Origin of the sequence: Nocardia ignorata NBRC 108230 (genome assembly GCF_001612905.1) — a bacterium.
Taxonomy (GTDB): Bacteria; Actinomycetota; Actinomycetes; order Mycobacteriales; family Mycobacteriaceae; genus Nocardia; species Nocardia ignorata.
Window position 1 is genome coordinate 1 of sequence record NZ_BDBI01000024.1, and the last position, 57,671, is coordinate 57,671.

Sequence of the window (57,671 nt, forward strand, 5' to 3'; positions counted from 1 at the left end):
ACCCCCGCACCGGGTGCTCAGGCCCCGCGTCCGGCCGGTCCCGGCCCGAAGCCCGGCCCGAAGACCCCCCGGGTCGGCAACAACCCGTTCAGCTCCGCTCCCGATCGTGAGCGTCCGGCGCCGCGTCCCGCCCCGCAGGGCGGTCCTCGCCCGACGCCGGGTCAGGGCGGTCCCCGTCCGGCTCCCGGTCAGGGTGGCCCGCGTCCGGCTCCCGGTCAGGGCGGTCCCCGCCCCGGTCAGGGTCAGGGTCAGGGTGGCCCGCGTCCGGCCGCCGCGCAGGGCGGTGCCCCGCGACCCGGTGGTCCGCGCCCCAACCCGGGCTCGATGCCGCCGCGTCCGAACCCCGGCGCCATGCCCGCTCGTTCCGCACGTCCCGGCCCCGCGGCCGGTGGCCGTCCGGGTCGTCCCGGCGGCGCCCCCGGTGGCGGCGCAGGCCGTCCCGGTGGTGGCGGCGGTGGCGGCTACCGCGGTGGCGGTGGCGGTGCCCCCGGCGCTCCTGGTGCCGGTGCGCCCGCGGCCGGTGGTTTCCGTGGTCGCCCCGGTGGCGGCGGCGGTCGTCCCGGTGGTCCCGGTGGCCGTGGTGGTGCCGCAGGCGCCTTCGGTCGTCCCGGTGGCGCGGTGCGCCGTGGCCGCAAGTCGAAGCGGGCGAAGCGCGCCGAGTACGAGAACATGCAGGCTCCCGCCGTCGGCGGCGTGCGTCTGCCCCGTGGCAACGGCGAGATCATCCGTCTCGCCCGTGGCGCCTCGCTGTCGGACTTCGCCGAGAAGATCGACGCGAACCCGGCCGCACTCGTGCAGGCCTTGTTCAACCTCGGCGAGATGGTCACCGCGACCCAGTCGGTGAACGACGAGACCCTCGAGCTGCTCGGCAGCGAGATGAACTACGTCGTCCACGTGGTCAGCCCCGAGGACGAGGACCGCGAGCTCCTCTCCTCGTTCGACCTCACCTACGGCGAGGACGCGGGCACCGAGGAAGACCTCGAGCAGCGTCCGCCGGTGGTGACCGTGATGGGTCACGTCGACCACGGTAAGACCCGACTGCTGGACACGATCCGTAAGGCCAACGTCCGTGAGGGCGAGGCCGGTGGCATCACCCAGCACATCGGTGCCTACCAGGTGCTGACGAACCTGAACGAGGAAGAGCGCCTCATCACCTTCATCGACACCCCGGGTCACGAGGCGTTCACCGCCATGCGTGCCCGTGGTGCGAAGGCCACCGACATCGCGATCCTCGTGGTCGCGGCCGACGACGGCGTCATGCCGCAGACGGTGGAAGCGATCAACCACGCCCAGGCGGCCGACGTGCCGATCGTCGTGGCGGTCAACAAGATCGACAAGGAAGGCGCGAACCCGGACAAGATCCGGCAGCAGCTGACCGAATACGGCCTGGTGACCGAGGAATACGGTGGCGACACCATGTTCGTCGACATCTCGGCCAAGCAGGGCACCAACATCGACGCGCTGCTCGAAGCGGTGCTGCTGACCGCGGATGCCTCGCTCGACCTGCGGGCCAACCCGGACATGGACGCCCAGGGTGTCGCCATCGAGGCGCACCTCGACCGCGGCCGTGGCCCGGTGGCCACCGTGCTCATCCAGCGCGGCACGCTCCGTGTCGGCGACTCGATCGTGGCGGGCGACGCCTACGGTCGCGTGCGCCGCATGGTCGACGAGCACGGCGAGGACGTCCACGCGGCGCTCCCGTCGCGCCCGGTGCAGGTCATCGGTTTCACCTCGGTGCCCGGCGCCGGTGACAACCTGATCGTGGTCGAGGAAGACCGCATCGCCCGCCAGATCGCCGACCGCCGCAACGCACGCAAGCGCAACGCGCTGGCCGCACGCAGCCGCAAGCGGATCAGCCTGGAAGATCTGGATGCCGCCCTGAAGGAGACTTCGGAGCTCAACCTGATCCTCAAGGGCGACAACTCCGGTACCGTCGAGGCCCTCGAAGAGGCCCTGCTCGGTATCGAGATCGACGACGAGGTGCGCCTGCGCGTCATCGACCGCGGTGTCGGTGGCGTCACCGAGACCAACGTCAACCTGGCGTCGGCCTCGAACGCGATCATCATCGGCTTCAACGTCCGTGCGGAGGGCAAGGCCACCGAGCTGGCCAACCGCGAGGGCGTCGACATCCGGTACTACTCGGTGATCTACCAGGCCATCGACGAGATCGAGAAGGCCCTCAAGGGCATGCTCAAGCCGATCTACGAAGAGGTCGAGCTGGGCCGGGCGGAGATCCGCGCGATCTTCCGTTCGTCGAAGATCGGCAACATCGCCGGCTGCATGGTCACCAGCGGTTCGGTCAAGCGCAACGCCAAGGCGCGCCTGATCCGTGACGGCCGGGTGATCGCCGAGACGATGACCATCTCCTCGCTCAAGCGGGAGAAGGACGACGCCACCGAGGTGCGCGAGGGTTTCGAGTGCGGTATGACCGTGACCTACAGCGACATCAAGGACGGCGACATCATCGAGGCGTACGAGCTGCGCGAGAAGCCGCGCGACTGATATCGCACACCGTTCCACACGCCGCATCCGAATCCTCGGGTGCGGCGTGTGGTCATGCGTGCAAACCATCTACCAGGAGGTGAGCACCGCTGTACATCGGTGCGCTCGAATTCGATCTACTGCTCGGTGACGTGCATTCGCTCAAGGAGAAGCGGTCGGTGATCCGGCCGATCCTCGCCGAGCTGCAGAAACGCTTCGCCGTGAATGCCGCCGAGGCCGGTGATCAGGACCTGCACCGCCGTGCGCTGCTCGGGGTGGCCATGGTCAGTGCGGAAACGGGACATCTCAACGAGGTGCTCGACAAATGTGAGCGGCACGTTGCCGCGCGTCCGGAGATAGAGTTGCTGGCAGTACGCCGCCGGATCTTCGGACCCGAAGACTGACAGGCGCGGCCCGGGTGTCACAGCCCGGTGCCTGCCTATGAGAGGAGTGTCCCCATGGTGGATCAAGCCAGGGCTCGCCGACTCGCCAAGCGGATTTCCGCGATCGTGGCCACCGCGATCGAGTACGAGATCAAGGATCCGCGGCTGCGGTTCGTCACAGTCACCGACGCCAAGGTGACCGGCGATCTGCGCGAGGCGACGATTTACTACACGGTGATGGGCGAGACGCTCGACGCCGAGCCCGATTACGCGGCGGCCGCCGCAGGTCTCGACGCGGCCAAGGGGGTACTGCGGTCCAAGGTCGGCGCGGGGACGGGCGTGAAGTTCACCCCGATCCTGTCGTTCAGCCTGGACAAGGTGCCCGACGCGGCGCGCGAGATGGAAGAGCTGCTGGCCAGGGCTCGCGCCATCGACGACGAGGTGGCCAAGGTGGCCGCCAACGCCAAGCACGCCGGTGACGCCGACCCGTACAAGTCCGAACGCGACGACGAGGACGAGTAGGGCACCCGCGTGACCAGTGTCCGGGACGGGACCGAACTGGGTGCCGCCGTCGCGTTGCTGGCGGCCGCCCGTTCGGTGACCGTCCTGTGCCATGTGCAGCCCGATGCCGACACGGTCGGCAGCGGGCTGGCCTTGGCGCTGGCTCTCGACCGCCGCGGCGTGCCGGTGTGCGTGTCGTTCGCCGAACCGGCCGAGCTGCCCGCCTCGCTGCGTACCCTGCCCGGCGGGCAGCATCTCGTCGCGCCCGGGCAGGTTCCGCACGAGGTGGACCTGCTGGTGGTCGTCGACTGCGGTGCCCGCAGCCGCCTCGGTGCGCTCGCCGACCGATTATCCGGTGCGGCAACGACTCTGGTGATCGACCATCACCGCGCCAACGACGGTTTCGGCACGGTGGATCTGATCGATGAGACGGCGGCCTCGACCACCGAGCTGGTCACCCGGCTGCTCGACGCGTGGGGCGTGCCTATCGACGCCGCCATCGCGCACTGCCTGTTCGCGGGTCTGGTCACCGACACCGGTTCGTTCCGCTGGGCCAGGCCGGGCAGCCACGCGTTGGCCGAGCGGCTGCTCGCCACCGGCATCGACGGTTCCGAAATCACCCGGTCCCTGCTCGATACCCACCCCTTCACGTGGTTACCGATGCTGTCGAAGGTGTTGTCCTCGGCGGTGGTCGTGCCCGGTGCGGCGGGCGTCGGGCTGGTGTACGCACTGGTCCGGGCGGCCGACACGCACGAGGTGGGGCCCGAGGAAGTGGAGAGCGTCATCGACGTCATCCGCACGACCGCCGAGGCGGGGATCGCCGTCGTCTTCAAGGAGGCGCGCGGGCAGAACGACCGCTGGACGGTCTCGCTGCGTTCGCGCGACTCGGCCCCCGGTGTTTCCGACGGTGTCGACGTGGCGGCGATCGCGAGCCGGTTCGGCGGTGGGGGACATCGGTTCGCGGCCGGGTACACGACTTATGGGAGCGCCGAGTCCGTGGTGCGCGCGTTGGTGGACGAGCTCTCCTGACGCACTGGTGTTGTGGTCGACGGCGTCGAGGCTGTCGATTTCATGACGGGATCAGGCGGTCAGTCGCCGCGAGGGGCGGCCGGGGTGGCCACAGGCTCTCGGTGTCTCGCCGACTTGTCGGTGGTCTGTGCCAGTATCGGCGGATCGGATGCGGGTGGTGGGAGGTCGGTGTGGGGTCGACGGTGTCCAACGATGACGACGCGATGATCGAGAACGCCGGGCCCCGGCGGATTCTCGGCATCGCGGTGCCGACGCTCGGTGTGCTGGTCGCGGAACCCCTGTATCTGCTGTTCGATATCGCGGTGGTCGGGCGGCTCGGGGCGCTGGCGTTGGCCGGGCTCGCCGTCGGCGGGGTGATTCTGGGGACGGTGAGTACGCAGCTGACGTTCCTGTCCTACGGGACGACGGCGCGGGCGGCTCGGCGCAACGGTGCGGGCGACCGCGCGGGGGCGGTCGAAGAGGGTGTGCAGGCCAGTTGGGTCGGCCTCGGGATCGGCATCGTGATCCTCGCGGTGATCCAGCTGTTCGCGGGCCCACTGTGTTCGGTGCTCGCCGGCGGTGGGGAGATCGCCGACGAAGCCCTCACCTGGGTGCGGATCGCACTCTTCGGAGTGCCGTTGATCCTGCTGTCCATGGCGGGCAACGGGTGGATGCGTGGGGTGCAGGACGTTCGGCGTCCACTGTTGTATGTCGTTGCCGGGCTGGCTCTTTCGGCTGTGCTGTGTCCGGTTCTGGTGTACGGATTACTCGGCGCGCCACGGATGGAGCTGGCCGGATCGGCGGTGGCCAACCTCGTCGGCCAAACGGTGTCGGGTGCACTGTTCGGTTACGCCCTGCTGCGGGAACGGGTTTCGTTGCGACCACGCCCGTCGGTGATGCGCGCCCAACTGGTCCTCGGCCGCGACCTCATCGTGCGCAGTCTGTCGTTCCAGGTGTGTTTCGTCTCGGCCGCCGCCGTCGCGGCCCGCTTCGGCGCCGCATCGGTCGCCGCCCACCAACTGGTGCTGCAACTGTGGAATTTCCTCGCACTGACGCTGGATTCGCTGGCCATCGCCGCCCAGACCCTGGTCGGTGCGGCGCTCGGCGCGGGCAACGCCCGGGGTGCGAAGGGCATCGCCCGGCGCGTCACGACCTGGTCGGGGATATTCGGACTGTTCCTCGCCGGAATCTTCGCCGCCGCTGCCGGCGTACTGCCACTGCTGTTCACCGACGACGCGGCAGTACTCGACCGCACCCACGTGATCTGGTGGTTCTTCGTCGCCATGATCCCGGTCGCGGGCGTCGTCTTCGGTCTCGACGGTGTCCTCCTCGGTGCGGGCGACGCGGCCTTCCTGCGCACCGCCACCCTGGCGGCGGCCCTCGGCGGATTCCTGCCCCTGATCTGGTTGTCCCTGGTCTTCGACTGGGGCGTCGCGGGAATTTGGACCGGCTTGGTCGTCTTCATGCTCGCCCGGCTTCTCGCAGTCGTCGCCCGTGCCCGATCCGGACGCTGGGCCAAGGTCGGCGCCGAACTCCCACGCGAAGCCGCCTAGCTGTCCGATCAGTCGAGCCGGGTCGGGCGTTTCGAGCCGAATTCGGTTCGTCGGCGAAAATGTGGGTAGTGCCGGTTCGTCGCCGATGACCTACCGTCGGGTGGACGACTCGGATCGGACATGGAAGGCGAAACCGGAGTGCACGAGTGGATTTCGAAGGCCGGGCGGGTGATCCTCGCGATGGTCTTCGTGCTGGTCGCGGTGATAGTCGGACTGCCCGCGTCGGCACAGGCGGCGCCCGAGACACCGGGTCGGTTGGTGTCGCGCACCGCTCAGCCCGCCGGGTGGGGCGAATGGTCGCGGGCCTCGATCGTCGAATACAGCACCGAGGCGGTCACCGGCGGAAGCACGAATTCGGCAGGGCTGCTGCTGCTTCCGGACACCCCCGCCCCGGAAGGCGGATACCCGGTCGTCGCCTGGGACCACGGCACCAGTGGCCTCGCGCCGCACTGCGGGCTCACCACTTCCAAAGCGGCGCATGAGCATTCGCTGCTGCAGTCGTTCCTCGACCGTGGCTGGGCCGTGGTCGCTCCCGACTATCTCGGGCTGTCGGCCGGCGCGGACACCGTGCATCCCTACCTGCACACTCGCACCGAAGCGACCGCCACCATCGACCTGGTGCGCGCCGCCCAGGCGGCCGAGCCCGGCCTGTCGCGCGCATGGGCCGTGGTCGGTGGTTCCCAGGGCGGACATGCCGCGCTGGCCACCGGCAACCTCGCCGCCGATTACGCCCCCGAACTCGACTTCCGGGGAACCGTGGCCTTGGCACCGGAATCCCATTTCGAGGAGATCCTGTCCCGGCTGGGCCCCGGCGTCCCGAACCTCCCGGTCGTCGACCGGCTGGTCGGCCCGTTCGCGGGCATGCTCGCCGGGCTGCGCGCCGCCCGCCCGGACCTCGACGTGAACGGCGCGCTCACCGAGCGAGGCCGCCAGGTGGTCGACGCGATCTCGACCACCTGTGTGCGCGAGTTCGATCGTGCGGCGGGCACCGCCTCGCTCGGGTCGCTGCTGGCCCGGCCGATCACCGAGGGCGGCATCGGCGCGGCCCTGCGCGACTACATGGTGGTGCCGACCGTCGGTTACCGGCAGCCGATCCTCATCGCACACGGTGCCACCGACATGGTCGTCCCGCTGCCGATGACCCTCGCACTGCTGTCGCGCATGCGGGTGGCGGGTACCGACGTGGAGTTCGCCCAGTACCCGGGCGGCCACGAGGAGATCGTCGTGGAATCGCGTGACCGCGTGCTCGACTTCGTCGACGAATTACTGGCCTGACCTGGTCCCGCCGGGTGAACCGGCGGGCCGCGAGAGCTAGTCGGGGTCCTTCATCAGTGAGCCCACGGCGATGGCGCCTCCGACCAGCGCGAGCGGCACCAAGCAGAGGAAGCCGAATATGTCGCCTCGCTCGTTGATGTCTTCCTGTTCGTCACGGTTGTGGCGGGCCGAGTTGTTGGTGACGCAGATGTCGTCGGCGTCCATGACCTCGGTGCCGCAGCGGACGCCGGAATCGTCCTCGCTCAGGCCCATGAAGGCGATACCGCCGAAGAACACCATGATCGCGATACCGATGACGAAACCCATCACCCGCATCGCCGGAGTCGACCTCTCGGCGGCGGCCGATGCACGAGCGACCGGAACGGGCGGCATCGGTGGCGTCGGCTCGGCCTGCGGTGCGGGCGTCAACGGCTCCGCCTGGGGCGCCGGCGGCAGCTCTAGTCCTATGTCGCGCGCGAGACCGGTGATCCCGTCTGCGTAGCCGTCGCCGAGGTGGCGAAGTTTCCACCGGCCCTGATGACGATAGAGCTCCACCGTCCTGATCAGCGTCTCGGCCGTGAAGCCGCTGCTCACCGCGACGAACTCCTCGCCGTCGCCGCACACAACGCTGCGCACCTCGGTGCCCGCGAACCCTTGCCTGCCCGTGGCCGCGGCCACGACGACCCGCGCGATACCGGCGCCGACCAGGGCTGGATCGATTCGCACCGAACCCTCCGTGACCTCGACGGCGCCGTCAGCCGACGGGTCCGCGCCGGGAACCACCAGGTCGCGGCCGTCGCGCAGGCGACCGTTGGCGTCGAGACCTACCGCGAGCACGCGCGGTGGCGGGCCGTCGACCACACCGACCCGGACCTCGACACGCCCGCCGGACAGCACACAGTTGCCCCCTTTTGCCAACAACACCAGATCCCCCGAAGCTCTTGTGGCACAACGCCATGTGCGAAAAGCCTAACCGTTGCACGCGGCGTCGGCAGGCTGTGTTCCGAAGAACCCGGACGCCCGTGACCGACGGGGATGGGCCGGTCGAGGGCCGATGTGTCACTGTGGACAGGTGAATCCGAAGTTGTGGGCGGTCAGCGATGTGCACGTGGGGCACCAGGGCAACAAGCCGATCGTCGAGCAGATCCGGCCCGACTCGCCGGAGGACTGGCTGATCGTAGCCGGTGACGTGGGGGAGAAGGCCGAGGAGGTGCGGTGGGCGCTCGAGTTGCTGCGCGCCCGCTTCGCCAAGGTGATCTGGGTGCCGGGCAACCACGAACTGTGGACCACGCCCAAGGACCCGGTGCAGATGCACGGCGCCGCCCGCTACGACTACCTGGTGGCGATGTGCCGTGACCTCGATGTCCTCACCCCGGAGGATCCGTTCCCGGTGTGGAACGGGCCGGGTGCGGAGAAGTTCGGCGGCAGCGTCACGCTCGCCCCGATGTTCCTGCTCTACGACTACTCGTGGCGGCCCGCCGGAACCGGCACCAAGGCCGAGGCGCTCGCGGTGGCACGGGAACGCAACGTGGTCGCCACCGACGAATTCCTGCTCCACCCGGACCCGTACCTCACCCGCGACGCCTGGTGCCACGCCCGCGTGCAGTACACCCAGCGCCGCCTCGACGCCCTGGCGCCGGACACCCCGCTGGTGATGATCAACCACTTCCCGCTGGTCCGCCAGCCCACCGACATCCTCTTCTACCCCGAGTTCTCCCTGTGGTGCGGCACCGACCTCACCGCCGACTGGCACACCAGCTACAACGTGGTCTGCTCGGTGTACGGACACCTCCACATCCCGCGCACCACTCATTACGACGGTGTCCGCTTCGAAGAGGTGTCGCTCGGCTACCCGCGCGAATGGAAGCGCCGCGGGATGCCCGACCCCCTGCTGCGCCAGATCCTGCCCGAACCGGTCTACGCCGAAGGCGACCTCAACGCCTGGGGCGGCCACTTCGCCGTCACCCCGGAGATGGAAGCGGCAGCCGAGGAGATGCGCGCGAAGGCGGATCGGCGTCGAGGCATCTGAACCGGGCCGGGCGGTCCTCCATCACGCACCGATTAGGCTGTTCTCCGATGATCGAGAACATACTGCCGTCCGGCGTGGCTACTTCTGAACTGCTGACGTATCCGGAGGACCTGAATGCGCATCCTGCCGAAGAGCACCTCATCGCGAAGTCGGTGGAGAAGCGCCGTCGCGATTTCATCGGTGCCCGGCACTGCGCACGAGTGGCGCTCGAGGAACTCGGTGAGCCGCCGGTGGCGATCGGCAAGGGTGAGCGCGGTATGCCGCTGTTCCCGCGCGGCGTCGTCGGCAGCCTCACCCATTGCGACGGGTACCGTGCCGCCGCGCTCGCGCATGCGCTGCGGTTCCGTTCGGTCGGTATCGACGCCGAGCCGCACGGTCCGCTTCCCGAGGGCGTGCTCGATTCGGTGAGCCTGCCCGCCGAACGCGAGTGGCTCGCGGGCACACCCGATGACGGGCTGCACCTGGACCGGTTGCTGTTCTGCGCCAAGGAGGCGACCTACAAGGCTTGGTTCCCGCTGACCCTGCGCTGGCTCGGTTTCGAGGACGCCCACATCACCTTCGAGATCGATTCCCGCACAGCCGATTCCGCCACCGGGACGTTCCACACCAGGCTGCTCGTCCCTGGTCTCACCACCGACGGCGGAATCCCGCTGACCACGTTCGACGGACGTTGGATGATCGCCGACGGGCTGATCCTGACCGCGATCGCGCACGGCTGATGGCGGCGCGTACTCCGGCCGTCGACCCGCTCGGCGGGTTGGTGATCGTGGACAAGGACGGCGGCTGGACCAGTCACGACGTGGTGGCGCGCAGCCGGAAACTGTTGCGCACCAAGAAGGTCGGCCATGCGGGCACCCTGGACCCGATGGCGACCGGGGTGCTGGTGCTCGGCGTCGAGCGGGCGACGAAACTGCTCGGTCAGCTGATCCTCACCTCCAAGGCGTACACCGCGACGATCCGCCTCGGTCGGTCGACGATCACCGACGACGCCGAAGGCGAGGTGGTCGCGACGACGTCCGCACTGCACGTCACCGACGCCGACATCGCCGCGGGGGTCGCCGCGCTCACCGGCGACATCCAGCAGGTGCCGGCGACCGTCAGCGCCATCAAGATCGACGGCGAACGCGCCTACGCACGGGCCCGGGCAGGCGAAGACGTGCAATTGGCCGCCCGCCCGGTGACCGTCTCCCGCTTCGACGTCCTCGCCCGTCGCGAATCCGGTGACTTCGTCGACCTCGACGTGGAGGTCGACTGCTCCTCGGGCACCTACATCCGCGCCCTCGCCCGCGACCTCGGCGCCGCCCTCGGCGTCGGCGGCCACCTCACCGCGCTGCGCCGCACCAGGGTCGGCCCCTTCACCCTCGAACACGCCCGCACCCTGGACGAACTGGCCGCCGCGGCCGAAGCCGAGCAACCGCTGCTCAGCCTCGATATCGACACCGCCGTCCGCACCGCCTTCCCGCACCGCGACATCGACGAAGCCCAGGCGAACGACCTGCGCAACGGCCGCTGGCTCGACCCCGTCGGCATCAAGGGCGTCTACGCGGCCATCGACCCCACCGGCCGGGCCATCGCCCTCCTCGAGGAGAGCGGCAAACGCGCCGCCTCGGTCATGGTCGTCCGTCCCCAGGGCATAGGTGGCTGACTCACGGCTGTCATGGCCTCTGGACGAGGGCTAACGGGTCGACGACCTCGCTCGATAGCCTCGGTATATAGCCGACGGCGTCGTAGAGGTGGACCATGGGTGCGGTACGGAAAGCCTTGATCGGCGTTGTCGCAGGGGCGGTGGTCCTGCTTGCCGGATGTGCGTCCGACGAGCCTCGGGTGGTGAACCCTTCGCGCGTGCCGTCCACTCTGGCTCAGCCTCCGGTGGCGACGCCGCCCGATGCGGCGATCACTGTGGGTCCGGTCGAGGCGACCACGGGAGGGCCTGCCACGCGTACGACGGCGGCTCGGCCGAGTCCGCCGCCGACACCGGCGACGGGAACCATCGTGCTGCGCACCGAAACAGTGTCGGGTGTCGCGGTTGCTGATGTGCCGGTGCACCTTTCGCGCCAGGAACCGTGTGACCCGGCAGCCCACGACATCCCGGTAGGCGAGACCACCGAGACCCAGCGGCTCGACGCCGTGACCGACAGTGACGGCCGCGCCGTCTTCACCGTGCCCGTCGGCTGCTACTACTTCGGCATGACCGCCCCCGCCGGGACGAATCCCGTTCCGGAAGGCATGCATTCGGCCTTCCTCACCACCGCCGGATCAACTGTCGGCGGCCTGCTGCGCTTCCAGGACACCGCGGGCCCCTGCCACCCCGACGGCATCTCCGCCGACCTCGGCATGCTCGACAACGCCGCCGTCGTCGACTGCGACGGAACCTGGGCCGTCATCCGCTTCGCCACCCCCGGCGACAACCAGCGCATCATCCGCCGCGTCGACGGCAGCTGGACCACCTATGTCCTGTTCCCCCACGAAACCTGCTGGGCCACCGCCGAATCCGACGGCGTACCGGCCCGGCTACGCCCCTACTTCACCTGCTGATCAGGCGGTCAGCCAGATGGCTTCGGCCGCGAGGGTGCCCAGTTCGGTGGGGGAGGCGGCGGTGGCGATGCGGACGGCGATGGTGCCGGCGAAATCGCGGCGTTCGGCTACCTCGATGGGGGTGTCGAGGGCGATGCCGACGGAGTCGAAGTAGCGCAGCATCTCGGGGTCGGAGTCGGAGATGCGGGCGACGCGGCCGGATTCGCCCGCGGCGAAGTCGCTGAGACGGCGGGCCGGGGGTGTGGGGACGGCGCCGTCGACCGAGGGGATGGGGTCGCCGTGCGGATCACGGTCGGGGTGGCCGAGTTTCGCGTCGATGCGCGACACCAGCAGTTCCGACACCGCGTGCTCGAGGACCTCGGCCTCGTCGTGCACCTCGTCCCAGCCGTAGCCGAGTTCGTTCACCAGGAAGGTCTCGATGAGGCGGTGGCGGCGCACCATGGCCACGGCGGCGCGACGGCCGTGGTCGGTCAACGTGATCGCGCCGTAGCGGGCGTGCTCGACCAGGCCCTGGTCGGCGAGCTTGCGCACGGCCTCCGACACGGTCGAGGCCGACACGCCGATGCGCTCGGCGAGCAGCTTGGTGGACACCTTCTCCTGCGACCACTCCTGCGCGGTCCAGATGACCTTCAGATAGTCCTGTGCCACCGCCGACAGCTCCGGCGCGATCGTAGCGGTGACCTCGAGTCCGGCCTCTCGTTTACCTGGCACGTTGTCAATGTTAGGCATCCCTGGCCCGAATCACACATCGGCGAACCGGCCACGATCGCATCACACCGGAATTCTGTTCGCGCACCGCTTTGCGTAGGCTTCGCTCTGTGCAGAGATGGCGAAGTCTCGACGACGTGCCCGCGGACTGGGGACGTTGCGTCCTCACGATCGGCGTGTTCGACGGGGTACATCGTGGACACGCGCAGCTCATCAGCCGTGCGGTGGCCGCGGCGAAAAAGCGTGGCGTGCCCGCGGTCCTGATGACGTTCGACCCGCACCCGATGGAAGTGGTGCGCCCCGGTTCGCATCCGGCCCAGCTCACCACCCTCACCCGGCGGGCCGAACTGGCGGAGGAACTCGGCATCGACGTGTTCTGCGTGATGCCGTTCACCCAGGAATTCATGAAGCTCACCCCCGCCGGTTACGTGCACGACCTGCTCGTGGAGCGGTTGCACGTCACCGAGGTCGTGGTCGGCGACAACTTCACCTTCGGCAAGAAGGCCGCGGGAACCGTCGACACCATGCGTGAGCTCGGTGCGCGTTTCGGTTTCGAGGTCGACGGGGTGACCCTGCTCGGTGAGCACGCCGTCACCTTCTCCTCCACCTACATCCGCGCCTGCGTCGACGCGGGCGACATGGCCGCGGCCGCCGAGGCGCTCGGCCGCCCGCACCGCGTGGAGGGCGTGGTCGTGCACGGCGACGGTCGTGGACGTGGACTCGGTTTCCCGACCGCCAACGTCGCCCCGCCGATGCACGCCGCGATCCCCGCCGACGGCGTGTACGCGGGCTGGTTCACCGTGCTCGGCGCCGGTCCGACGATCGGCACGGTCGAGGCGGGTGAGCGGGCGATGGCGGCGATCTCGGTGGGCACCAACCCCACCTTCTCCGGGCGCTCGCGCACGGTCGAGGCCTATGTCCTCGACGGTGAGGCCGATCTGTACGGCCAGCACGTGGCGGTCGACTTCGTCGAACAGTTGCGCGGGATGCGCAAGTTCGAGTCCGTCGACGAGCTGGTCGAGGCCATGGGCCGCGACGTCGAGGCCGCCCGCAAGGTGCTCACCGCCGCCGAGGTCTGAGGCGGATTCAACCGCTCACCAGCGGCGGTGTAAGGTGGCTCCTCGGGTTTGCTGCGGTCCGCGGTGGCGCCCATCCCGGGTGACCGGACATTCGAGCGCGGAACTGAAAATAGGAGTCGAGCCACATGGCGCTGACCACTGAGCAGAAGTCGGCCATCCTGGCCGAATACGGCCTGCACGAGAAGGACACCGGTTCGCCGGAGGCGCAGATCGCGCTGCTGTCGAAGCGGATCTCGGACCTGACCGAGCACCTCAAGCAGCACAAGCACGATCACCACACCCGCCACGGCCTGCTGGCCCTGATCGGTCGTCGTCGTCGCCTGTCGAAGTACCTGCAGGCCAAGGACATCAACCGCTACCGTTCGCTCATCGAGCGTCTCGGCCTGCGCCGCTGATCTGCTACGACACGCCTCCACACTGAGGCGGTCGGCGAGTAGCCAACAGGAAGAAGTACACTTCTTTCTGTTGGCTATTCGTGTATTCGGAGACCATGGGGTTTCCGGGTGCACTACAACATGTGACAGCCGTGTGCATCCGTCCACGTGGCGTCGGTCTTCGGTAGTGGCCTTTCGGCAGGCGATGTTCTACCGCCGTCGGGCTTCGATCGATGACCGCCACCGCGTCGCCGCTTCCAAGGGGATACGGCCGGGTGCTGCGCGTGACAGCCAGGAGGGTTGTCGCGTGTCCGTGTCCGGTACGGCTGACGAAAAGCTGGTTCGCGCCCATCAGGCGAGTACGCCTGGCATCGGCCGCGCGAATCGGCGAGACGAGAGGTCGAGAGAGAAATATGACGCAGACAACTGAACGTGCATCGACTGCGGTCGAGGTAGAGCCCGGTGTATTCGAATCGGTCGCGCTGATCGACAACGGTAGCTTCGGCACCCGCACCATCCGCTTCGAGACCGGCCGTCTGGCCAAGCAGGCCGCCGGCTCCGTCGTCGCCTACCTGGACGACGAGACCATGCTGCTGTCGGCGACCACCGCCGGTAAGCACCCCAAGGACCAGTTCGACTTCTTCCCGCTGACGGTGGACGTCGAAGAGCGCATGTACGCCGCGGGCCGCATCCCCGGCTCGTTCTTCCGTCGCGAGGGCCGTCCCTCCACCGACGCGATCCTGACCTGCCGCCTGATCGACCGTCCGCTGCGCCCGACCTTCATCGACGGTCTGCGCAACGAGATCCAGGTCGTGGTCACCGTGCTGAGCCTTGACCCTCAGGATCTGTACGACGTGCTGGCCATCAACGGCGCCTCGGCGTCCACCCAGCTGTCGGGCATCCCGTTCTCGGGTCCGATCGGTGGCGTGCGCGTGGCCCTGATCAGCGGCCAGTGGGTGGCGTTCCCGACCGTCGAGCAGCTCGAGGGCGCCGTGTTCGACATGGTCGTCGCGGGCCGCGTCACCGAGACCGGTGATGTCGCCATCATGATGGTCGAGGCCGAGGCCACCGACAAGGTGATCGACCTGATCGCCGACGGTGCGCAGGCGCCGACCGAGGCCGTGGTCGCCGAGGGTCTGGAAGCCGCCAAGCCGTTCATCGCGCGCCTGGTCCGTGCCCAGGCCGACCTGGCCGCGCTGGCCGCCAAGCCCACCCAGGAGTTCCCGCTCTTCCCGCCGTACGGCCCCGATGTGTTCGAGGCTGTCGAGGGCACTTCGAAGGTCGAGCTGAACCAGGCGCTGAGCATCGCCGACAAGCAGGCCCGCGAAGCCAAGATCGATGAGATCAAGGTCGAGGTGCTGTCGCGTCTCGGTGAGGACTTCGCCGGTCGCGAGAAGGAGCTGGGTGCCGCGTTCCGCTCGGTCACCAAGAAGCTGGTCCGCCAGCGCATCCTGACCGACGGCTTCCGCATCGACGGTCGCGGTCTGGCCGACATCCGTGAGCTGTCCGCCGAGGTCGACGTGATCCCGCGCGCCCACGGTTCGGCGCTGTTCGAGCGTGGCGAGACCCAGATCATGGGCGTCACCACCCTCGACATGGTGAAGATGGCTCAGCAGGTCGACTCGCTCGGCCCGGAGACCTCCAAGCGCTACATGCACCACTACAACTTCCCGCCGTTCTCCACCGGTGAGACCGGTCGCGTCGGTTCGCCGAAGCGTCGCGAGATCGGCCACGGCGCCCTGGCCGAGCGCGCGCTGATGCCGGTGCTGCCCTCGCAGGAGGAATTCCCCTACGCCATCCGTCAGGTCTCGGAGGCGCTGGGCTCCAACGGCTCCACCTCGATGGGTTCGGTGTGCGCCTCGACCCTGTCGCTGCTCAACGCCGGTGTGCCGCTGAAAGCGCCGGTCGCGGGTATCGCCATGGGCCTGGTGTCGGACACCATCACCAACGACCAGGGTGTCGACGAGGTCCGCTACGTGGCCCTCACCGACATCCTCGGCGCCGAGGACGCCTTCGGCGACATGGACTTCAAGGTCGCCGGTACCCGTGACTTCGTCACCGCCCTGCAGCTCGACACCAAGCTCGACGGCATCCCCTCGCAGGTGCTGGCCGGTGCGCTGAACCAGGCGCACGACGCCCGCACCACCATCCTGGACGTGATGGCCGAGGCCATCGCCACCCCGGACGAGATGAGCCCGTACGCCCCGCGCGTCACTGCGATCAAGATCCCGGTCGACAAGATCGGTGAGGTCATCGGCCCCAAGGGCAAGATGATCAACCAGATCACCGAGGAAACCGGCGCCAACATCTCCATCGAGGATGACGGCACCGTGTTCGTCGGTGCGACCGACGGGCCGTCGGCCCAGGCCGCGATCGACATGATCAACGCCATCGCCAACCCGCAGCTGCCCAAGGTGGGCGAGCGCTTCCTGGGCACGGTCGTCAAGACCACCGCCTTCGGCGCGTTCGTCTCGCTGTTGCCGGGCCGCGACGGTCTGGTGCACATCTCCAAGCTGGGCAACGGCAAGCGCGTGGCCAAGGTCGAGGACGTGGTCAACGTCGGCGACAAGCTGCGCGTGGAGATCGCCGATATCGACAATCGCGGCAAGATCTCGCTGGTCCCGGTCGAGGACGAGGCCGCCGCGCCCGCCGAGCCGGCCGACACCGAGGACTCCGCCGCCGAGTAACTCCACTCACCGCGTAAGCCCCCCGCCGAGCACGATGGCGGGGGGCTTCGTCGTGTTCGGGGGGTAGTGGCGCGAATCACTCGGATGCAACGGTGATGCAACGTTGGCTCACCTAGTGTGTCCTGACACAGTACGAATCTGTGGCGGCAGCAGTGACGTAGCCCGTGGGTACACCGGGCGGTCGGCAGCCGGTTCGGCGTGTGCGGCCGGGTTGCCCGGCGCCGCCGCATTCTGGCGAATTACTCCCGAGTACGAGATTTTGACGGAATCTGGTCCGGTTTATTATCGAAACGAATACGCTTCAGTCGTCTACGGGCGCGTGTGTCGGGTGTCGGGGTTGACGATGGAGGTCGGGAGATAACCGAGTCATTGCTGGTTGTGTGGCGACGAGCTGGAATGTCGCGATCGTGTCATAGCCGATCGCACTGAATTCCGGTGTGAGCGGGCGGATTTCGGGCAGGGTGCCCGGGGTTGGCCGTCCGCGCGCCGATCCCCGACCCGGTGCGAGCCGGGGGAGTTCCGAAAGTTTTTCGCGGCTGCGTGGCGTTACCCGCGGCCGGTAGATGGAAGGCAGTGTTGCGATGACCAACCCCACTCCGGCGTGCGCGCAGATCGATCAGCTGGCGGCGCTGGTGGCGACGGTCGCGGCGATGGAACCGGCACGGACCGCCGTCGGATTCGACGGCACTTCGGTGTCCTACGCGGAGCTGGATGCCCAGCTCACACTGATGGCGGAGCTCACCGGCGGGGCGCTCGATCCCGAGACGCTCGTCCAGGTCGTGCTCGCCGAGCTGTTCCCGGGGGTTGTCGACGCGGCCGAGGGCACCTTCGGGCGGTTGCTGAACACGTTGGCCGCCGATGCGATGGCCGTGCTCGGTATCGAGACGCCCGCCGTCGGGGCGACGCTGGTCGACCGGTTCGCCGAGCAGCTGGCGCGCACTCCGGATCGGGTGGCGGTGCGGTTCGGTGACCAGACGCTGACCTATGCCGAATTCGATGCCAGGGTCCGGGTGCTGGCAGGTCGGTTGGCCGGGCTCGGCGTCGGCCCGGAGTCGCTGGTCGGGTTGGCGATGCGGCGCAGTATCGAGTTGATCGTCGCCGTGCACGCGATCGTTCGGGCGGGTGGGGCGTACGTGCCGCTGGACCCGGATCATCCGGTGGACCGGTTGCACTACGTGCTCGAGGTGGCACGACCCGTGGTGGTGGTGACGCGGATGTGCGACGAACCGGACCTGGGTGGGGCGACGGTGTTGCGCACCGACGACATCGACTGGTCCGTGGTACCGGCCGAGCTCGCGGTGAACGCGCAGGCCGGAAACACGGCGTATGTCATCTTCACCTCCGGGTCGACCGGTCGGCCCAAGGGTGTCGCGGTGACCCACGGTGCGATCGTGGCGAACCTGGACTGGCGTCAGCGCAGCTATGCGATGACCGAAGACGACGTGGTGTTGCAGAAGACCCCGTACACCTTCGACGTGTCGGTGTGGGAACTATTCTGGCCCTTGCAGATCGGTGCCCGGCTGGTGGTCGCCGAGCCGGGCAGGCACGGTGACCCCGCCTACCTGGCCGACCTGATCGCCCGGCACCGCGTGACGGTGACCCACTTCGTGCCGTCGATGCTGGCCGCCTTCGTCGGTGAGGTCGCCGAGGCCGCGACGGTCGCGGATCTGTCGTCGTTGCGGATGGTGTTCGCCTCCGGTGAGGCATTGCCCGCCGCGACCGCCGCGCGCCTGCGCAAGCTCTCCGCGACGGCCCTGCACAACCTGTACGGGCCCACCGAGGCGGCGGTCGACGTCACCGCGCACGAGGTGACCGAGGCCGACGAGGTGTCGGTGCCGATCGGTGGACCCGCCGACGACACCGGGTTGCTCGTGCTCGACGAGAACCTCGACCAGGTGCCCGCCGGGGTGGTCGGCGAGCTGTATCTGTCCGGTGTGCAGCTGGCGCGCGGCTACGTGGCTCGGCCCGGCCTGACTGCCGACCGGTTCGTCGCCAATCCTTACGGCGAGCCCGGTGAACGCATGTATCGCACGGGTGACCTCGTGCGGCAGCTGCCCGGCGGTGCCGAGCTGGAATACCTGGGGCGCACCGACTTCCAGGTGAAGTTGCGTGGGTTGCGGATCGAACTCGGTGAGATCGAGGCCGTGCTCGCGGCGCACCCGCGCGTCGGCAATGCGGCGGTGGTGCTGCACCGGCACGCGGCCGGTGAGGCGCTGGTCGGGTATGTGGTGAGTGTCGACGGGGAGCCGCTCGACGAGGCCGAGCTGGTGGCGCACGCGAAGGCGTCGATGCCGGAATACATGGTGCCCTCGCTGCTGGTTCAGTTGCCCGCGATGCCGATCAATGCGAGCGGCAAGCTGGACCGGAAAGCATTGCCCGAGCCCGACTTCCGTGTGGCCGCGGCCGAGTTCCGTGCGCCTGTGACCGCGACCGAGCGAGCGGTGGCGGCACTGTTCGCCGAACTGCTCGATGTGGAGACCGTCGGCCTGGACGACGACTTCTTCCGGCTCGGTGGCAACTCGCTGATCGCCACCCGTGCCATCGCGCGTCTGCACGCGAACTCCGGTGTGCGCGTGGATGTTCGGGACTTCTTCGACAGTCCCACTGTCGCGGTTCTCGCGTCGTTGATCGATGCGGGCTCTGCCGATGAGAGGCCGGCTCTCGTCGCGGGCCCCCGCCCCTCCGTTCTGCCCCTGTCGCCCGCGCAACAACGCATGTGGTTCCTGAACCGCTTCGACCCGGCCACCGGCGCCTACAACATCCCGATCGCGGTCCGCCTCTCCGGTGCGCTCGACCATGCGGCCTTGCGTGCGGCCGTCCACGACCTGATCGCCCGCCACGAAGTGCTGCGGACCGTCTACCCCGAGGTGGACGGGGTCGGGACGCAGGTTGTGCTCGACCCCGCCGAGGCTTACAAGCTGCTCGTCGCCGGGGACAGGGGTGGTGCTTTCGGTGGCGAAGGCGTTCGTGCGGCGCTGTTGGATCCGATCGTTGTTGCGGCGGGCGAATTGCGGGAAGTCATCGCCGGGGAGATCCTGCGCGGTTTCGATGTGACCACGGCGCCGCCGGTTCGGGTGCGGTTGTTCGAGGTCGACGGGGATCACGTGCTGGTGCTCGTGGTGCATCACATCGCCGCCGACGGGTGGTCGGCGGGACCGCTCGTGCGAGACACGATGGCCGCGTATCACGCGCGGACCGGCGGGGCGGCGCCCGCGTGGAAACCGCTGGCGGTGCAGTACGCCGATTACACGCTGTGGCAGCGGGCCGTGCTCGGTGAAGAGGACGATCCCGCTTCGCAGGCCGGGCGGGAGATCGCGTTCTGGCGGGCGGCGCTGGCCGGTCTGCCGGACGAGTCGGGGCTACCGACGGATCGGCCGCGCCCGGCGACCGCCTCGATGCGTGGGCAGCGGGTCGAGTTCAGCCTCGACCCCGAGTTGGTCACGGCACTGAATTCTGTCGCCGCCGAACGTGGTGCGACGCTGTTCATGGTGCTGCACGCCGCGCTGTCGGTGCTCATCGCCCGCCTGTCGGGCAATGCGGATGTGGCGATCGGCAGCCCGGTCGCCGGGCGCGGTGCCGCCGAACTCGACGACGTGATCGGCATGTTCGTCAACACCGCGGTGCTGCGCACCCAGGTGCGCGCCGGGGAACCGTTCGGCGACCTGCTCGGCCGCGTCCGGGCCGACGACCTGGCCGCCTTCGAGCACACCACCCTGCCCTTCGAGCGGCTCGTCGAAGTGCTGGCGCCCGCTCGTTCGGCCGGTCGGCACCCCCTGTTCCAGGTGGCGTTGTCGCTGCAGAACCTACCGGTGACCACCTTCGAACTGCCCGGCCTGCGGGCAAGCGCGGTCGACCTGCCCTACGACATCGAGAAGTTCGACCTGTCGGTGACATTGCGCACCGCCGCGGCCGATGGTCTGTCCGGCGAATTCTCCTACGCCACAGATCTGTTCGACGCGTCGACGGTCACTGCGATGGTGCGCCGGTTCACCGGTCTGCTCGCTGCGATCGCCGCCGCACCGCATACCTCGGTAGCAGACCTGCCGCTGCTGATCGATGCCGAATTCGCCGAACTCACCGCCCGTAGCGGCGGTGTCGCCGAGCCCGCACCCCTGTTGCCCGAAGTGCTGGCCCGTGCCGCCGCCGACCCGGCCGCCGTCGCCATCCGCGACGGTGACCGCATTCTCACCTACGGCGAACTCGACGCCGCCTCCACCCGCATCGCCACCCGGCTGACCGGCAACGGTGTCGGACCGGGTGATGTTGTCGCCGTGAGCATTCCGCGCTCGGCCGCGTCGGTGACCGCCGTGTGGGCCGTCATCAAGTCAGGCGCCGCCTTCCTCCCGGTCGACCCGAACTACCCGGCCGACCGCATCACCCACATGCTCGCCGACTCCGGCGCCGCCGCCGGCATCACCACCGACGAGCTCCGCGCCGACCTACCCACCGCCGTGGACTGGCTGGTTGTCGACCTCGACGCCGTGCACACGGACACGCACGCCGGTCCCGATGTCGCCGCGCCGAGGCTTGCTGAGGGCGACATCGACGGGTTCGGAGCGTCGGGTGATGCTCGTAGGCCGCATCCGCTCGACCCGGCCTATGTCATCTATACCTCCGGCACCACCGGTCTGCCCAAGGGCGTGGTGATTCCGCACGCCGCGGTGGCCGCGTATCTGCCCGTGCAGGCAGATCGGTACCGGGCTGCGGCGGACGCGCGGGTCCTGCATGTGGCGTCGCCGTCGTTCGACATCTCGGTGGCCGAGCTGCTGCTGACCGTCAGCGCGGGGGCGACCATGGTCGTCGCGCCGAACGGGGTGTTCGGTGGGGCGGAGCTGGGTGAACTGTTGCGGGTCGAGCGGGTGACCCATGTGGTCATCACGCCGTCGGCGCTCGCGACGGTCGATCCGGTGGGGCTAAACGATCTGCGGGTCGTCGTGGTCGGGGGTGAGGCGTGTCCGGCGGAGCTGGTGGCACGGTGGACGGCGGCGATCCCCGGGCTGGTGTTCCGCAACGGGTACGGGCCGACCGAAACCACGATCGTCACCAATATCAGCGAACCACTCTGCGCCACAACGCCGATCACCCTCGGCGGGCCCGTGGAGGGGACCACCGAATTGGTCCTCGACGCGCGGTTGCGCCCGGTGCCTGCCGGTGTCGTCGGTGAGCTCTACATCGCGGGCGCCCAGTTGGCACGCGGCTACCATCGTCGGCCCGCGCTGACGGCGAGCCGGTTCGTCACCAACCCGTACGGTGCCCCGGGAGAGCGGATGTACCGCACCGGTGACACCGTCCGCTGGGTGCGTCGCGGTGACTCCTACGATCTGGAATACCTGGGACGCAACGACTTCCAGGTGAAGGTGCGTGGGTTCCGGATCGAACTCGATGAGATCGACGCGGTCCTCGCCAAGCACCCGACGGTGCGTTTCGCCGTCACGATCGGGCACCGCACCGAGGCTGGTGCGACCCTGCTGGTGTCCTATGTGGTGCCGGTCCCCGAGGCCGCCGTCGACACCTCGGAGTTGCTCGCGCATTCCGCCGCGCACCTGCCCGCGCATATGGTGCCCGCCACCATCATGACTCTGGACGAGGTGCCGCTGACTCCGGTCGGCAAGCTGGATCGTTCGGCGCTGCCCGCTCCCGTGTTCGAGGTCGCCGTCTACCGCGCGCCCGTCACCCGTGCCGAACAGGTGGTCGCGGACGCTTTCGCCGAGGTCCTCGGCCTGGAACAGGTCGGGCGCGACGACGACTTCTTCGAGCTCGGCGGCAACTCGCTGCTCGCCACCCGCGTGATGGCCCGCATCGGCACCGACCTCGATATCCGCATCCCGGTGCGGCAATTGTTCGACACCGCCTCGGTCCGCGCCCTGGCCTACGCCGCCGACCGGCTGCGCGGCACGGGTGCCGGCCCGGCCCTCGTCGCGGGTGTGCGCCCCGACCCGTTGCCGCTGTCCCCGGCCCAGCAGCGCATGTGGTTCCTGAACCGCTTCGACCCCGGTTCATCCGCCGACAACATTCCGATGGCCGTGCGTCTCACCGGCGACCTCGACGTGCCCGCCCTCCGCGCAGCCCTCGTCGACGTCCTCGACCGCCACGAGGTCCTGCGCACCCGCTACCCCGAACGCGACGGCCACGCGATCGCCGAAATCCTCCCCGTCCCCGGCCTTCTGCCCGACATCCACCCCGAGGTCCTCCCCACCGACGAACTCCCCGACGCGATCCGCACCTTCGCCACGACCGGCTTCGACCTCACCACCGACGCACCCCTCCGCATCGCCCTGTTCCGCGTGCGTGACACCGGGGAAGCGCCGACCACCGGGTACGGTCCGATCGATACGTCAGCGCGCTCCGGCGAGGAACCGCTGCTTGTCGATCCCGCGAGTACCGTTGCGGCACTGCAAGGTACGGGTGTATCGACGAGCATGCCTACGATGCTCGACGGGGACGCGCCCACCGACGACGGCGTGAGGTCCGGTGCGGCGCAGGGCGGTACGGTGGAGTTCACCGCGCAGGCGCTGCTGACTGCGCAGGAGCAGTTCGGCGGAGACGCAGCGGCCGGTGTCGGTCAGATCCCCGGAGAAGCACGGGAAGCTGCTGTGTCGGTTGACGGTGCAGCGGAGTATGTGCTGGCTATCGTGCTGCATCATATTGCGGCGGACGGGTTTTCGTTCGGCCCGTTGATCCGCGATGTGCTCGCCGCGTACGGGGCGCGGGCTGTGGGGGAGGCTCCCGCGTGGGAGCCGCTGAGCGTGCAGTACGCCGATTACGCGGTGTGGCAGCATGCGGTACTCGGCACCGCCGCCGACCCCGGATCGGTGGCTGCCCAGCAGCTTTCGTACTGGCGTAAGACCCTGGACGGGCTGCCGGAGCAGTTGGAGTTGCCTGCCGACCGGCCGCGGCCTGCGGTCGCCTCGCGCAGAGGAGCGGTGCACGCGGTCGAGTTCGAGGCGGAAACGCACCGTGCGCTGGTCGAGTTCGCACGGGCGCACGGGGTGACGGTGTTCATGGCCGTGCACGCGGTATTCGCCGTGTTGTTGGCGCGTTTGTCGGCGACCACCGATATCGCCATCGGTACACCGGTGTCGGGACGTGGGCACCGCGCACTCGATGACCTGGTCGGCATGTTCGTCAACACTTTGGTACTGCGCACCGAGGTGACGCCCGCGACGCCGTTCGCCGAGCTGGTCGCGCGGGTCCGTGACACCGATCTGGCGGCGTTCGGGCACGCCGACGTGCCGTTCGAACGGCTCGTCGAAGCGCTCGACCCGGTGCGTTCCACGGCCCGCAACCCCCTGTTCCAGGTGATGCTGTCGCTGAACGAGGACACCGCGCGCGAACTCGTCCTGCCCGGCCTGAGGGTCGGTGGCGTCGACCTGCCGACCACCGTCGCCAAGTTCGATCTGGAACTCACCCTCACCGAACACCGCGACGAGAACGGCGCTCCCGCAGGGCTTTCCGGCGCGTTGATCTATGCCACCGACCTGTTCGACGCGGCAACCGTCACCGGATTCGCCACCCGCCTGCACCGCGCCCTCACCGGCGCCCTGACGGACCCCGCGCGCCCGGTCGGCGACATCGACCTCCTCGACGACGCGGAACGCACGCAACTGTTCGCCACCGGGAACTCGGTCGCTGCGACCGGTTCGGCCCTGGTAACGCAGTCGACCGACCCGGCCGCCTTGGCGGATTCCGATGCTGCCTCGGCCCTGGTAACGCAGTTGGGCAGCCACGTCGCAACCGACCGTGCCACCCCTGTGCTTGCCGCTGCCACCCTGGCATCGCTGTTCGCCGACCAGGTCGCGGCCGGCCCCGGCGCGACAGCTGTCATCCTCGACGCCGAGCCCGTGGTAGTTGCACGTGGTGCGGATCATGCGGAGACGGCGGTGGCCCTCGATGCGCAGCTCGTCGGGCCCCGCAGTGTGGATCGCACTGCGCCACCGATCGTTCCTGATGCCGGGCCCGGCCGGATGGGGGAGACTTCGGACTTCCGCCACCCCGAGCGAGGTGGGGCAGGGCAGGGCAGGGCTGGAACCCACAACGCGGTAGCGATGGGCGGTCCGGTGTCGGTGCGGCTCACGTATGCCGAGTTCGGTGCGAGGGTTGCTCGGCTGGCCCGGCATCTCATCGGGCTCGGTGCGGGGCCGGGTTCGCTGGTGGCGGTGGCCATGCGGCGTGGTGTCGATCAACTGGTGGCCGTGCATGCCGTGCTGGCGGCCGGGGCGGCGTATGTGCCGGTGGACCCGGACCATCCGGCTGACCGAACCGCGTATGTGCTCGCTGAGACGGCACCGGTGTGTGTGCTCACCGTCGCCGGGACTGGTCTCGGCGTGGGTGATTCGGTGGTCGAGGTGGACACCCTCGATCTGTCGGCACTGTCGGGCGATCCGATCACCGACGAAGAGCGCTGTGCCCCACTATGTCCCGAGAACCTCGCCTATGTGCTGTTCACCTCAGGCTCGACCGGTCGGCCCAAGGGTGTGGCGGTTCCGCACCGTGCGGTGGTCAACCAGCTGCGGTGGTTGCAAAGCGCCTATCCGCTCGGTGTCGACGACGTGGTGCTGCAGAAGACGCCGTTCACCTTCGACGCCTCGGTGTGGGAACTGTTGTGGCCCTTGCAAGTCGGTGCCCGACTGGTACTTGCCTCGCCCGACGGTCATCGCGATCCGGCGTACCTGGCCGCCGCAACGGCCCGGCACCGGGTGAGCGTGGTGCAGTACGTGCCGTCGGTGCTGACGGCTGTGATGGCGGAAACGGCCGGATCGGCAGGCGAACGGGCAGCCCGCTCGCGCTCGATGGTTTCCGGACCGGCCGATCCGGGCAGCCATGTCACCGAGGGGCAGCAGTCGCTGCGGCTGGTGTTCGCCGGTGGTGAGGCGCTGACCACCGAACTGGCGCGCACTGTCCGCGAACGCACCGGTGCCACTGTGGTGAACCTGTACGGGCCGACCGAAACCGCCATTCAGGTGACCACCCACCGGTTCGCCGACGATCAGGGCGCGACCGTGCCCATCGGTTCCCCAGTTGCCGAAACCTCGGTGTACGTGCTCGATTCGCGCCTGCACCCGGTCCCGGCCGGTGTGCCCGGCGAACTGTACGTGGCCGGTGCCCAGCTCGCCGACGGCTACCACAGCCGCGCCGACCTCACCGCCGAGCGTTTCGTCGCGAACCCGTTCGGCACCGGCGAGCGCCTCTACCGCACCGGTGACCTCGTCACCTGGCGCACCACCGCCACCGGCCCCGCCCTGCACTACCTGGGCCGCACCGATTTCCAGGTGAAACTGCGTGGCCTGCGCATCGAACCCGCCGAGATCGAAGCCGCCCTCACCACGGTCCCCGGCGTTCGCCGCGCGGCGGTCGTCGTCCGCTCGGACGACGGCAAGCCCGACCAGCTCGTCGCCTACATCGTCCGCGACAACACCGAAGCCGAACCCGTCGTGGATGCCCGATCAGCCTCTCCCTCGATCGGTGTCGGTGGCACAGTCTCGGGCGCACCCAACCGTGACGCCTGCACTCCGGCGGATCTCGACGCCGCGGTCACCGCCACCTTGCCCGCCTACATGGTGCCCGGCGCCTACGTCTTCCTCGACGTACTGCCGCTCACCGCCTCCGGCAAGCTGGACCGCCGGGCGCTGCCTGCCCCACAGGCGCGCCGCACCGGTTACCGGGAGCCCGCGACCGCGACCGAACGCATTGTCGCCGCCACCTTCGCCGGCGTTCTCGAACTGGACCGGGTGGGCGCCGACGACGACTTCTTCGCGCTCGGCGGCAACTCCCTGCTGGCCACCCAGGTGGCGGCACGCCTCGGAGCCGCGCTCGACGCGCGTGTCGCGGTCCGTGAACTGTTCGAGGCGAGCAGCGTCAGTGGCTTGGCGCAGCGTCTGGACACTCTGCGTGGCACCGGGAGCAGGCGCGGACCGGTGGCGGCTCGACGCCCGCAACGGATTCCGTTGTCGCCCGCGCAGCAGCGGATGTGGTTCCTGCACCGCTTCGACCCGCGGTCCGCCGCCTATCACATCCCCGTGGCCATCCGCCTGAGCGGCGAACTCGACGTCGCCGCCCTGCGCGGCGCCCTGGGCGACCTGGTCGCCCGGCACGAGACCCTGCGCACCACCTACCCCGAATTCGACGGTCAGGCAACGCAACTCGTGGGCGAACCGTTCGTTCCCGAGCTCACGGTCACCGACGTTGCCGCCACCGACGTGTCCGGCGCCGTCGCGCAGGTGCTGTCGGACGGTTTCGACATCACCACCGAGGTGCCGGTGCGCGTCGCCCTGCTTCGGGTGACGCCGGCCGAGCACGTGCTGGTTCTCGTCGTGCACCACATCGCCGCCGACGGCTGGTCGATGGGCCCGCTCACCCGTGACCTGGTGGCCGCCTACGCCGCCCGCGTCACTGGCAGCGCACCGCAACTGCCGCCGCTCACCGTGCACTACGCCGATTACGCGCTGTGGCAGACCGGGGGGCTCGGCAGCGTCGACGACCCGGACGCACCGCTGGCCCGCCAGCTCGGTTACTGGCGGCACCGCCTGGCCGCGCTGCCCGATGTCCTCACCCTGCCGACGGACCGTCGCAGGCCGCTGATCGCCTCGAATCGCGGGGCCACCTTCGTCACCGCCTTCGACGCGCACCTACACCGGGGGATCGAGGAATTGGCTCGGGCGCGCCGGGCGACCACGTTCATGGTGCTGCACGCGGGCCTCGCGGTGCTGTTGGCCAGGCTGTCGGCGGGGTCCGACATCGTGGTCGGCACCCCGGTGGCCGGGCGTGGTCATCGCGAACTCGACGACATCGTCGGCATGTTCGTCAACACGCTCGTCCTGCGCGCCGAGGTGCGCGGCGAAACCGGATTCGCCGACCTGCTCGACCAGGTCCGCACCGGTGACCTCGATGCCTTCGACAACGCCGACGTCCCGTTCGAAACCCTCGTCGACGCGGTGAACCCCGCACGCTCACAGGGCTATTCGCCGCTGTATCAGGTGTCGCTCGCCCTGCAGAATCAGCGGCGCGCCGCGTTCGAACTGCCCGGGCTCACCCTCTCGGGCCTCGAACTGCCGGACGCGCCGATCGAAGTCGACCTGGACTTCACCTTCGTCGACCGGTTCGGCGCCGACGGCGAGCCCGACGGCCTCGATCTCGAGCTGCGCTATGCGACGGACCTTTTCGACGCCGAGACCGTCGCGGCGATGGCCACCATGCTCGAGCTCGTGCTCCGCGCGGCCGTGCGGGCTCCGGCGACACCTGTCGGAGATCTGGAACTGCTCGCCGAACCCGCCCGCGCCGAGCTGGTGGCGGGACCGCACGGCGAGGTGGTTCCGCTCGACGAGGAGCTGAGCGAGCTCGGCATCGGTGCGCCGCTGGCCGCGCACCTGCTCGATGCGGCGGCCGCGCGCGATCCGCGGGCGGTCGCGGCCGTTTTCGAGGGCACCGAGATCACCTACGGTGTGCTCGCGGCCAGAGCCAATCGGCTGGCGCGCAGGCTGATCGGGTGCGGTGTCGGGCCGGAAACCCCGGTCGCCGTCGCTGTTCCGCGCGGGATCGAGCTGCTGGTCGTGCTGCACGGTGTGCTCGCCGCGGGTGGCGTGTACGTGCCGATCGACCCGGCTCAGCCCGCCGATCGCATCGGGCATGTATTGGCCACGGCGGCACCACGATTGGTCGTCGCGGCCGAGGCGAGCGACCTCGATCACGTGGACGCGGGCAACCGGTCCGCCACCGCCTCTGTACATTTCGCGGCCGCCTCGCGGTCCGGGTTCCCAGTGCTCACCGTCGCCCAGCTCGAGGATCCCGCGCAGGTCCCGGTGCCGGGCGCCCCGGTCACCGATGCCGAACGCCTCGCACCGCTGCTGCCGGACCATCCGGCGTATGCCCTGTTCACCTCCGGTTCCACCGGGCTGCCCAAGGGCGTGCTCATCACCCACCGGGCGGTGGTGAACGAATTGTGCTGGCTGCGTGGCGAATACGCCTTGACCGCCGAGGATCGCCTGCTGCAGCGCGCCCCGCTGACCTTCGACGTGTCGCTGTGGGAACTGCTGGCCCCGGCGTTGCTCGGCGCCACCCTGGTGCTGCTGCGCCCCGGCGGTCACCTCGACCTCGCCTATCAGGCGCGGGTACTGCGCGAACAGCGTGTCACCGTGGTCGAGCTGGTGCCGTCGGTGCTGTCGGCGATGCTCGCCGAAGGGCTGGGCGATGCCCTGCGCGGCCTGCGCATGCTGCATGTGGGTGGTGAGGAACTGCCCGCCCCGCTCGCGGCGACGGTGCTGGCCACGCTCCCCGTCGAGCTGCACAACACCTACGGGCCGACCGAGGTGGCGATCACGAGCACCTTCCAGCAGATCACGGCACCGGTCGAACAGACCGAAATGCCCATCGGCAGGCCGACCTGGAATGTGCGCGCCTATGTCCTCGACGAGCGGCTGCACCCGGTGCCCACCGGTGTGACGGGTGAGCTGTACCTGGCGGGCGCCCAGCTGGCCCGTGGCTACCTGGGGCGGCCGGATCTGACCGCCGATCGTTTCGTCGCCGACCCGTTCGGCGCGAATGGTACCCGCATGTACCGCACCGGCGACATGGTCCGCCGCGATCGCCACGGAGCCCTGATCTATCTGGGTCGCAACGACTTCCAGGTGAAGATCCGAGGCCTGCGGATCGAGCTGGGTGAGATCGAAGCCGCCCTCGGCGACGCACCCGGCGTCACCCACGCGACGGTTCTGCCCGCCACCGACGACGCGGGCCGCCAGTGCCTGGTCGGCTATGTGGCCGGCGCGGTCGACGCCGCGAATGTGCGCGATCATGTGGCGAGCCGGGTGCCCGCCTACATGGTTCCCACGCATTTCGTCGTGCTGGACACGGTGCCGCTGAACTCGGCGGGCAAGCTCGACCGTGCCGCGCTGCCCGCTGCCGATCTGTCGGTCACCACCGCCTACGTGGCGCCACGTCCCGGCGCCCAGACCACGCTCGCCGAGGTGATCGCCGATCTGCTGGGCGTGGCCCGCATCGGCGCCGCCGACGACTTCTTCGCCGTCGGCGGCAACTCGCTGCTGGCCATGCGGCTGGTCGCCCGCGCCAACGCGGCGCTCGGCAGCGCCCTCGACGTGCGCGACGTGTTCGAGGCACCGACCGTAGCCCGGCTGGCCGAACGCGCCACTGCCGGCGAACAGCTGCCGCAGCTGGCCGCAGTACACCCGCGCCCCGACCGAATCCCGTTGTCGCTGGCCCAGACTCGCCTCTGGCTGCTGAACCGCATCGACCCCGACTCGGCCGTCTACACCCTGCCCATCGCCCTGCGCCTCACCGGTGCCCTCGACATCGCCGCCCTGTGGGCCGCCCTCGCCGACGTCCTCGCCCGCCACGAGGCCCTGCGCACCGTCTTCCCCGAAGACGCGGACGGTCCCATCCAGGTGGTCCTTCCGGTCGACCAGGCCCTACCCGGCGCGGTACTCGAAGAGGTCCCCGAGTCGGCCCTGACCGCCGCGGTCCGCGCCGTCGTCGGCGCAGGCTTCGACCTCACCACCCAGCCGCCCGTGCGCGCGGCCCTCCTGCGCCCGATCGCGGCGTCGCCGCTCTCGACAGACGGTTCCGCGCGGGACCGTGAGCATGTCTTCGTGCTGGCCGTGCACCACATCGCCGCTGACGGTGTGTCCATCACGCCGTTGGCGCGGGATCTGATCGCCGCGTATGCCGCGCGGACGGCGGGGGTCGCGCCGCAGTGGGAGCCGTTGCCGGTGCAGTACCCGGACTTCACGCTGTGGCAGCGTGAAGTCCTCGGTGAAGCCGAGGATCCGCAGTCGCGCCTGGCACGGCAGCTGGCGCACTGGCGTGACGAATTGGCCGGGCTGGCACCGGCTCTGGAGTTGGCGACGGATCGGCCGCGTCCCGCTGTGCGCGTCGGGGAGGGCGCCGCCGTCGGGTTCGATGTGCCCACCGAGGTCGTCGCCGGGATCGAGGCGCTGGCCCGCAGGCACGGGGTGTCCACGTTCATGGTGGTGCACGCGGCGTTCGCGGTACTGCTGGCCAGGCACGGTGCGGGCGGCGATATCGCGATCGGCACTCCGGTCGCGGGACGAGCCGATGCGGCGCTCGACGACCTCGTCGGCATGTTCGTCAACACCCTGGTCCTGCGCACCCCGGTGGACGCGGGAGCGGCGTTCGCCGACCTGCTCGCCACCGTGCGTGCGGCCGACCTGCGCGCCTTCGCGCACGCGGACCTGCCGTTCGAACGACTCGTCGACGAACTCAACCCGGTGCGCTCCACCTCGTACGCGCCGATCGTGCAGGTGATGCTCGCGTTCGAGCACCGCGACGACACCACCGTCGAACTGCCCGGTTTGCGGATCGACGAATTCGCGCTGCCCGCGGCGACCACACAGTTCGACCTGTCGCTCGCCGTCAACGAAATCGCCGGTGCCAGTGGCGAACCGGGGATGCGTGGATGGCTGCGATACGCCACCGACCTGTTCGACGCCGAGACCGTCGCCGCCTTCGGCGCGCGGTTCGTCCGGGTGCTGCGCGCCGTGGTCGCGGACGACACGGCGATCATCGGTGAGATCGACCTGCTCGACGACACCGACCGGGCCCAGCTCGCGGCCTGGAACTCCACCCACGCACCTCTGGACACCGACGCCACGCTCGTATCCCTGTTCGCCGAACAGGCCCTTCGCACCCCGGACACCATCGCCCTCGAATTCGAGGGGCAGCGAATCACCTACGGCGAGTTCGCTGTTCGTGTGGCTCGTCTGGCGCGCTGGCTGATCGCGGAGCGGGTGGGGCCCGGCGCCATCGTGGGTGTCGGGCTGCGGCGCGGAATCGATCTGCTCGTCGCGCTCTACGCGGTGCAGGCGGCGGGTGCGGCGTACCTGCCGCTCGACCCCGACCACCCGGCCGAGCGGATCGCCGATGTGCTCGCCACCGCGGCACCGGTCTGCGTCCTCGCCGCATCCGGCTTCCCCGAAACCGATACGCGCACCATCGCTCCCGGCGAACTCGACCTCGGCGGTTTCGACGCCCACCCGGTGACCGATGCCGAGCGTCTCCGCCCGTTGCGCGGCGCCGATCTGGCGTATGTGCTGTTCACGTCCGGATCGACCGGGAAGCCGAAGGGTGTGGCGGTGAGCCACACCGCCATCGTCAACCGTCTGGTCTGGATGCAGGGCACCTACGGGCTCACGCCGGCCGACACCGTGTTGCAGAAGACGCCGATCACCTTCGATGTGTCGGTGTGGGAACTGTTCTGGCCGTTGCAGATCGGTGCCACCCTGGTGATCGCCCGCCCCGACGGGCACCGTGACCCCGCCTACCTGGCCGAGGTCATCACCCGCACCGGAGTGGGTGTGGCGCACTTCGTTCCGTCGATGCTCGCCGCGTTCCTCGCCGAACCCCGCTCCGCCGACTGTGCGTCGCTGCGTCAGGTCTTCGCCTCCGGTGAGGCACTGCCCGCCGCCGATGCGCAGCGCCTGCGCGCGCTGATTCCCGGTGTGGCCGTGCACAACCTGTACGGCCCGACCGAGGCCGCCGTCGACGTCACCTTCCACGAGGTCACCGACGCCGACACCGTGACCGTGCCGATCGGGACGCCTGTCGCCAACACCGCCCTGCACGTCCTCGACGCCCGCCTGCGCCCCGTGCCCGTCGGCACACCCGGCGAGCTCTACCTCGCCGGTGTGCAGCTGGCCCGTGGCTACCTCGGCCGCCCGGACCTGTCGGCCGACCGCTTCGTCGCCAACCCCTACGGCGCCCCCGGCGAACGCATGTACCGCACCGGCGACCTCGTCGTACGCGCTCGCACGGGCGAACTGGAATACCTGGGCCGCACCGACTTCCAGGTCAAGCTGCGCGGCCTGCGGATCGAACTCGGCGAGATCGAGGCCGTGCTCGGCGGCATCGACACTGTCGACCGCGCCGTGGTGACCGTCCGCGACGACGGCACCGGCCCCTACCTCACCGCCTACCTGGTCCCGTCGCGCGAACAGCACCCGACGGCCTCGGCCGCAGCGCGCGGCCAGGAGTCGCCCGGACGGACGCCCCGCACCGGCCTCGCCGACGCCGGTGCGGATATGTCAGGGGACGCGAGTGGTGAGAGCGCAGGCATCGTCGCAGCGACCCGTGCCGGAAATTCGCCGTCAGGGGTGGATGCGCAGGTTGGTTCGCGCCCTGCCGGTTCGTCCGGGAACGCGTCGGCCGGCGACGACATCGCTCCCGATATCGACCTCGCGGGCGTGAAAGCCCGGCTGCAGGAGTCGCTGCCGGCCTATATGGTGCCGAGCGCGTTCGTGATCCTCGAGTCGCTGCCGGTGAACGCCTCGGGCAAGCTCGATCGCCGGGCGCTGCCCGCCCCCGAGCTGACCGCGCGCGAGTTCCGTGCTCCCGCAACGGCAACGGAGGTGTTGGTGGCCGGGATCGTCGGGGAGGTACTCGGGATCGACAAGGTCGGTGCCGACGACGACTTCTTCGATCTCGGTGGCAACTCACTGATCGCCACCCGGGTCGCGGCGCGGCTCGGGGCAGCGCTGGACCGGCGGGTGCCGGTGGCCCGCATCTTCGAAGCGCCGGTCGTGGCCGCGCTGGCCACCGCGCTCGATACCGAGGCGGGCCCGTCCCGGCTCGCGCTGACGGCGGGGGAGCGGCCCGCCGTGGTTCCGCTCTCTCCTGCCCAGCAGCGCATGTGGTTCCTCAACCGGTTCGATCCGGATTCGGTGGGCTACAACGTGCCCATCGCCGTCCGTTTGCGCGGTGTGCTCGACACCGACGCGTTGGCTGCCGCCGTCGACGATCTGGTCGACCGGCACGAAATACTGCGCACGTACTACCCGGAGACCGCCGACGGTCCCGTGCAGAAGATCCTGTCGGCCGCGGCAGCCGGTGTCGCACTGGAGATCCACGACACCACCGCGAACCAGGTGCGTGGTGCGGTGACGAAGCTGGCGGCGACCACCTTCGACGTGACCGCCGGGGTCCCGTGGCGGGTCGTGCTGTACCGCCTCGACGCCGACGACGCGGTGCTGGCGCTGGTCGTGCACCACATCAGCGCCGACGGGTCGTCGGTGCCGCCGCTCGTGCGCGACCTGATGACCGCCTACCTCGCCCGTCGCGACGGCACCGCCCCCGCGTGGCCGCCGCTGCCGGTGCAGTACGCGGACTACGCGCTGTGGCAGCGGGCGGTGCTCGGCGACGAGACCGACCCCGCCTCCGTGGCCGCCCGCCAGCTCGACTTCTGGCGCACCGAACTCGCCGGTGTGCCCGACGAACTCGCGCTGCCCCTCGACCGGCCACGTCCGGCTGTGCGAACCCTGGCCGGCGGCACCGTGCCGGTCACTCTCGACGCCGCCACCCACGCCGGGCTCACCGAGCTGGCTCGCGAGTGCGGTTCCACGCTGTTCATGGTGGTGCACACCGCCTTCGCCGCCCTGCTCGGACGGCTGTCGAACAGCACCGACGTGACCGTCGGTACCCCTGTCGCCGGGCGCGGTGAGGCCGCGCTCGAAGATCTCGTCGGCATGTTCGTGAACACACTGGTGTTCCGCACCCGGCTGCGGCCGGGAGAATCGTTCCGCCAGTTGTTGATCCGGCAGCGCGCCACCGACCTCGCGGTGTTCGCCAATGCCGATGTGCCGTTCGAACGGCTCGTGGAGGTGCTCGACCCGGCGCGTTCCACTGCCCGGCACCCCCTGTTCCAGGTGGGCTTCTCCTTCCAGAACTTCGAACGCGCCGAACTCGAACTGCCCGGCATCACCGTGTCGGGCCTGGACACCGACGGGGAGCTGTCGCAGTTCGATCTGCACCTGATCGTCAGCGACGACTACACGAACAACGGTGCCGCAGCCGGCGTTTCGGGCGTACTCACCTACGCCACCGACGTGTTCGACCCCGAAACCGCCGCCGCCGTCGTCACCCGCCTGGAACGGCTGCTCACCGCCGTCGCTGCGGCACCGCAGACTCCTGTGGACGCCATCGACGTGCTCGATGCCGAGGAGCGCACCCGCATCCTCGACCACTGGAACGACACCGACCACGAGATCGACCGCACGGTAACCCTTCTCGCGCCGTACCGTCACCAGGTCGCCACGCGCCCCGACGCGACGGCCCTGATCTTCGAGGGCGAACACCTCACCTACGGCGAACTCGACGCCCGGGTCAACCGCCTGGCCCGCCACCTCGTCACCGACGGCGTCGGCCCCGATACCCTGGTCGCCCTGGCCATGCGCCGCTCGGTCGACCTGGTCGTCGCCATGTACGCGGTCCTCACCGCAGGCGCCGCCTACGTCCCGATCGATCCCGACCACCCCGCCGACCGCATCACCCAGATCCTCACCACCGCCCGTCCCCACATGGTCCTCACGACCAGCCGCGACCGCTTCGACATCGGCGCCATGTCCGGTGCCGACCGTTCGGACGTAGTGCCGGGTCCCTCCAGTCCCTCGGGGGAAGCGAAAGGTGGTTCCTCGATCGACGGCCACGCCGCATCGTCGGCAGGTGCGGCGGGTATTCCCGTCGTTCGCATCGACCGACTCGACCTGGATCGTTACCCGGCACACACCGTCGGTGACGCGGAACGACCTGCACCGCTGCGGGATTCGAACCTGGCCTATGTCCTGTTCACCTCCGGCTCGACCGGGCGGCCCAAGGGTGTGGCGATGAGTCGTGCCGGCGTGCGCAATCAGGTGGCGTGGATGATCGAGCAGTACCGCCTCGGGGCAGGGGATGTGTACCTGCAGAAGTCGGCCGCGACCTTCGATCTGTCGGTGTGGGGGTACTTCGTGCCGCTCGCGGCGGGGGCAACGCTCGTGCTGGCCGCACCCGACGGGCAGCGTGACCCGCTGTATCTCGCGGAACTGGTCGCGCGCCAGCGCATCACGGTGGCGGACTTCGTGCCGTCGATGCTGAGTATGTTCGCCGCGCACGCGGAAGCCGAGCAGCTCAGCAGCTTGCGCCTGGTGCTCGCCATCGGCGAGGCGCTCATCCCGGATACGGTCGCCGCCTTCCGGGCGAAATCCGATGCGGCACTGCACAACCTGTACGGACCGACCGAAGCGGCCGTTTCCGTGACCGCCTGGCCCGCCGACGACGCGACCGGGCCGACCGTGCCGATCGGGGTGCCCGAATGGAACACCCGCGTCTACGTGCTCGACGACCGGCTGCGCCCCGTAGCACCGGGTGTGGCGGGCGAGCTGTACCTCGCGGGCGACCAGCTGGCGCGCGGCTACCTCGGCCGCCCGGACCTGACCGCCGACCGGTTCGTCGCCGACCCGTTCACCGCGCCCGGCGAACGCATGTACCGCACCGGCGACCTCGTGCGCTGGACCCGCGACGGTGTGCTCGTCTACCTCGACCGGCGCGACTTCCAAGTGAAATTCCGTGGTCAGCGCATCGAACTCGGTGACATCGAAGCGGCGCTGCGGGCCGTGCCCGGCGTGCGTCAGGCCGCGGCTGTCGTGTCGCCGAGCCCGACGGGCGACCGCCTCGTCGGTTACGCGGTGCCGCAGCCGGGCGCCGAGCTGGACCCGGCGTCCCTGCGCACAGCCGTCGGGGGTGCCCTGCCGTCGTACATGGTTCCGTCGGTCGTCGTGGTGCTGGACGCCTTCCCGCTCAACACCTCCGGCAAGCTCGACCGGGCCGCACTGCCGACACCGGAGTTCGTCGCCCGCCCCTTCCGTGCCCCGATCACCCCAGTACAGCGGGCCGTGGCCCAGGTGTTCGCCGAAGTGCTCGGCCGCGAGCAGGTTGGTCTGGACGACGACTTCTTCGAACTCGGCGGCAACTCGCTCATCGCCACCCGCGTCGCCGCGCGCCTCGGCGCGGCACTGTCCACCCGGGTGCCGGTGCGCACCCTTTTCGAGGCGACCGCCGTCGCCGCACTGGCCGAGCTGCTCGCCGGCCAGGCGGGCAGCGGCGCGGGCATCGCACTGGTTGCGGGCCCACGCCCGCAACGGATTCCGCTGTCGGCAGCACAGCAGCGCATGTGGCTGCTCAACCGCCTCGACCCGGAATCGGCCGCCTACAACATCCCGATCGCGGTGCGGCTCACCGGCAATGTCGACGCCGACGCCCTGGCCGCCGCCGTCACCGATGTGCTCGAGCGGCACGAGGTACTGCGCACCGCCTACCCGGCCGTCGACGGCATCGGCCACCAGGCGGTGTGGGAGTTCGTACCCGCCCCGGTGGTCGAAACCGTCGATCCGATCGCGGTGCCCTCGATCGTGGCCGCCGAGATCGGCAGGGGATTCGACGTCACCGTCGCCCCGCCCGTGCGGGTGCGCGTATTGCGTTGCGCCGCCGACGAAGTGGTGCTGGTCGTGGTGATCCACCACATCAGCGCCGACGGCTTCTCCGCCGGACCGCTGCTGCGCGACACCACCGCTGCGTACCTGGCACGTCGCGCGGGCACCGCACCGGACTGGGCACCGCTGGCGATCCAATACGCCGACTACACCCTGTGGCAGCGCTCCGTGCTCGGCGACGAGCACGACCCCGAATCCCTGGCCGCCCGTCAGGTGCGATTCTGGCGCACCGAACTCGACGGGCTCGCCCCGCTGCTCGAACTGCCCACCGACCGGCCGCGCCCCGCCGTCGCCTCTCAGCGCGGCGCGAGCGTGGAAACGGTTGTTCCGCAGGAAGTCTGGCAGCGTGTCGCAACAGTGGCGCGGCGGGCGGACGCGAGTGAGTTCATGGTCGCGCACGCGGCACTTGCCGTACTGCTGGCCCGGCTCAGCGGGTCGGCCGACATCGCCATCGGCACCCCCGTCGCCGGACGCGGTGCCGCCGCGCTCGACGACCTGGTCGGCATGTTCGTCAACACCCTCGTCCTGCGCACCGGTGTCGACCCGGCCGCCTCCTTCACCGCACTGCTGAAGGACGCCAGGCGGGTCGACCTCGACGCGTTCGACAATGCCGATGTGCCCTTCGAACGCCTGGTCGACGTACTCGACCCGGTTCGTTCGGCCGGACACAGCCCCCTGTTCCAGGTGATGCTCGCCTTCCAGAACCTGGGCGCCACACCCACCGAGGTAGTGCTGCCGGATCTCACCGTCACCGCCCTCGACGCCGACGCCGCGGTCGCCAAGTTCGACCTCGACCTCGTCCTGTCGGGCACCGACGACGGCCACTGCTCGGTGCAACTCACCTACGCCACCGACCTGTTCGACGCCACCACCGCACACCGGATGGCCGAGGCGTACGTGCGGATCCTCGACGCTGTCACCGCCGACCCGGACATCGCCGTCGGTGATGTCGACCTGCTCACCGACGCCGACCACCGGATGCTCGAAAGCTGGTGCGACACCGACCATCCGCTCGCACCGGAGACATTGGTCGACGGCTTCTACCGGCAGGTAGGCGCGACCCCCGCGGCCATCGCGTTCGTCGACGAGACGACCACCCTCACCTATGGCGAATTCGCGGACCGGGTGAACCGGCTCGCCCGGTACCTCCTCACGCTCGGCGTCGGCCCCGACACCGCCGTGGCGGTGGCGGCGCGCCGTTCGACGGAACTGCTGGTCGGGCTGTACGCGGTGATCGTCGCCGGTGGCACCTATGTGCCGATCGACCCCGACCATCCGGCCGAACGCATCGCCCGCGTCCTCGACATCGCCCGTCCCGCCTGCCTTCTCACCACCTCGCGCGACCGGGCCGACCTGCCGACCTCGGTGGGCCGGGGAATCGACGTGGTCGTGCTCGACGAGATCGAGACGGCAGAACTCTCCGGGCTACCCGTCGACGACGCCGAGCGCACCCACCCGCTGCGCCCCGAACACACCGCGTACGTGATCTTCACCTCCGGATCCACCGGTCTGCCCAAGGGCGTCGGGGTGCCGCATCGCGCGATCGTCAACCAACTCGACTGGATGGCACAGGAATTCGGCTTCACCGCCGATGACACGGTGCTGCACAAGACACCGACCACCTTCGACGCCTCGATCTGGGAACTGTTCCTCGGTCCCCGCGTCGGCGCCCGCACCGTCATCGCCCGCCCCGGCGGCCACGGCGACCCGGCCTACCTGGCCGCCCTCATCGCCGAACACCGCGTCGACACAGCGCAATTCGCGCCGACCCTGTTGGCCGCCTACCTCGCGCAGATCGACGGCGGAGTAGAGGTGGTCTCGCTGCGGCGGATCTTCGCCGGTGGTGAAGCGCTGCCCGCCGCGCTCGCCCAGCAGGTTCGGGCGGTGACCGGGGCCGAGGTCGTGAACCTCTACGGACCCACCGAGACCGCCGTGCAGGTGAGCACCCACGTCGTCACCGACGACGACACCGTCACGGTGCCGATCGGCACACCGGTGTGGAACACCGGGCTGTACGTGCTCGACGCCCGACTGCGTCCCGTGCCGCCCGGTGTGGTCGGCGAGCTGTACGTCGGCGGTGCCCAACTCGCCCACGGCTACGTGGGAGCAGGCGCACTGACGGCCGAACGGTTCGTCCCCGATCCGTTCGCAGCGGCGGGCTCTCGCATGTACCGCACCGGTGACCTCGTCCGCTTGCGCGGCGAAAAGGCCGCATTGGAATACGTGGGCCGCTCCGATCTGCAGGTGAAGCTCAACGGTCAGCGCATCGAGCTCGGCGAGGTCGAAGCCGTGTTGGCACGGCAACCGGGTGTCGCGCAGGCCGCGGCCGCCGTGGTGCCGGGTACGGGCGCCGACCGGCTCGTCGGGTACGTCGTTCCCGCACGCTGGCGAAGCTCCGTCGGCTCGTCCGAGGATGTCACCACTCCCGGAACTGTTGTCGCCCAGAGCGTCTCGGGGCTCGACACAGCGTCCCTCCGGTCGGTGCTGGCCGACGAACTGCCCGGCTACCTCGTGCCGTCGGTGATCGTCGAACTCGACGACTTCCCGGTGAACACCTCGGGCAAGCTCGATCGCGGCGCCCTCCCGGTCCCGAGCCTGCGCCAGGCCACCTATCGGGCACCCGTGACCGAGACCGAACAGCGGGTCGCCGCCGAATTCGCCAGGGTCCTCGACCTGGACCGAATCGGCATGGACGACAACTTCTTCGACCTCGGCGGCAACTCGCTCACCGCGGTCCAGCTGGCCTCGCGACTGAGCGAAACCCTCGGCACCCCGGTGCCGGTGGCCTGGTTCTTCACCGACCCGACCCCGGCCGTCGTCGTCGAACGCTTGCGCGGCGACGACGCGCAGGGCGACGCCTTCGCCGTCCTGCTGCCGCTGCGCACCGGCGGCACCGGGGCACCGCTGTTCTGCGTCCATCCCGTCGGCGGCCTGTCCTGGTCGTTCGCCGGCCTGACCCGCCACCTCGACCCGCAACGCCCCGTCTACGGTCTGCAATCACCCGCGCTGACCGCCGACGAACCGCTGCCCGACAGCATCGACGCCTGGGCGCGGCGCTACATCGACGCCATCCGGTCGGTGCAGCCCGAAGGGCCGTACCACCTGCTCGGCTGGTCGCTCGGCGGTTTGCTCGCGCACGCGGTCGCCACCGGTCTGCGAGCCGAGGGCGAACAGGTCGCGCGACTGGCCATGATGGACAGCTGGCTCGGCGACGGACCCGAGCAGACCCCGGCCCCGACGGTCGGCGACCTGCTCGGCGGCCTGGCGGGCGAGGACCTCGACTTCGGCATCGACGGACTCACCGCCGCCGCCGCGAACCTCGGCGGACCGCTCGCCGGACTCGACCGCGCCCGCATCGCCCGCATCATCGACGCCGCACAGGCCTCGATGAGCATGGTCGACGACTACCGTCCCCGCCGCTTCGACGGTGACCTCGTCTACTTCGCGGCCACCGTCGACGACCCGACCGGCACACACGGAGCCGCCACCTGGGCGCCGGTCGTCGACGGCGCCGTGATCTGTCACCGCATCGAGGCCACCCACTGGGCGATGGCGAACGAGCACGCGCTCGCCCGCATCGCGCAGGTCCTCGACGCACCCGGCCGTGGTGAACCGGCGCCGCGGCCACGGGCGACGACGAGGGTCGATGCACGGGCGGGGGCGGGCGGCGCATAGAATCGCTGAGCCGGCCGTCGTGCCTGCAGCCTGCTCCCGCGGCAGGCATCCGCGCACGTCGCCAGCCCCCGTTTTCGAGAGGTCGAGAAAAGCATGCCAGTACAGCCGTCCGGTGGGATCGGGTGACCGAGCGACAGTTGAGTGAACCCGGAACCGGCACCGCCCAGGACGTGACCACCGATGGTGGAGTGCGGCGCACCGTGCTGCCCGGTGGGCTGCGCGTGGTCACCGAACACGTGCCCGGCGTGCGCTCGGCCTCGGTCGGCGTGTGGGTCGGTGTCGGCTCGCGCGACGAAGGTCCGACCGTGGCCGGTGCGGCGCACTTCCTCGAACACCTGCTGTTCAAGGCGACCCCCACCCGCACCGCGCTCGACATCGCCCAGACCATGGACGCCGTCGGCGGCGAACTCAACGCCTTCACCGCCAAGGAACAGACCTGCTACTACGCCCACGTCATCGACGAGGACCTGCCGCTGGCGGTCGAACTCGTCTCCGATGTGGTGCTCAACGGGCTGTGCCGGGCAGTCGACGTCGATGTGGAACGTCAGGTGGTGCTCGAGGAGATCGCCATGCGCGACGACGATCCCGAGGACCTCGTCGCCGACTGCTTCCTCACCGCCCTGTTCGGTGACCACCCCATCGGGCGTCCGGTGATCGGCACCGTCGAATCCATCGAAGGCATGCAGGCCGCCCAGTTGCGCGGCTTCCACCAGCGCCGTTACCGGCCCGAACGCATGGTCGTCGCGGTGGCGGGCAATGTCGAACACGAGCGGGTCGTCGAACTGGTCCGCCACGCCTTCGGCCCGCACCTCGACCCCGCCGCCGAACCGGCACCCCGTCGTGAGGGCAAGTTCCGCGCCCAGGGCGCGCCGGGACTGGTGCGCATCAACCGTGACAGCGAACAGACCCACCTCACCTTCGGTGTGCGCGCGTTCGGCAGGCACGAGGGGCAGCAGCGCTGGCCGCTGTCGGTGCTCAACACCGTGATCGGCGGCGGACTGAGTTCGCGCCTGTTCCAGCGCATCCGGGAGGAACGCGGCCTGGCGTACTCGGTGTACTCGAGCGTCGACACCTTCGCCGACACCGGTGCGTTCTCCGTGTCGCTCGGCTGCCAACCCGAAAACCTCGCCCAGGTGGCCACTTTGGCGCGCTCGGTACTCGACGAGGTCGCCGCCGAGGGCATCACCGACGCCGAATGCGCCCGCGCCAAGGGCTCGTTGCGCGGTGGCCTGGTGCTCGGACTCGAGGACTCCGCATCGCGGATGAACCGCATCGGGCGCAGCGAACTCAGCTACGGCAACCACCGCAGTGTCTCGGCGACCCTGGCCCGCATCGACGCCGTCACCACCGACGAGGTCAACGCGATCGCCCGCACCCTGCTCGCCCGACCCTACGGTGCCGCCGTCGCGGGCCCCTACCAGCGGACTCGCGATCTTCCCGCTTCGGTTCGCAGACTCGTGGAGAACTGAGCGATCCGGTCGGCTGCCTGCGAACGCGCCGGTCGGCGTCTCTTGCCTGCGTCGCTTCGGTCGAGGTGACGGTTGTCGGCGGGTCAATCGCGCGCGGCGTCGACACGCCCGTTGTGCAAGGGAAGTGACGCGGCGACAACGTACTTCGCGTCCCCTGCGCCTGCGCTGAATGTTCCGCCGAGCATCGTCGCGCGTTCGCGCATGCCGAGCAGTCCGTGGCCCGCACCGGCAGCAGGCACCGTCGCACACGGATTGGCGACACGGATGTCGATCGCCTTCTCGGCCACCACAACGGTGACCTCGACCGGTGCGCCCGGTGCGTGGCGGATCGCATTGCTCAGTGCTTCCTGCACGATCCGATAGGACGAAAGACCTACGGCATCAGGCAGTTTCGTCGTATCACCGGTCAGTGTCAGTGTGATATGCGTACCGCCCCCGCGCACCGTCTCCACAAGTCCGGTGAGGTCTCGCAGGGTGGGCTGCGGCAGGAGCGTGGCGTCACCACTGCGCAGCACTCCGAGGATGTGGCGCATCTCGGACAAGGCGACCGTCGCGCTGTTGCGGATGGTGTCGAGCCGGGCGCTGGTGGCGGGCGCGAGATTCCGGTCGCTGTGCTGGGCGGCCTCGGCCTGGATCGCGATCACCGTCATGTGGTGGGCGACCACATCGTGCAGCTCACGGGCGATGCGGGCGCGTTCCTCCCACAGCGAGGTGAGCTGGCGTTGCCGCTCGGTGCTGTCGCGTTCGCGGCGCAGGCTGTTGCTGGTGACGCCGACCGTGCGCACCGCGATCACGGTCGAGAGCACCAGCCCCGACACCGCGCTCGCCCCGAGAATCCCGACCAGCCATTCGGCGGGCCGCAACCACAGCGCCAGACCGATCCCGGTCGCCACCGTCGCCGCCCAGGCCCCCGCCGCGGCGCGGGCGCCCGCCCGCACCGCCCCCACGCCCAGGACGATGAAATAGCTGGTCAGCATCGGATCGACCCACAACTCCGCCTGCGGTCCGGTGAGCACGGACGCGGCGGCCAGCGCCGCGAGGCCCAGCGCCCACCCCGCCACCGGAGCCCACATGGCCAGCGAGACAGCGGTACCGATGCCGAGCGCGAGCGCGACGACCTGGACCACCGCAAGCTCGGTATCGGCCACCATGGTCGCCAGCACGGCGACGAACCCCACCACGCCCGCCGCGATGCTCAACGACACCTGTTGCCACCGGCCCAGCCGCGGCGGCCAGGACTCCAGCACGCGGGCGGCGATTGTCTCCATGCGCTCATCCTTGTCGATCGCGGGTGCGGACACCGTCAGACCAGGTCGCGGCGCCGGACGACGACAACCGCGCAGGCGAGGAAGACCACCGGGTACACCGCCAACGCGACAACGGCTTGCGGCCAGTCGAGGAGGTCGAGCACCCCCGGCGTCGCCTCGCCCTGCAGTGTCCGTAGATCACCCGCCAGCGAACCCGCCACCGACCCGGGCAGGTAGTCCGTCACCGCACCGGCACTGCCGAGCATGTCGCCGAAGAAGCGAAGCACGTTCTCCAGCACCAGTACCCACACCAGGCCGAGCCCGACCGCGAGGGACGGCCCGCGCGCCAACAAGCCGATCAGCGCGCCGAGCAACGTCCACATGGTCAGAATCGCGACGCCACTGCCGATTCCGGCCAGCATCCGACCCACCGACGGGAGCACGAGCGGCTGGGATTCGGCCGAGGCGATGACGCACGCGACACCCAGATCGAGCCCGAACGCCACGAGTACGGCCACGACCGCCACCGCGAGCAGCGCGAACACCGTGCCCAGCAGGGCCGTGACGCGCCCTGGTCCCTGGGTGAACACCGTCTTCCAGGTGCCCCAGCCGTACCCGCTGCCGGTGGCGAGCGCACCGAGGATCAACATCAGCGCGCCACCGAAAAGCACAGTGCCGCCGACGAATTCCTCCGGAACTGCCGTGGGCATCATCTGCGCGAGCACGTACTCGCGCGGCTGCCCCTCGGTGGCATCGGCGGCGCTGCCCGAGCTGTAGCCGATGTAGTTGAGCAGGTACATGAAGGTGAGGTTCAACGTCAGCCAGACCGCGAGCAGGCTCCACAACACGGGCCAGCGGCGCAGCCGAAGCACTTCCGCGCGAATGCTGTCGATCATGCGACGTTCTCCACATCCGGTGCGGTCATCTCGAAGTACGCTTCTTCCAGGGAACGTTCCGTCGAACGCAATTCGTGTAGTTCGGCGCCCGCGTCGAGCACCGCGCGGGCGATGAGCGGCGCCGCGTCGGGGCCCGCTTCGACCCGGATGCCGGTCTGGGTCCGGGTGGCATCGCCGACGGCGACCCGGATCGCGTCGACGGCGGTCTGCACCGGCTGGGCCCGCACGAAAAGGGTGCTGCGTCCGCGCATTTCGGCGACGGTCGATTCGGCGATCAGTTTCCCGCCGTTGATCACCCCGACCCGGTCACAGATCTCCTGCACCTCGGCCAGTAGATGGCTCGACAGCAGAATCGTGTGCCCGTCGGCGGCGAGATCGCTGATGAGCGTGCGCATCTCGGCCATGCCGCCGGGGTCGAAACCGTTGGTGGGTTCGTCGAGAATCAGGAGTTCGGGGTTGCCGAGCAGGGCGCAGCCGACGCCGAGCCGTTGTTTCATGCCCTGGGAGTAGGTGCGGAATCGGTCGTCACCCCGACCGGCGAGGCCGACGCGGGCCAGTGCCTCGTCGACAGCCGAATCCGGGATGCGCCGATAGCGTGCCATGACGCGCAGATTGTCGCGTCCGGACAGATACGGATAGAAGCCGGGACTTTCGATCAGGACCCCGATGTGCGCCAGTGACTCCGGATCACCGGGTGCTTTTCCGAGTACCCGTGCGGTTCCGCTGGTCGGTTCTATGAGGCCGACCAGCATTCGCAGTGTCGTCGTTTTGCCCGCGCCGTTCGGGCCGAGGAAACCATAGATCTCCCCGGCCCGAACGGTGAGGCCGACCTTGTCGACAGCGACTTTGTCGTCGTATCTCTTGGTCAAATTCTCCGTGACCACAATCATGATCCAACCCTAGATTTCAGCTGGTCCCGGCACATCCCGCCGCAGAGTGATCACCGGTGGTAGCTCTCAGGAGTGACGGTCATTCCACCAGGTGGCCGAGCCGTGGCACGGCGACCTCGAATTCGGCGTGCATTTTGGCCACCTGCGTTTTGCCGACCACCGTCTTCATCATCAGATCGCGCACCTTGGTCGCCGCGAAACCGTCCCAGGACGAAATCGTGCCGATTTTCCAGGATGCCTTCTGCAATGCCTCCGCTTCGGGCCTGCGTGCCTTTTCGTACGACGACAGCGCCCGCGCCACCGCCGCGCCGTCACCCACATCGATGGAGCCGAGATGATTCGCCAGGGTGATCGCGTCGACGATGCCTTCGCTGGCGCCGCGGCCGAGATTGGGGGTCACCGCATGCGCCGCGTCGCCGAGGAAGACGATGCGGCCCGAACTCCACGCGGGCATCGGGCCGAGCGCGCGCACATTGTGGTGCAGCATGACCTCCGGTGGCGTGGCCGCGATCAGATCGCGCACCGCGGCGGGGAACACCTCGAATCGGCGCAGCAGGTCGTCTTTGACCGTGCCGGTCGGTGTGTCGAGTTCCAGGGTCGGCCTGGCCAGACCCGCCACCCAGAAGACATTGTTGTTGCCGCAGTCCTTGATGGCGATGCGGTTGCCCCGCCCGAAGAGCAGCGTGAACATATTGCGCCCGAACGGCGGTACGTGATCGGCCACCGCGTGCACCAAACGGTAGCTGGCGGTGCGCAGTTCGACTTCGGGGAAGATCTGCTGCCGGGTCGCCGAGTTGATGCCGTCGGCGGCGACGAGCAGATCGGCCCGCTCCCGATGACCGTTGTCGAATGTCACGGTGACACCCGAATCGTCCTGCGTGATGTCGATCGCCTTGTGGTTGAAGTTGATCGCGCCGAGATCCGGTGAGCCGGCGAGCGTGTCTATCACCTCCGCGCGCCGGATCATCACCGGCATCGGCGCGTCGTAGCGCTGCGCCATCGCGGCCAGCGGCGCGTGGTAGAGCGGGGTGCCGTCCTGGTTGAAGAACTGCTGGCGGTGCACATCGGCTCCGCGCGCCCGGATCTGTTCGGCCAGACCGAGTTCGGCGAAGGCCTTCATGCCCTTCACCCAGATCTGCAACGACGCGCCGACGGTGCCGAACGCGGGCGCCTGCTCGAACAGGGGCGCGTCGATCCCCACCCGGCGTAACGCGATACTGGTGCTGAGACCACCGATCCCGCCGCCGAGAATGATCACACGACCGTTCGCTGTACTCATGGGTGCTCCAACCGGGTGCGCTGGGTGGTGGCGACGAGATCGAGATCGAAATCGCCGGAACGGAATTCGGGTCGCGACAGGATGTCGGTGTGGAAGCTCGCGCTGGTGGTGAGGCCGTGGCCCTCCAGCACGAGCTCGTCGAGAGCGCGGATCATCCGGTCGATCGCGGCGGGTCGATCCGCGGCCCAGACGATGACCTTCGCCAGTAGCGCGTCGTAATACGGCGACACCGTCACCCCCGGCTCGAGGTGGCTGTCGACCCGCACCCAGGGCCCGGCAGGCGGGCGATAACGGGTGACCCGCCCGGTCGTCGGTGCGAAATCGCGCGCCGGATCCTCGGCGTTGATCCGGCATTCGATCGCGTGCCCACGTACGACGACGTCGGATTGCCCGAAGCTCAGGGGTTGTCCCTGGGCGATCCGCAGTTGCTCGGCGACCAGGTCGATCGCGCACACCATTTCGGTGACCGGATGCTCCACCTGCAGGCGCGCGTTCATTTCCATGAACCAGAAGCCACCGTCACGGTCGAGCAGGAACTCCATCGTCCCGGCCCCTTCGTACCCGACCGAGCGAGCGCCCGCGACGGCGGCGGCGCCGATCGCCGCCCGGGTGGCGTCGTCGAGTGCGGGCGACGGTGATTCCTCGAGCAACTTCTGATGCCGGCGCTGCACCGAGCAGTCACGTTCCCCGAGATGCACGATATTGCCGTGGCGGTCGCCGAGGATCTGCACCTCGATATGGCGGGCGCCCTCGAGGTAGCGCTCGATGTAGAGGCTGCCGTCACCGAAGGCGAGGGCGGCCTCGGTCTGGGTGCGGCGGTAGGCGTCCTCGATCTCGGCGCGCTCGCGGACCACCCGCATACCGCGGCCACCGCCACCGGCCGCCGCCTTGAGGATCACCGGGTAACCGATCTCCTCGGCGACCCGTTCGGCCTCTTCGGCACCGGTCAGCACCGACGTGGTCCCCGGCAGCAGTGGCAGACCGGCCGCGCTCATCAGCGCCCGGGTCACCGCCTTGTCGGCCAGCGCGGTCATCGTCTCCGGCGACGGCCCGACGAAGATCAGGTTCTCCTCGGCGCACACCGAGGCGAAATCCGCGTTCTCCGAGAGGAATCCGTAGCCGGGGTGGACCGCGTCGGCACCTGTGCGCAGAGCCGCGCCGATGACGTTGGGGATGTTGAGGTAGCTGCGACCGGGCTCCGGCGGGCCGATGCACACCGCGTCGTCGGCCAGTTGCATGGCGATCGAATCGGCGTCGGCGGTCGAATACACCACCACGCTGCGCAATTCGAGTTCCCGGCAGGCCCGCACCACGCGCAGCGCGATCTCACCCCGGTTGGCGACCAGAACCGTCTTGATCGGCCGTTCGGGATCGGTCACCGGGCTCATGACGCGATCTCCATCGGGGCCGACTCGTCGGGCTCGAGCAGGATCAGCTGCTGGCCGTACTCGACGACGTCACCGTCTTCGGGCAGGATCCGCACCACCCGTCCCGGACCGGGTGCGGTGATGCGGTTCATCAGCTTCATCGCTTCGACGATCGCGACCACCTGCCCCTCCGCCACGAAGTCGCCGGGGGAGACGAACGGGTCGGCTCCGGGCTCAGGGCTGCGGAAGAAGTGCCCGACCAGGGGCGACTCGATCGCGACGGCGCCGGATTCCGGCGCCGGGCTCACCGCTTCGACGGTGACGACCGGGACCGGCGCCGCGGTCACGCTCGACGGACCGTCCGGCCATTCCATCTCCAGGTCGAATTCGCCCGCCCGCACGCGCAGCCGGCGCGGCCGGGGGTTCAGGTCGGCGACCAGGCCCCGCACCTCATCGATCATGTGGCTCAACGATTTGTCTGTGGTCATCGGTATGTCTCCCAGGTGTGTCACGAGCCGAACTTCCGGAACTTGCGGTACCTGGCCTCGATCAGGTCGGGGCCGGGCACGGTGGACAGCGCGGTGAGCGCGTTCGACAGGGCCGCGCGTAGATCGCCCGCCATCCGCACGATGTCGGGTCCGCCCTCGGCGTCCTCGGGGATGACCCCGTCGACCACGCCGAGCGACAGCAGGTCCGCCGCGGTGAGTTTCAGCGCTTCGGCGGCCGTGCCCGCCGCCGCGCGGTCGCCCCAGAGGATCGCGGCGCACCCCTCCGGGCTGATGACGGAGTAGTAGGAGTTCTCGAACATCAGCACGGTGTCGGCGACGCCGAGCGCCAGCGCCCCACCGCTGCCGCCCTCGCCGGTGACCACGGTGACGATCGGCACCGGGAGCCTGCTCGATTCCATGATGGCGCGCGCGATGGCGCCCGCCTGCCCGCGTTCCTCCGCACCGACGCCGGGATAGGCGCCCGGTGTATCGATCAGGGTGACGATCGGCATCCCGAATTTCGCCGCGTGACGCATCAGCCGCAACGCCTTGCGATATCCCTCGGGTTCGGGCATACCGAAGTTCCTGGCGATGGATTCCCTGGTGTCGCTGCCCTTTTCGTGGCCGATCAGCATGACCGCGCGACCACCGAGGGTGGCGAGTCCGCCGACGAGAGCCGAGCTGTCGGCGAACATGCGATCACCGCGCAATTCGACGAAGGTGTCGAAGGCGACCGCCGCGAAACTCAGCGTGGTCGGGCGGGCCTGATCACGCGCGACCTTCACCACTTTCGCCGCCGGGCGCGGGGACACCTGCGCGGAGTCGGTGACGGTGACCGGTGGGAGCAGCGGGCCCAGCGGAGTGTCGGGTGCGTGCGCGGCGAGGACTTTCGCCAGATACGCGCGCAGCTGCGCGCGCGGGACCACCGCGTCGATCAGCCCGTGTGCCAGGAGGAATTCGGCGGTCTGGAAGCCGGGTGGCAGATCCTCGCCGATGGTCTGGCTGATCACGCCCGGCCCGGCGAACCCGATCAGCGCGCCGGGCTCGGCGACGAGCACATCACCGAGCATGGCGAACGAGGCGGTGACACCGCCGAAGGTGGGGTCGGTGAGCAGGCACACCACGAGCAGCCCGGCCTCGTGCAGACGGCCGATCGCCTGGCTCGTCTTGGCCATCTGCATCAGCGACAGGCTGCCCTCCTGCATCCGCGCGCCACCCGAGGCGCAGCACAGCAGTAGCGGAAGCCGTTGGGCGAGTGCGAGTTCGGCGGCGCGGGTGATGACCTCGCCGACGGCCGAACCCATCGAGCCGCCCATGAAGCCGAATTCCATCGCCGCGACGACCAGACGCCTGCCGTCGAGGGTGCCTAGACCGAACACGGCGGCGTCGTATTCGCCGGTCTTGGCGCGGGCCTGCGCGAGCCGTTGCCGGTAGGACTTGTGGTCACGGAAATCGAGCACGTCGCGCGTTTCGATGTCGTCGTAACTGCCCGGGGTCCAGGAGTTCTCGTCGAGCAGCAGGGCCAGCCGCCGGTGCGCGCCGATGCGCAGATGGTGGCCGCAGCGGGTGCAGACCCGCAGGTTGCGTTCCAGCTGGGGTTTGTACTGGTATTCGGCGCAGGACGGGCATTTGGTCCAGGTGATGTCCTGGTCGGTGCCCTGCCTGCCGATGGTGTCGATCACTTCGGTCATCGGAACTCTCCGTTCGGCTCTGACTTGTCGATCTGTTCGGCCAGGAACGCCCGCAGCGCGTCGGCGACGGTGCCGGGCGCTTCCGCGTGCACGGCATGGCCGGTACCGGGCACGAACACGTGCGAGCCGTCGGCGAGCAGCCCCAGCGCGCGCCGCACGTGTTCGTCGGTCATGAGCGCGCCGGTGCGCTCGTCGCCCTGGACGAGCAACACCGGACACCGCAGTCGCGACATCAGCTCGTCGGGGTCTTGTTCGCGCTGGTTGCGCCCCTCCACCCAGCGTTGATTCAGCTCCGGATCGGCCATGCGCAGCGACACCGCGATCGAACGCATCGCTTGGTTGGGGACCGCGTAGCCGAGCATCGCCGCGCGCTGGGACTCGGTGAGCCGGTACAGCGCCGAGTCGACGATCACCACCGCCCGCACCAGATCGGGGCGGGCGGCGGCGACCATGGCGGCGATCCAGCCGCCCATCGAATGCCCGAACAGCACCACCGGCGCGCCGATGCGCTCGGTGACGAACTGCTCGACATCGGCGGCGAAGTCGGCCAGCGCGTAATGACCAGCCACCCAGTCGGATCGGCCGTGCCCACGCAGATCCGGTGCGTAGACGTCCCAGCCGGGGCCGAGCGAGCGGACGAGCGGCCGGAAGGTCTGCCACCGCGCGCCCAACCCGTGCAGCATGCACAGCGACGGCCTGATGTCACCACTGACGTGGGCGTATTCGAGCGTCGCCGCACTCGTGCGAAACCGGCCCGTCTCGATCGGGCCCACGGCAGGGCGCATCCCTCAGCCCGCCCAGACCAGGGTCATCCCGGCGTACTTCCACTTGCTCGTCTCGATGGCAAGCAGCAAGACGTTGTCGCCCGTCCGCAACCGGCCCGCGCGCGCTGCCTCGTCCAGGGCGAGGGGAACAGCGGCCGAACCGGTGGCGCCGACCCGTTCGATGTTCTCGTAGATCTTGTCGCGCAGGGCCAGCCACTCGTCGGTGAGCAGACCGGCCGCCTCCAGCTCACTGGTCATGTAGCCGGCGTTGCCCTCGGGGACGACCCACAGGGCGATGTCCTCGGCCTTCACTCCGCTGATCTCGAGCATCTCGCGCAGCGAGCGGGTGATCATGTGCGGGATGAACTTTCCCGATTCCACGACGTCGACCTTCAGCTCCATCAGGCGCTTGGCCAGCACCTGCTTGTGCAGTGGGGCGTGCGTCGACCCGCCGATCACCTGCATGCCCGGCTTCTTGGTGCCGCCCATCGTGACGATCGAGGAACCGAGTACCCCGGCCCGGGTCTGCGGGTCGGCCGGTTCGGCGCGCAGCACGAGCGCACCCGCACCGTCGCCGAAGGTGTAGGCCACCAGCCGATCCCGCATGCGGATCCGCTCCGGGTCGATGCCGCGATACATCGGGACGAGCAGGGGCGAGATGGCCTCGCTGCCGATCACCAGGGCGGTCCGGTGCGTGCCGCGCTCGAGATAGCCGCGCGCCACATCGGCGGCCTCCACGAAACCCGCACAGCCGGAACGGACTTCGATGGTGGTGCATTCGGCGATCCCGAGGTGTTCCTGCACGAACGTCACCGCGGGCGGCAGCAGGTATTCGGGGCTGGCCGTCGACATGACGATCAGATCCACCTCACCCGCCTCGATGCCCGCCCGCTCGAGCGCTGCGGTCGCGGCGCCCGCGGCCATCTGGGAGTTGGTCACCAGGTGTTCGCCGGTGTCGGGGTCGATCATCCAGTGCCGTTCCTTGACCTGGATGCCCTCGAGAATGTCTTCGGGTACGGGACCGAGCAGTGCTTCGATCTGCTTGTTGTCGATCGGGTCGCCGTGCAGGTAACTGCCCGTGCCGACCACCTGGGCCGTGAATTCCGGTGTTGCCATAACGCTTGTCGTCCTTTGTGTTCGGATGCTCAGTCGGTCAGCGGCGCGAGCACGATGCTGATGTGGGTTCCGCCCAGTGAGGAGCTGTTCACCAGGGCCACGCCCCGATCGGGCCGGTCACAGGCGGCCAGTGCGGCGGCGAGCAGTCCGCCGGTGCCGAGTTGTTCGCCGAGCGCCCGTTTGGCGGCGATGCGGCGCGGGGCGTTGTCGCCGAAAAGCCGGTGCAGGGCCTGGTTCTCGGGCTCGTCGAAGGCGGGCAGCCCGACCTCGTTGGTCCACACCTCGGCGATATCGCCCGGTGTCAGACCCGCGGCGTCGAGTGCGGCGCGCATGGCGCGTTCCACCGCGGAGCCGGTCGGATCGGTGCGCCCCACACCGCGCGCGTCCGACGCCGTGGCATGCCCGAGTACCTCGGCGTACACGGTGGCGCCCCGGCGAACGGCGTTGTCGTACCGCTCGAGCATCACCGCGGCACCGCCCTCGGCGAGGGCGAACGTGTCGTGCGGGCCCATGGGCAGGCCCAGCCTGCGGTAGCCACGCACCACGAGCGGGGTGAGGGTGTCGGCGGCGGTGGCCAGGATCGCGGTCGCGCGGCCGAGCGAGACCATGTCGTAGCCGTAGCAGAGCGCGTTCGCGCCCGCCGCGTGTCCGGACGTCACCGTCGAGGTGGGACCGAGCGCGCCGAGCAGCGTGGCGACACTGCCCGCCGCCGCGTTGTACACGGTGTTGGGGAACACGGCCGGGTTCGCCGCCGCCACCCCCTCCGCGCGCAGCGGCCGGACGAACTGTTCCATCGCCTCCATCGGACCGAGCCCGGTGCCGAAGACCACGCCGACCCGGTCGGGGTCGTCGGCGATCAGATCGGCGCCGGCCTCGGCCAGCGCCCGGCTCGCCGCGAAGGTCGACAGCAGGCCGAGCCGGTCCATCCGCCTGGCCTCCCGCCTGGTCAGATGGTCGCTGGGGTCGGTGTCGATGAGACCCAGCCGCACACCGTCGTGGACCTGGGTGCAGTCACGGCCTTCGGTGACCGCGCGCAAGGCCGCCCGCACATCGAGGCCTGCGGCACCGACGGCGCCCGTCCCCGTCACCACCACGCGCGAGCGCTCGACGCGGGTCGGCTCGGCGGCGCGTTCGGAGAACACCACGCTCGCGTTCGCACCCGCGAAGGCGAAGTTGTTCGAGATCGCGTGGTCGATCTGGCTGACCCGCGGGGTCACCGGGATGTGGTCGAGCACGCATTCCGGGTCGGCCCGAACGAGATTCGCGGTCGGCGGCAGCACGCCGTTGCGCAACGCGCCGACGGTGATGATCGCCTCGACCGCACCCGCCGCGCCGAGCAGGTGCCCGATCATCGACTTGGAGCTGCTCACCGGCACGGTATCGGCGGCGTCGCCGAGCGCGAGCCGGGTGGCCTTGGCCTCGGCGCTGTCGTTGCGTGGTGTGCCGGTGCCGTGGCTGTTGACGTAGCCGACGTCGCTGTCGCGCAACCCGGCCCATTCGATGGCCGAACGGATGGCCCGCGCGGCGCCGGTGCCGTCGGGGCGCGGGGCGGTCGGGTGATAGCCGTCGGCGGACAGCCCGTAGCCGCGGATCACGCACAGCGGCTCCACCTCGGCCGCGGCCGCCAGGTCGGCGCTGGTCAGGACGAGCATGCCGCTGCCCTCACCGAGCGAGAGCCCGGTTCGCTTGTCCTGGTACGGCGCCGCCGGTGTCGGCGACAGCGAACCGAGCGAGTTGAACCCCGCGTAGGCCACGTCGGACAGGGCGTCGGTGCCGCCGGCCAGCACCATGTCGGCCCGTCCGAGCGCGATCAGATCCGCGGCGTAGCCGATCGCGTTCGCCCCCGCCGCGCAGGCGGTGTTCACCGAGAACACCGGGCCGGCGCACTGGAAATGCGCCGCCAGCGATTCGGCGATGGCCTGCGGCGGCCCGAACATGGCGAGTTCGGGGGTGCCCGCGCCGACACCGTCGTCACCGAGCCATTCGAGGGTGCTGAGCAGACCCGCGTTACAGGTGCCGAGCACGATGGCCCGGTCGTGCGGCGCCACCTCGGCGACCAGGGCGCCCGCCGCCTCCATCGCCTCGGTGGCGGCGGCGAACGCGAAATCGAAAGCGCGGTCCCGGAATCCGTCCACTTCGTCGGCGATCGGTGAGGGTGCGACGGGGGAGCGGACCTCACCGCCGATCCGGGTGTTGTAGTCCGACATGGGCAGGTGCTCGACCGGGTCGATCGCGACATGACCGGCGCGCACGCCGTCCCACAGCGCCTTGGCCGTATCGCCCTGCGAGGTGACGGCGCCGACAGCGACGACGACCACCGTTCGCAGGGACATGTGCTGGGTTTCTCTCGTCTTCACCGTGCACTCCTGTTCATGGTTCCAGCGGGCTCTACAGGCGCCGCAGAGCCAGCGCCGCGGCCTGGCCCGACAGTCCCCGGCCCAGCGCGAGGCTGTAGTCCGCGCGCAGTTCGCGTGCCGTACCGGGCACCCAGTCCAGGTCGCACCGCGGCGCCGCGGCGGACAGATTCAAGGTCGGCGTCACGGTGGCCTCGCGCAGCGTCATCGCCGCCAGCGCCACATTCAAAGGACCTGCGGCGGAGAGCAGTTGGCCTAGCGCGGGCTGCACGCTGTTCGCCGCGACGGTGTCGGCCCCGGCGCCGAGCGCGGCTCGCAATGCCCGCGCCTCGGCCAGATCGGCCCGGATCACCGCCGCGCCGTCGGCGGCCACGTAGCCGATATCGGTGCCGGCGACACCCGCCTCGCGCATGGCCGAGGCCATGGCGTTGCGCAGACCGGTACCGTCGCCCCAGATCTCGCCGGGTGTCACCGGATCCGAGCCACCGCCGAAACCGACGATCTCCGCGTACGGTTCGATCCCGCGGGCCACGGCGGTGTCGTAGTCCTCCAGCACGAGCATGCACGCACCTTCGCCGAGGACGGTTCCGGAGGCGTCGCGGTCGTACGGGCGCACCGCACCCGCCTCGTTGCGGCCGGTGAGCAGGTCGAGCCGGTCCAGTTTCGACATGCACCACCAGGAGACGCCGTCGTCGAAACCACCGGCGACGGCGACCGTGGTCTCGCCGCGTGCGATGGCCCGGTAGGCATTGCCGATCGCGCTGATGCCCGCGTCGCCCGCCCCGGAGAGAAAAGCGCTCGGCCCGGCGAAGCCGAATTCCTCGGAGAGGAAGAACAATTCGGCCGAGGGCAGCCCTTCGACGAAGAACAGTGGGTACATCCGGGCCGCCTCGTGCCCCAACCGGGTCGGGTCGATCCGGCCGTCGGGCCCGCACGCTTCGACCGTCGCGTCGAGAATGTGCAGGGGGTCGGAGATCTGGTTCTCGCTGGCGAGGAAGACACCGACCGAATCGTTGCCCGAGGTGGCCGGGTCGATGCGCGCCTCCTCGGTGGCCAGCCGGACCGCGGCGTGCGCCAGCTGGTTGGCGCGGGTCATCAGCCGCAGCGATTTGCGGTTGCGGACAAAGGGTTTCGCGTCGAAGTCGGTGATCTCGGCGCCGAACCGGGTGCGCAGCGAGGAGGGGTCGTAGGCGGTGATCGGGCGCACCGCGCTGCGCCCGGCCACCAGTTCCTTCCAGGTCTGGGTGAATCCGGTACCCAGGGGCGACACCACACCGATGCCGCTGATGACAACGCGATTCATGAGATTTCCCTCTCTGGACCCGCGTCACGGGTCATGGTGAGCTCCCGCGCGAGGACGACCACCGCGCCGGCCCGGGTGATGCGCCCGCTGAGGCGCGCCACGGTGCCGTCGAGTTGGCGGACCTCGACCGCGACGTGCAGCTGGTCGCCGGGGCGCACATAGTGGCGGAACTGCACCCGCCGCGCGCCGGTGAGCCGCCACCGGCCACCGTCGCGGGCGAGCAACACGTCGGCCAGATTCGCCATGCCGTGCAGCATGAGCACCCCGGGCAGCACCGGGAACCGCTGGAAATGGGTGTCGAACACGGGCAGGGTGTTCGGCACGTTCGCGAGGGCACTGGCACCCGCACCGGGTCGCAACTCGACGACGCGGTCCAGGCGAAGGCCGCCGGCCACGGCCAGGGCGTCGGGCGGCACCGGCGACCCGGCGCCGACATCCGTGCTCGGCACGGTCACCGCGGGGGTACTCATGGCGCCTGCACCACTAGTGAGGCGTTCGTGCCGCCGAACGCGAACGAATTGATCAGCGCCACCGAGACATCGGCCTTTCTGGCCTGGTTCGGGACATAGTCCAGGTCGAGCTTGGGGTCCGGGTGCGTGTAGTTGACGGTCGGCGAGACCAGCCCCTCGGTGATCCCCCCGAGCGCCGCGAGCACATTGAGCGCGCCCGCCCCGGCGGTGAGGTGCCCGGTCATCGACTTCGGCGAGGTGACGAGCAATTCGTAGGCGTGCCTACCGAAAACCTGTTTGATGGCGGCGGTTTCGGAGACGTCGTTGCCCGGTGTGCTCGTCCCGTGCGCGTACACACAATCGACCTCGGTGCCCACCACCCCCGCGTCGGCCAGCGCGTCGGCCATGGCGGTGATCGACCCGCCACCGTCGGGCGGGGAATCGGTGATCCGGTACGCGTTCATCGTCGAGGCGTAACCGGTGAGCCGCGCCAGGATCCGGGCCCCGCGCGCCTCGGCGATCCGCCGCTCCTCCAGCACGAGCAGCACCGACCCCTCACCGAGCACGAAACCGTCGCGTTCGGCGTCGAACGGTTTCGAGGCCTTGGTCGGATTGTCGTTGTAGCGGGTGGTCAGCGCACCGAGCAGCGAGAAGCCGGCGACGTCGAGCCAGGTGGTGAGCGAGTCCTGGCCCCCGGCGACGGCCATGGTGATCTCGCCCGCCTGGATCCGGCGCATCGCCTCGCCCACGGCATGGGTCGCCGATGTGCACGCGGTGCTGATCCCGCTGATCGGCCCACGGCACCGGCCCACCTCGGCGATGGCCATCAGGTCGACACCCTGATCACAGCGCCACGTGCTGTCGGGGCTGCGGCGATGGATCACCGCGCCGTCGCTGGTGCGCCGGGTGAGACCGATCTCGGCGAACTCCTGCGGCTCGGGCCTGCCGACGTGGCCACCGACGAAAACGCCACGGGCGGCCTCGTCGTGCGACCCGATATTGCCCGCCTGGGCCAGCGCCTGTGCCGCGGCGACGACACCGAAACCGCCGGACCGACTGAGCAGATCCCAGCGCTGGGTGGTCAAGAGCTCGGGCGCCGGGCTGAATTCACGCACCATCCCGGCGATCTGGACTTCGAAGGTGCTCGGATCGAACGTCTCGATCCGGCCCACTCCGCTGCGCCCGGCGGCCAGCGCCGACCACGTGTCCGGTGCGGTGTTTCCCACGGGGGTGACGGCCCCGATACCGGTGATGACGACCTCGTTGTTCATGATCGGACCCCGCTTCGCAGTAGTTCTTCGCGCATCCGCACCGACGCCGCGTCCTCGAGCATGTCGGCGTCGACCAGACCGCACATGAGGTCGTCGACCTCGAAGACGACGCTCTCGCCCACGAGCAGCCGGCCCCCGGCCACGATGGTGTCGCCCCTGGACAGGATTTCGACCGAGGCGACGACGTCGTCGCCGGGCACGATGGCGGACCGGGTCGTCATGGCGCCGACCGACAGCAGCACCGCCCGTTGCCGCCGATCGGTGCTGAGATAGATCAGCCAGGCCAGACTCTGGGCGAGCACCTCCAGCTGGATCGACAGCGGCATCAGCGACCCGAAAGCTGTTGTTGACCAGTAACTCTCACTCGAACTCGTCCGCTTGACCGCCTCGACCCGCGCCCAGGGTTCGATGGTGTCGATGCGGTCGACGAGATGGAACCGCACGGGTCAACTCGCCGCGACGGTGTGTTTGGACACCATGTCCGCGAGATTGCGCACGGTGAACAGACCCATCACGTCCTCGGCGCCGAGCTTGCCGCTGAGTTCGGCCGGGT

General features: G+C 69.6%; 33 protein-coding genes (1 of these 33 running past the window's edge). 15 read left to right on the top strand and 18 right to left on the bottom strand.

Features of this window, described 5'->3' with window-relative positions; all coding sequences use genetic code 11:
* The 6 genes from infB to NI2_RS19435 all read left to right on the top strand — a co-directional run.
* The coding region (gene infB / locus NI2_RS19410) for a translation initiation factor IF-2 (protein WP_067492963.1) at window positions 1-2,502 on the top strand (2,502 nt) is incomplete at its 5' end.
* 89 nt (window positions 2,503-2,591) lie between these two features.
* Entirely contained in the window at window positions 2,592-2,885 is a 294-nt protein-coding gene (locus NI2_RS19415) for a DUF503 domain-containing protein (RefSeq protein WP_067492601.1), read from the top strand.
* A gap of 54 nt (window positions 2,886-2,939) precedes the next feature.
* The gene (gene rbfA, locus NI2_RS19420) at window positions 2,940-3,386 is read left to right on the top strand and encodes a 30S ribosome-binding factor RbfA (RefSeq protein WP_067492603.1); all 447 of its coding nucleotides are present in this window, start codon (window positions 2,940-2,942) and stop codon (window positions 3,384-3,386) included.
* Between the two features lie 9 nt (window positions 3,387-3,395).
* Entirely contained in the window at window positions 3,396-4,394 is a 999-nt protein-coding gene (locus tag NI2_RS19425) for a DHH family phosphoesterase (RefSeq protein ID WP_067492605.1), read from the top strand.
* Between the two features lie 203 nt (window positions 4,395-4,597).
* Window positions 4,598-5,926, top strand: a complete 1,329-nt coding sequence (locus NI2_RS19430) for an MATE family efflux transporter (protein ID WP_067492965.1) — start codon at window positions 4,598-4,600, stop codon at window positions 5,924-5,926.
* Between the two features lie 120 nt (window positions 5,927-6,046).
* Window positions 6,047-7,201, top strand: coding sequence for a lipase family protein (locus NI2_RS19435; protein WP_067492607.1), 1,155 nt, complete (start codon window positions 6,047-6,049; stop codon window positions 7,199-7,201).
* A 36-nt stretch (window positions 7,202-7,237) separates the two neighbouring features.
* Here NI2_RS19435 and NI2_RS19440 read toward each other — a convergent pair whose 3' ends face one another.
* Complete coding sequence (locus NI2_RS19440) at window positions 7,238-8,101, bottom strand: TerD family protein (protein WP_166655715.1); 864 nt, start codon at window positions 8,099-8,101, stop codon at window positions 7,238-7,240.
* 151 nt (window positions 8,102-8,252) lie between these two features.
* On the opposite strand from NI2_RS19440, the gene NI2_RS19445 reads away from it, so the two are divergent.
* From NI2_RS19445 to truB, 3 genes are read left to right on the top strand one after another with little or no spacing between them, the layout of a single operon-like run.
* On the top strand, window positions 8,253-9,209 hold the full coding sequence (locus NI2_RS19445; RefSeq protein ID WP_133733794.1) for a metallophosphoesterase family protein: 957 nt from the start codon (window positions 8,253-8,255) through the stop codon (window positions 9,207-9,209).
* A 47-nt stretch (window positions 9,210-9,256) separates the two neighbouring features.
* Entirely contained in the window at window positions 9,257-9,928 is a 672-nt protein-coding gene (npt, locus tag NI2_RS19450; RefSeq protein WP_067492618.1) for a 4'-phosphopantetheinyl transferase Npt, read from the top strand.
* On the top strand, window positions 9,928-10,854 hold the full coding sequence (gene truB, locus NI2_RS19455; protein ID WP_067492619.1) for a tRNA pseudouridine(55) synthase TruB: 927 nt from the start codon (window positions 9,928-9,930) through the stop codon (window positions 10,852-10,854). Before npt ends, truB begins: the two co-directional genes overlap by 1 nt.
* A gap of 214 nt (window positions 10,855-11,068) precedes the next feature.
* Here the strand turns inward: truB and NI2_RS35215 are convergent, their stop codons facing one another.
* On the bottom strand, window positions 11,069-11,212 hold the full coding sequence (locus NI2_RS35215; RefSeq protein WP_243749696.1) for a hypothetical protein: 144 nt from the start codon (window positions 11,210-11,212) through the stop codon (window positions 11,069-11,071).
* Between NI2_RS35215 and NI2_RS19460 the strand changes: the two genes are divergently transcribed.
* Entirely contained in the window at window positions 11,202-11,744 is a 543-nt protein-coding gene (locus tag NI2_RS19460; RefSeq protein WP_243749695.1) for a hypothetical protein, read from the top strand. The two genes, NI2_RS35215 and NI2_RS19460, sit on opposite strands and share 11 nt — an antisense overlap.
* Here the strand turns inward: NI2_RS19460 and NI2_RS19465 are convergent, their stop codons facing one another.
* Window positions 11,745-12,473: a metal-dependent transcriptional regulator gene (locus NI2_RS19465; RefSeq protein WP_067492623.1), complete on the bottom strand. Its 729-nt coding sequence runs from the start codon at window positions 12,471-12,473 to the stop codon at window positions 11,745-11,747. It lies immediately after the preceding gene.
* Between the two features lie 89 nt (window positions 12,474-12,562).
* On the opposite strand from NI2_RS19465, the gene NI2_RS19470 reads away from it, so the two are divergent.
* The 5 genes from NI2_RS19470 to NI2_RS19490 all read left to right on the top strand — a co-directional run bounded on the left by NI2_RS19470 (window position 12,563) and on the right by NI2_RS19490 (window position 42,003).
* Window positions 12,563-13,531: a bifunctional riboflavin kinase/FAD synthetase gene (locus NI2_RS19470; protein WP_067492625.1), complete on the top strand. Its 969-nt coding sequence runs from the start codon at window positions 12,563-12,565 to the stop codon at window positions 13,529-13,531.
* A gap of 125 nt (window positions 13,532-13,656) precedes the next feature.
* Window positions 13,657-13,926, top strand: a complete 270-nt coding sequence (gene rpsO, locus NI2_RS19475) for a 30S ribosomal protein S15 (protein ID WP_067492627.1) — start codon at window positions 13,657-13,659, stop codon at window positions 13,924-13,926.
* Window positions 13,927-14,318: 392 nt separating this feature from the next.
* Window positions 14,319-16,592 carry a polyribonucleotide nucleotidyltransferase gene (locus tag NI2_RS19480; protein WP_067492628.1) on the top strand — a complete coding sequence of 758 codons (2,274 nt, stop codon included), beginning with the start codon at window positions 14,319-14,321 and terminating at the stop codon, window positions 16,590-16,592.
* A gap of 581 nt (window positions 16,593-17,173) precedes the next feature.
* Window positions 17,174-40,534, top strand: coding sequence for a non-ribosomal peptide synthase/polyketide synthase (locus NI2_RS19485; RefSeq protein WP_067492632.1), 23,361 nt, complete (start codon window positions 17,174-17,176; stop codon window positions 40,532-40,534).
* 122 nt (window positions 40,535-40,656) lie between these two features.
* Entirely contained in the window at window positions 40,657-42,003 is a 1,347-nt protein-coding gene (locus NI2_RS19490; RefSeq protein WP_067492634.1) for a M16 family metallopeptidase, read from the top strand.
* A gap of 83 nt (window positions 42,004-42,086) precedes the next feature.
* On the opposite strand, the gene NI2_RS19495 is transcribed toward NI2_RS19490, so the two are convergent.
* From NI2_RS19495 to NI2_RS19565, 15 genes are all read right to left on the bottom strand, one after another.
* The gene (locus tag NI2_RS19495; protein WP_133733792.1) at window positions 42,087-43,271 is read right to left on the bottom strand and encodes a sensor histidine kinase; all 1,185 of its coding nucleotides are present in this window, start codon (window positions 43,269-43,271) and stop codon (window positions 42,087-42,089) included.
* Between the two features lie 35 nt (window positions 43,272-43,306).
* Window positions 43,307-44,146: an ABC transporter permease subunit gene (locus tag NI2_RS19500; RefSeq protein ID WP_067492637.1), complete on the bottom strand. Its 840-nt coding sequence runs from the start codon at window positions 44,144-44,146 to the stop codon at window positions 43,307-43,309.
* A complete protein-coding gene (locus NI2_RS19505) occupies window positions 44,143-45,036 on the bottom strand; it encodes an ABC transporter ATP-binding protein (RefSeq protein WP_067492639.1) in 894 nt (297 codons plus the stop codon). The genes NI2_RS19500 and NI2_RS19505 overlap by 4 nt, the downstream gene beginning before the upstream one ends.
* A gap of 79 nt (window positions 45,037-45,115) precedes the next feature.
* The gene (locus NI2_RS19510) at window positions 45,116-46,315 is read right to left on the bottom strand and encodes an FAD-dependent monooxygenase (RefSeq protein WP_067492640.1); all 1,200 of its coding nucleotides are present in this window, start codon (window positions 46,313-46,315) and stop codon (window positions 45,116-45,118) included.
* Complete coding sequence (accC, locus tag NI2_RS19515; protein ID WP_067492642.1) at window positions 46,312-47,703, bottom strand: acetyl-CoA carboxylase biotin carboxylase subunit; 1,392 nt, start codon at window positions 47,701-47,703, stop codon at window positions 46,312-46,314. The genes NI2_RS19510 and accC overlap by 4 nt, the downstream gene beginning before the upstream one ends.
* Complete coding sequence (locus tag NI2_RS19520; protein WP_133733791.1) at window positions 47,700-48,170, bottom strand: acetyl-CoA carboxylase biotin carboxyl carrier protein; 471 nt, start codon at window positions 48,168-48,170, stop codon at window positions 47,700-47,702. The genes accC and NI2_RS19520 overlap by 4 nt, the downstream gene beginning before the upstream one ends.
* Before the next feature lie 20 nt (window positions 48,171-48,190).
* Window positions 48,191-49,861 carry an acetyl-CoA carboxylase carboxyltransferase subunit alpha gene (locus NI2_RS19525; RefSeq protein ID WP_067492648.1) on the bottom strand — a complete coding sequence of 557 codons (1,671 nt, stop codon included), beginning with the start codon at window positions 49,859-49,861 and terminating at the stop codon, window positions 48,191-48,193.
* Complete coding sequence (locus tag NI2_RS19530; protein WP_166655714.1) at window positions 49,858-50,634, bottom strand: alpha/beta fold hydrolase; 777 nt, start codon at window positions 50,632-50,634, stop codon at window positions 49,858-49,860. Before NI2_RS19530 ends, NI2_RS19525 begins: the two co-directional genes overlap by 4 nt.
* 15 nt (window positions 50,635-50,649) lie before the next feature.
* Window positions 50,650-51,741 (bottom strand): 3-oxoacyl-ACP synthase III family protein, encoded by a 1,092-nt coding sequence (locus NI2_RS19535; RefSeq protein WP_067492654.1) that lies wholly within the window; start codon window positions 51,739-51,741, stop codon window positions 50,650-50,652.
* A 29-nt stretch (window positions 51,742-51,770) separates the two neighbouring features.
* Window positions 51,771-54,098: a beta-ketoacyl-[acyl-carrier-protein] synthase family protein gene (locus tag NI2_RS19540; RefSeq protein WP_243749693.1), complete on the bottom strand. Its 2,328-nt coding sequence runs from the start codon at window positions 54,096-54,098 to the stop codon at window positions 51,771-51,773.
* Window positions 54,099-54,129: 31 nt separating this feature from the next.
* A complete protein-coding gene (locus NI2_RS19545) occupies window positions 54,130-55,398 on the bottom strand; it encodes a beta-ketoacyl-[acyl-carrier-protein] synthase family protein (RefSeq protein ID WP_067492658.1) in 1,269 nt (422 codons plus the stop codon).
* A complete protein-coding gene (locus tag NI2_RS19550; RefSeq protein ID WP_067492660.1) occupies window positions 55,395-55,868 on the bottom strand; it encodes a 3-hydroxyacyl-ACP dehydratase FabZ family protein in 474 nt (157 codons plus the stop codon). Before NI2_RS19550 ends, NI2_RS19545 begins: the two co-directional genes overlap by 4 nt.
* Window positions 55,865-57,118, bottom strand: coding sequence for a beta-ketoacyl-[acyl-carrier-protein] synthase family protein (locus NI2_RS19555; RefSeq protein WP_067492662.1), 1,254 nt, complete (start codon window positions 57,116-57,118; stop codon window positions 55,865-55,867). Before NI2_RS19555 ends, NI2_RS19550 begins: the two co-directional genes overlap by 4 nt.
* Window positions 57,115-57,561: a hotdog family protein gene (locus NI2_RS19560; RefSeq protein ID WP_067492664.1), complete on the bottom strand. Its 447-nt coding sequence runs from the start codon at window positions 57,559-57,561 to the stop codon at window positions 57,115-57,117. The genes NI2_RS19555 and NI2_RS19560 overlap by 4 nt, the downstream gene beginning before the upstream one ends.
* A 3-nt stretch (window positions 57,562-57,564) precedes the next feature.
* Window positions 57,565-57,671 carry the 3' end of an acyl carrier protein gene (locus NI2_RS19565; protein WP_133733790.1) on the bottom strand. Its footprint extends 292 nt past the window's final position, so the window shows 107 of its 399 coding nt (coding positions 293-399); its start codon lies off the right edge, out of view; it ends in the stop codon at window positions 57,565-57,567.

Bases quoted from the DNA above. Each gene is read 5' to 3' on its own strand.
- NI2_RS19430 (WP_067492965.1), top strand. From the start codon at position 4,598: ATGATCGAGAACGCCGGGCCCCGGCGGATTCTCGGCATCGCGGTGCCG.
- NI2_RS19535 (WP_067492654.1), bottom strand. From the start codon at position 51,741: ATGGCAACACCGGAATTCACGGCCCAGGTGGTCGGCACGGGCAGTTAC.
- rbfA (WP_067492603.1), top strand. From the start codon at position 2,940: ATGGTGGATCAAGCCAGGGCTCGCCGACTCGCCAAGCGGATTTCCGCG.
- NI2_RS19545 (WP_067492658.1), bottom strand. From the start codon at position 55,398: ATGAATCGCGTTGTCATCAGCGGCATCGGTGTGGTGTCGCCCCTGGGT.
- accC (WP_067492642.1), bottom strand. From the start codon at position 47,703: ATGAGCCCGGTGACCGATCCCGAACGGCCGATCAAGACGGTTCTGGTC.
- NI2_RS19555 (WP_067492662.1), bottom strand. From the start codon at position 57,118: ATGAACAACGAGGTCGTCATCACCGGTATCGGGGCCGTCACCCCCGTG.
- NI2_RS19510 (WP_067492640.1), bottom strand. From the start codon at position 46,315: ATGAGTACAGCGAACGGTCGTGTGATCATTCTCGGCGGCGGGATCGGT.
- NI2_RS19480 (WP_067492628.1), top strand. From the start codon at position 14,319: ATGACGCAGACAACTGAACGTGCATCGACTGCGGTCGAGGTAGAGCCC.
- NI2_RS19485 (WP_067492632.1), top strand. From the start codon at position 17,174: ATGACCAACCCCACTCCGGCGTGCGCGCAGATCGATCAGCTGGCGGCG.
- NI2_RS19495 (WP_133733792.1), bottom strand. From the start codon at position 43,271: ATGGAGACAATCGCCGCCCGCGTGCTGGAGTCCTGGCCGCCGCGGCTG.
- NI2_RS19465 (WP_067492623.1), bottom strand. From the start codon at position 12,473: ATGCCTAACATTGACAACGTGCCAGGTAAACGAGAGGCCGGACTCGAG.
- NI2_RS19435 (WP_067492607.1), top strand. From the start codon at position 6,047: ATGGAAGGCGAAACCGGAGTGCACGAGTGGATTTCGAAGGCCGGGCGG.
- npt (WP_067492618.1), top strand. From the start codon at position 9,257: ATGATCGAGAACATACTGCCGTCCGGCGTGGCTACTTCTGAACTGCTG.
- rpsO (WP_067492627.1), top strand. From the start codon at position 13,657: ATGGCGCTGACCACTGAGCAGAAGTCGGCCATCCTGGCCGAATACGGC.
- NI2_RS19505 (WP_067492639.1), bottom strand. From the start codon at position 45,036: ATGATTGTGGTCACGGAGAATTTGACCAAGAGATACGACGACAAAGTC.
- NI2_RS19550 (WP_067492660.1), bottom strand. From the start codon at position 55,868: ATGAGTACCCCCGCGGTGACCGTGCCGAGCACGGATGTCGGCGCCGGG.
- NI2_RS19500 (WP_067492637.1), bottom strand. From the start codon at position 44,146: ATGATCGACAGCATTCGCGCGGAAGTGCTTCGGCTGCGCCGCTGGCCC.
- NI2_RS19525 (WP_067492648.1), bottom strand. From the start codon at position 49,861: ATGACCGAAGTGATCGACACCATCGGCAGGCAGGGCACCGACCAGGAC.
- truB (WP_067492619.1), top strand. From the start codon at position 9,928: ATGGCGGCGCGTACTCCGGCCGTCGACCCGCTCGGCGGGTTGGTGATC.
- NI2_RS19520 (WP_133733791.1), bottom strand. From the start codon at position 48,170: ATGACCACAGACAAATCGTTGAGCCACATGATCGATGAGGTGCGGGGC.